A 57671-nucleotide genomic window follows, 5' to 3' on the forward strand; every position below is an offset into this window, starting at 1 on the left:
TGCAGGGGGGACCCTGTGGGAGAGTAGGACGCCGCCGAACAATCATTCACAGAGAACCCCCATCCGGGAAACCGGATGGGGGTTCTCTGCATTTCTAGGGCTTAATGGCTGAAGGGCGTTACGGCCTCAGAGCTGGAGTTTGAATCCGAGGTGCGACGGGACGAAGCCGAGCCTCTCAGAGAGGCGGCGGTCGTCGGTCATGCCAGGTGTGCGCATGACTATGGACAAGGGGGGTGATCGAGCCATCGCCCTGACCTGAATCTGTCGACAGGACCGTTCGACGGTCGCGTCGCCCCCGGGCTCCCGCACCCCCTGACGTGCACCTCCGCAGCCGCCGTTCGAACCCGGGAGGGGGCGCCGGCCGTGATATCGGCCGAGGCCGGTCGGCGGACGGCGGACGGCGCGAGGACGGATGCGGGAGGACAGCGATGGCCTGGTACCAGGGGCAGAGCCGGATCACGGTGACGGCGGTGGAGGGGCAGTGGCCGCAGCGGGCGGTGGTGACGGTGCGCGGCGGCCGTCCGGTCGAGATTCCCGGGACGGTCGGTGCGAGCCACCTCGTGGACGCCGAGCGCTGGGAGCTCGACCTGGAGCACCGGCGCGAGGGCGAGTGGTGCCCCAACATCCGCGCGGTGCAGGGGCGCTGGCAGGAAGTCCGGGGGGTGCTGACGCAGCTGGTGCACAGTCGCAACCGGGACGAGGGCGGTGACCGCAGCGACCGGAACCTGGTGCTGCGGATCGAGCGGGTCGAATCGGGCGGCGGCGCGCCCGTGGACGTGGCCGCACAGGGCCGCGCGACCGCGCCGCGCACCTCGACGGACCGGCCGGTGGCGGCGTCCGGGGCGTCGGCCCCGCGGACTTCTGCCGCGCCGGTGCGCGGGACGTCGACCACCTCGTCGGCGCCGACCGTGCGGACCAGCGGTTCGGCGGCCGGGTCGGCCCCGTCCGCTCCGTCGCGCGCGGTGACGTCCACCGGTGGCACGGCGACCCGGCCCTCGACCGGCAGCTCCTGGCAGGGCTGACGGGTGTTCTGAGCCCCGAGCCCGCCCGCGTTCCGGCGCGCGGCGGATCCGCTCGGTCGCCCCGCGCCCCGGGGTGGCCGAGCGCGGCGGTCCTTCCGTGGCCCGGGGGCGGCAGACGCGAACCGGGCCACGCGCGCGACGGGGCGCGCGCGCACCACGGCACAAGCGCATCGGGGCACACGCGCATCAGAGCCCTCATTGATTCACTCGCGACGCACCTGATCTGTTCCGTCGCATTCCTGCACAACCGCCCCAGGCGTCAGGGGAATCACTCGGCTATTCCCTGCGGAAACCCGGCCGGGTGGCCGGGGGGATCCGGGTGCCACAGTTTCGGCCAAAGAATTCACACCTGTCATCAGGCGTTCCGGGCGTGGCCGGGAGTCACACCAGCGATTTTGCGGTTCCGATTCCGGGGAGAGTCGCTTTCCGTTCAATCGCCAGGGGTTGCGAGCGGGTGACCCGCCGTGAAGACTGTTCCGCGTTCGTCGTTCCGAGCGTTCGGGCCGTCAAGGTATTGCCCGGTCCTCGCGACGGTCGTGGCAGGTTCCGCACGGTGGTTGCGGGGAGGGATCGCAGGGGGGATAGGCATGCCGGGCGCAACGATCGCACAGGTCAGGGCCGTCGGAGCGGCCGACTGGAGCGTTCGGGATTCCTGTCCGGCCCCGCCTGCGGGGTGAGGTCATTCGGCGGTCGGCCGTTCGCCGCCCACCGTTCCCGCTCACCGTTCCCCCGTTCGCCGTTCCTGGGCGGCGTGGAATTCGGGTCGCATTCGCACCGTCCGGTCGGGGAGCGCCGAAGCGGCCCGGAACGGTTCCCCCGGGGCGCGTGCGGCGCCCTGCCGGGAACCGTCGGGGATTCCCGTTCGCACCCGTCGGCCGTCATCGGCAGGGCTTCCGTCGATTCCCGTTGTTCCCGCGAGTCTTGAGTCGAGGAGCGCAGGTGGCAGGAAATTTCACGGCGTGCTCCACAGTAATCCGGAATTCATCCGCGGACGCTCGCCGCGCCCGCATCTGAGAACCAGTCAACGGGAGCGTCCGCCCATGCCGTACCCCAGTTCCGCGCCGGTCCGCGAGCGCGCGCCGTTCCTCTTACGCCGCGAACTGCAGCACCGGCTCGACACGCTCGCGCGCACCCACCGGGTGCCCGGCGCCCAGGTGGTGCTGGACACCGGCTCGGAGGTCGTGGCCCTGCACACCGGTGTGGCCGACGCCGCCACCGGTGCGCCCTTCACCGGGGACACCGTCGTGCCGGTGGGGTCGCTCACCAAGCCCTACACGGCCGCTCTGGTGATGCTCCTCGCCGACGACGGCGACCTCGACCTCGACGACCGGGTCGCCGATCACCTGCCCGAGCTCCGCCGGATGCCCGCAGTAACGATTCGCCAACTCCTCAGCCACACCGGCGGACTGCCCACCGGGCCGGACTCCGACGCCGCCGCCCGGACCACCGCGGCGCACTACCTGTCGTCCGTGTGCACGGCCGGGGACGCGCTCTTCCCGCCCGGGACGGACTTCTCCTACTCCAACGCCGGCTACGTCGCCGCCGGGCGCCTGGTGGAGGCGGTGACCGGGATGCCCTGGCACGAGGCCGTGGCCGCCCTGCTGCTCGAACCGCTCGGCACCGTGCCCGTGTTCGTCGACGCGAGCGCACCCGCTCGCCCGGTCGCCGCCGGGCACGCGCTCAACGCCGCGACCGGCCGGGCCCGGCCGGTCCGGCAGAACCTGGCCCCGCTGGAGGCCCCGGCCGGCGCCCTGCTGGCGAGCGCCGCGGACCTCGCCGCGCTCGGCGGCGCCCTGGTCGGCCGGGCCAAGGCCCTGCCCCCCGCCGTCGCCGAGGAGATGCGCCGCCCGCAGCCCGGCGCCCGGCCGGGTGCGCTCGCGGACGGCTGGGGCCCGGGGCTCGCCCTCTACCAGCAGGACGGCCGGCTGTGGTGCGGCCACGACGGCAACGCCATGGGGACCTCCTGCCACCTGCGGGCCGACCCCGACAGCGGCGTGGTGGTCGCCTTCGCGGGCAACGCCGCCGCCGCCACCGCGCTCTGGCGCGAGCTCGCGGCCGACCTGGCCGAACTGGCGGGCGTCCGGGTGCCCGCCGCGATCGCGCCGGTGGGCGCGGGCGAGCCCGTCCCCCTGCCCGAGTGCGCGGGCACCTACCGCAACGGTTCGATCCGGTACCTCGTCGAGCCCGCGGGCGACGGATCGTCCACGCTCTCCGTGGACGGGGACCTGCCGATACCCCTGCGCTGTTTCGCCGACCTCTCCTACGACCTGCTCGCCCCCGACACCGGCCGCCCCGAGCCGGGCGGGCGCTTTCACCGCGACCCCGCCACCGGCGTGATCGACCGGGTGCAGGTGTCCGGGCGCACGGCGCGTCGCGCCGACCCCGCCTGAGGCGCCTTTCGCCCGCCTGCCGCCGCCGCTGCCCGTCGCCTGAGGCGTCCGCCGCCGCGCCGACGCCGCTCCACCGGGCTCACCCCCCGCTCGTTCCGTTCCCCCGGCCCCCGTTCCCGGGTCCGTGGGCCTGCCCCCGTCTGCCCCGGCGCCCGCATCGCCTCCTCCCCGTCCGGAAGGACCTTCCGCCATGACCGACCGGCCTGCCCAGCCCGTGCGTTCGTCCGCTCCGCCGCAGGCCGGCGACACCCCTGGCGCCCCGGGGACCGAGGCAGCCCCGCCGCCGGCGCACCGGACGCTCGACGCGCTGTTCGCCGCCCAGGTGGCCCGCGCGCCGCACGCGCCCGCGGTGACCGACGGCCGGCGCAGCTGGACGTACCGGGAACTGGCCGACCGGGTCGAGCACCTGGCCCGCGACCTCGCGCGGCGCGGCGCCGGGACGGACCGGACGGTGGCGCTCGTCCTGCCGCGCTCGATGGAACTGGTCGCGGCGGAGCTGGCCGTCGCCCGGACGGGCGCCGCCTTCCTGCCCGTGGATCCGGCCTACCCCGCCGGGAGACGGGCGCTGATGCTCGCCGACGCCGCCCCCGCCGTCGTCCTGGACGATCCGGCCCGGGTCCGCGCGCTGCTGGAGACGGACCGGGCCGGCGCCGCAGACACGCCCGACGCCGGCCTGGCGGGCCCGACCGGTACCGCGCTGCCGGGCCCGACCGGTACCGACCACGCGGCGTACGTGATCTACACCTCGGGCTCCACCGGGACGCCCAAGGGCGTGATCGTCACCCACCGGGGGATCGGCGGCTTCGCCGAGGCGGCCCGCGCGCACTACTCCGTGCGCCCCGGAGACCGGGTGCTGCAGTTCTCCTCGCCCAGCTTCGACGCCTCCGTCCTCGAACTGTTCATCTCCGTCCTGGCCGGGGCCACGCTGGTGATCCCCCCGCACGGCCCCTGGCTGGGCGAGGAACTCGCCGCCGTGCTCGACGAGCACCGCATCACCCACGCCCTCATCCCGCCGGCCGCCCTGGCCACCGTGCCCGGCGGCGCGGGCCGCCACCTGCGCACGCTGATCGTCGGAGCCGAGGCCTGCCCCGCCGAACTGGTCGACCGCTGGGCGCCCGGCCGGCGCATGATCAACTCCTACGGCCCGACCGAGGCGACCATCGTCGCCACCTGGACCGGCCCGCTGGCCGCCGGCAGCGGCGCACCCCCCATCGGCGGCGCGCTGCCGCACACCCGGGCGTACGTGCTCGACGCGGCCATGCGGCCCCAACCGTCGGGTTCCGACGGCGAGTTGTACGTCGGCGGGGAGGGCGTGGCCCGCGGCTACCTGGGCCGCCCCGGCCTGACCGCCGGGCGCTTCGTCGCCGACCCCTTCGGCCCGCCCGGCGCCCGGCTCTACCGCACCGGAGACCGCGCCCGGTGGACCGCCGACGGGGAGCTGGAGTTCCTCGGCCGGCTCGACCGGCAGGTGAAGATCCGCGGCTTCCGGATCGAGCCGGGGGAGATCGAGGCCGCCCTGCGGGCGCACCCCGCCGTCGACCAGGCCGTCGTCGTGGTCCGGGAGGACGAACCGGGCCGCGAACGCCTGGTCGGCTACGCCACGCCCGCCGACCCGGAGCACGCCCCGGACCCGGCGGAGCTGCGCGCGGCGCTGGCCGCCGCCCTGCCGGCCCACCTGGTGCCGTCCGCCGTGGTCGTCCTGGCCGCGTTGCCGCTCACCCCGCAGCACAAGATCGACCAGCAGGCGCTGCCCGCCCCCGCCCGCTCCGGCGCGGCCGGGCCCGTCGCCCCGCGCACCGAGCGCGAACGCGCCCTGGCCAGCATCTGGGCCGAGGTCCTCGGCGTCGACGCGGTGGGCGCGGCGGACGACTTCTTCGACCTGGGCGGCGACTCGATCCTCGCCGCCCGGACCCTGGCCCGGGTCGCCGAGCGGCTGGGCGTCCGGCTCACGCTCCGGGACGTCTTCACCGCGCGGACCGTCGCCGCCCTGGCCCCGCTGGTGGACGAGCGGCACACCGCCGCGCCGCCGGAGCCGATCCCGCCCGCCCCGCGCGAGGAGCCGTTGCCGCTGTCCAGCGCCCAGCGCCGCCTGTGGTTCCTCGACGACCTCACCGTCGGGGGGACGGAGTACAACACCGGCGTGGCCCTGCGGCTGCGCGGAACGACGGACCCGGCGGCCCTGCGCCGGGCCCTGGGCCGACTCGCCGCCCGGCACGACTCGCTGCGCACCACCTTCGCCACCGTCGACGGGCAGCTCGTGCAGCGCGTCGCGGCGGAGGGCACCCTGCCGCTGCGCACCGCGGACGTCGGCGACCGGCCGGCCGGGGAGCGCGCCGAGGCGGCCGAACGGCTGCTGACCGAGGAGCTGAACCGGCCCTACGACCTGACGGACGGCCCGCTCGCCCGGGCACTGCTGGTCCGCCTCGCCGCCGACGAGCACCTGCTGCTGCTGGCGCAGCACCACATCATCACCGACGGCTGGTCGGTGGGCGTCCTCACCCGCGAACTGGCCGCGCTCTACCGGGCGGAGGCCTCCGGCGAACCGGACGCGCTCGCCGCCCCCGCCCTCCAGTACCCCGACTTCGCGCGCTGGGAGCAGCACCGGCGGACCCAAGCCGGGGCAGCGGACGCGCCGGACCTCGCCTACTGGAAGCGGAACCTGGCGGAGCTGCAACCCCTGCAACTGCCCACCGACCGGCCCCGGCCCGCCCAGCGCACGACGAACGGCGCGGCGCACCGCCACCGCCTCCCGGCCGAACTGGTGGCCCGGCTGCGGCACCTCGCCGCGGGCCGCGGTACGACGCTGTTCACCCTGTTCGCGGGGGCGTCCGCGCTGCTGTTCTCGCGCTACTCCGGCCAGCGGGACGTGGCGTTCGGCACCGTCACCACCGGGCGCGACCGGCGGGAGCTGGAGGAGGTGACCGGCTTCTTCGTCAACACCGTGGTGCTGCGCGGCGACGTGGACGAGCGGGCCACCGTCGACCGGTTCGTGGAGAGCGTGCGCACCACCCTGCTGGACGCCTTCGCCCACGCCGCGGTGCCCTTCGACCGGGTGGTCGAGGAACTGGCCCCGCCCCGGGATCCGAGCCGCACCCCGCTGGTCCAGGTCATGGTCGTCCAGCAGAGCCCCACCACCCCGCCGCCCGCCGGAGGCCTGCGCTTCGAGGACCACCCGCTGCCCCGCCCGGCCGCCCGGTTCGACCTGGTGCTGGAGTTCACCCCGGAGGACACCGGCGGCTGCGCGCTGACGGTGGAGTACAACACGGACCTGTTCGACGCCCGGACGGTGGCCCGGATGGCGCGCCACCTGCACCGCCTGCTGGCGGGCATGGCGGACGGCCCGCAGCGCATCCTCGCCGAACTGCCCATGCTCTCCGAGGAGGAGCAGCGCACGCTGCTCGACTCCTGGAACCCGCCCGCGCACGCCGCCGGCGACCTCCCGGACACCGTGCCGCCCGTGCTGCCCGGGCTGTTCGAGGCGCAGGCGGCCCGTACGCCCGGGCGGACCGCCGTCGGCTGCGGCCCGGTGCGGCGGGACTACGCGGAGGTCAACCGGCGGGCCAACCGCCTCGCCCGGCTGCTGGTCGCCCGGGGCGCGGGCCCCGAGCGGCTGGTCGCGCTGTGCCTGCCGCGCTCCGCCGACCTGCCGTCGGTGCTGTGGGCGGTGCTCAAGTCGGGTGCGGCGTACCTGCCGGTGGACCCGGGCTACCCGGCCGAGCGGATCCGCTTCATGCTGGCGGACGCCGGGCCCGCGCTGGTCCTCGCCACCCGGGAGACGGCGGCCGCGCTGCCCGAGGGGTGGCCCGTCCTGCTGCTGGAGGACGGCACCGGCCTGGCCGCCGACGCCGGCGGCCCGGCGGACACCGGCCTGGCCGCTGCCGGCCCGGCGGACACCGACGACACCGGGGACGCCGACCTCACGGACGCCGACCGCCTCCGGCCGCTGCTGCCGGAGCACCCCGCCTACGTCATCTACACCTCGGGGTCGACCGGCCGGCCCAAGGGCGTCGTGATCACCCACCGCAGCGTCGTCGCCCTCGCCCGCTGGGCGGCCGAGCGGTTCGGGCCCGGCGGGCTGGACCACGTGGTCGCCGCCACCTCGCTCAACTTCGACGTGTCGGTCTTCGAACTTCTCTGCCCGCTGCTGGCGGGCGGGAGCGTCGAGGTGGTCGCCGACCTCGCCGCCCTCGCCGAGGAGCCGGCCCCGCGCCGCGTCGGCCTGGTCAGCGGCGTGCCCTCGGTGATCTCCCGGCTGCTCGCCGGGGGCGCCGCCCCGGTCGACGCGGCCACCGTCGTGCTGGCCGGCGAGGCCCTCTCCGCCCAGGCGGTGGGCGACCTGCGGCGCGCCCTGCCCGGCAGCGCGATCGCCAACATCTACGGCCCCACCGAGGCCACCGTCTACGCCACCGCCTGGTTCGCCGGTGACCGGCTGCCGGAGCAGGCGCCGCCGATCGGCAGGCCGCTCGCACTGACCCGGACGTACGTCCTGGACGCCGGGCTTCGCCCGCAACCGCCGGGCGTGGTCGGCGAGTTGTACCTCGGGGGCGGCGGCCTGGCGCGCGGCTACCTGGGCCGCCCCGGGCTGACCGCCGCCCGGTTCGTCGCCGACCCGTACGGCGCGCCGGGGGAGCGGATGTACCGCACCGGAGACCGGGTGCGGTGGAACGCCGACGGCGACCTGGAGTACCTCGGCCGGATCGACCAGCAGGTCAAGGTGCGCGGCTTCCGGATCGAACTGGGCGAGGTGGAGGAGGCGCTGCGGCGCTGCGAGGGCGTGGCGGAGGCGGCTGCCACCGTCGCCGACGGCGGGGGCAACCGGCGCCTGGTCGGCTACGTGGTCCCCGTCCCGGGCGGGCGGGTGGAGCCCGAGGCCGTGCGCCGGGCGCTCGGCCTGGCCCTGCCCGACTACCTGGTGCCCTCGGTCGTCGTGCCGCTGCCCGCGCTGCCGCTCAACCCCAACGGCAAGCTCGACCGGAGCCGGCTGCCCGCCCCGGGGCCGGCCGTGCCCGCCGTACGCCACGTCGCCCCCCGAACCCCCGCCGAACAGGCGCTCGCCACCATCTGGGCGGAGGTGCTGCGGCTGGAACGGGTCGGCGCGGACGACAACTTCTTCGACCTCGGCGGCGACTCCATCCTCGGCATCCAGGTGGTAGCCCGCTCCCGGCAGGTGGGGCTGGCGGTGACCTCCGGGGACCTCTACCGGCACCAGACGGTCGCCGCGCTGGCCCGGTGCGCGGACGACGCCGAACGGCCGGCCGTGACCGCCCGGGTGGCCGCCACCGGGGCGGGCGTCCTGACCCCGATCCAGCGCTGGTGGCTCGACCGGGCCGCCGGGCGCGCCGGGCACTTCAACCAGGCGCTCTCCCTCCTGCTGGGCGCCGACGTGGACCGGGCGGCGCTGGAGGACGCCCTGAACGACGTGGTCGCCCACCACGACGCGCTGCGCTCGGCCTTCACAGCCGACGCCGGAGAGTCCGACCCCGCAGAGCCCCGTACCGCAGAGTCCGACGCCGGAGAGTCCGACCCCGCAGAGCCCCGCGACGGCGAGATCGGTACCGGCCCCGGCGTGCGCTGGCGGATCGACGACCGGGCGCCCCGGATCCGCCTGGGCCGGCACACCGGCCCGGACGGCGACACCCCGCACTTCGGCCCCTTCGACCTGGGCGGCGAAGGCCCGCTGCTGCGCGCCGTGCTGCACGAGCGCGGTGCGGGGCAGCCGCCGGTCCTGCACCTGGCCGTCCACCACCTGGTCGTCGACGGGGTCTCCTGGCGGGTGCTGGCGGAGGACCTCGACACGGCCTACCGCGCCCGCCGCGACGGCCGGGACGGGGCGGCGGCCCTGCCGGCGAAGTCCTCCCCGCTGCGGCAGTGGGGCCAGCGGCTCGGCGCCCACGCCGCGGCCGGAGGCTTCGAGGACGAGACGGAGTACTGGGCGCGGGCCGTCCCCGCGCAGGACGGTGACGCCCCGGCGGACCCGTTCCCGGCCGACCTCTCGGGGGCCGACACCCACGCCTCGGCCCGCTCCGTCACCGTGCGCCTCGACCCCGCCGACACCACCGCCCTCCTGCGCACCCTGCCCGACACCTATCGCACCCAGGCCAACGACGTGCTGCTGAGCGCCCTCGGCCGGGCCCTGTGCGGGGCGAGCGGCCTGGAGCGGGTCGTGGTGGACGTCGAGGGGCACGGGCGCGAGGAGTTGTTCGCCGATCTCGACCTGAGCCGCACGGTCGGCTGGTTCACCACCCGGCACCCCGTGGCGCTGGCCGTGCCCGCCGGGGCCGACTGGGACGGCGTCCTCAAGCGGGTCAAGGAGCAGCTGCGCGCCGTCCCCCGACGGGGCCTCGGATTCGACGCCCTGCGCCACCTGGGGCGCCCCGGCACGGCCCCCGACGCCCCGGCCGCGCGGATCAGCTTCAACTACCTCGGCCGGATGTCCTTCCCGCAGGACGCGGCCGGGCTCTACCGCGGCACCTTCCGGCCCCTGGAACTGGACGCCGACCCGCGCGTCGAGCGCCCGCACGCCCTGGAGGTGGTCGGCCGGCTCGACGGCGACGCGCTGGAGTTCAGCTGGTTCTACTCCGGCGCCGTGCACCGGCGCGACACCGTCGAGGCCCTGGCCCGGCGCTTCGCCGCCGAGCTGGCCGACCTCGCGCGGTACGCGGCCCGCCCGGGCGCCGCCGGGCGCACCCCGTCCGACTTCCCGCTGGCCCGGCTCGACCAGGCGGCCGTGGACCTGATCACCGGCGACGCCCCGGGCGCGGTGGAGGACGTCCTCCCGCTGACGCCGACCCAGTCCGGGATGCTCTTCCACGGCCTGGCCGAGGAGGACAGCGGCGCCTACTTCCAGCAGCTGGACTTCGTCCTGGACGGCGTGCCCGACCCGGGGCGGCTCGCCGCCGCCTGGCAGTGGGTCACCGACCGAACCCCGGTGCTGCGCGCCCACGTCCGCTGGCAGGAGGTGCCCGAGCCGCTGCTGGTGGTGCGGCGGCGGGCGGCCGTGCCGGTCACCCACCTGGACTGGCGCGAGCTGCCCGAGTCCGAGCGCCGGGGCCGGCTGGCCGAGCTCCTGGACCGCGACCGGGCCCGCGGCCTGGACCTGGCCCGGGCCCCGCTCCAGCGCCTGCTGCTCATCCGCCTCTCCGACACCCGGGTGCGCGTGCTGTGGTCCTTCCACCACCTCGTCCTGGACGGCTGGAGCCTCTTCCAGGTGCTGTCGGACGTGTTCGCCGTGCACGCCGCGCTGGCCCGCTCCGGGCCGGAGACGGGAGAAGTCCCGTCCGGTACCGTGCCGTCCGGCACCGACCCCTTCGGCACCGAGCCCTTCGGCACCGTCCCGTACGGCACGGTGCCGGAGCGCCGGCCCTACCGCGACTTCGTGGCCTGGCTGCGCGAGCGCGACCCGGCGGAGGCCGAGCGGCACTGGCGCGGGCGCCTGGCCGGGCTGGCCGAGCCGACGCCGCTGCCGTACGACCGCGAGCCGCGCCAGAGCCACCGCGCGGAATCCACCCGGGCCGTGCCGTTCACCCTCCCCGCCGCCGCGACCCGGGCGCTGGAAGGCCTCGCGCGCAGCTCCGGCCTGACCCTGAACACCCTGGTCCAGGGCGCCTGGGCGATCCTGCTGGGCCGTCAGGCGAACCGGGACGAGGTGGTGTTCGGCACCACCTCGTCCGGGCGGCCGCCCGAGCTGCCCGGCGTCGAGTCGATGACCGGCCTGTTCATCACCACCCTGCCCACCCGGACGGTCGTGCCCGCTGACGGCACCCTGCTCGACTGGCTCCGCACGCTGCAACGGGAGCAGGGCGAGGACCGGCGCCACGGCTTCGTCCCGCTCACCCGCCTGCGGGCCGCCACCGTCCTCCCCGAGCAGACCGCCCTGTTCGACAGCATCGTCGTCTTCGAGAACTACCCGGTCGAGGACGACGCGGCCGCCGCGCACGGCCTGCGCCTGCGCGACCTGGACGGGATCGAGACCACCAACTACCCGCTCGCCCTGCTGGCCTACCCGGGGCCGGAGCTGGCCCTGCGGCTGTGCTACGACCCTCGGCTGTTCGACGAGGCCACCGTCCGGCGGATGGCCGGGCAGCTCACGGCCGTCCTGACGGGACTGCCCCGGGGCGCCGGGAGCCCGCCCGCGCGCGTGCCGCTGCTGACCGCCGGGGAGCGCCGGCGGATCCTCGTGGACTGGAACGCCACCGCCGTCGAACGGACCGAGCGCGACATCGCGGACCTGTTCGCCGAGCAGGTGCGCCGCAGCCCGGACGCCGTCGCCCTGGAGGCGGGCCACGAGCGCCTCAGCTACCGCGACCTCGACGCCCGCGCCGCCGCCCTGGCCGGCCGGCTGGCCGCGCTCGGCGTCGGCGTCGAACACCCGGTCGGCGTGCTCATGGACCGCTCCGTCGACCTGGTCGTCGCCCAGCTGGCGCTGGTCCGGACCGGCGGGGTCTACGTGCCGCTGGACGGCAGGGCGCCGCGCGAGCGGCTGCACCTGATGCTGGCCGAGGCCGGCGCGGACCTGCTGCTCACCGACGCGCACCGGGTGAGCGCCGCCGAGGAACTGCTCCCCGCCGAGCGGGTGCTGCGCGTCGACCGGCCGGACGGGCCGCACATCGCCGACCGGCCGCACGTCGCCGACCGGCCGGGCCCGGCCGCCCCGGCCGCGGCCCCGGTGCCCCACCCCGACAACGTCCAGTACCTGATGTTCACCTCGGGCTCCACCGGCACCCCCAAGGGCGTCGCGGTGCGCCGGCGCGACGTCGCCGCGCTCGCCCTGGACCGCGCCTTCACCGGCCACGACCGGGTGCTCGTGCACTCCCCGCACGCCTTCGACGCCGCCACCTACGAGCTGTGGGTGCCGCTGCTGCGCGGCGGCACCGCCGTACTGGCCCCGCCGGAGGACCTGGACGCCGCCGCCGTCCGCCGCGCCGTCACCGAGCAGGGCGTGCAATGCCTGTGGCTGACCGCCGGCCTGTTCCGGCTCCTCGCCCAGGAGGACCCGGGCTGCCTGCGCGGCGCCCGGGAGGTGTGGACCGGCGGCGAGGCGGTGCCCGGCGCGGTCGTGCGCCGCGTCCTGGAGGCCTGCCCCGACCTCACCGTGGTCGACGGCTACGGCCCGACCGAGACCACCACCTTCGCCACCCGCCGGGCCTTCCGCCCCGGGGACCGGCTGCCCGCCGTGCTGCCGATCGGACGCCCGCTGGACGACACCCGGGTGTACGTGCTGGACGGCGCCCTCCAGCCGCAACCGCCCGGCATCACCGGCGAGTTGTACATCGCCGGCGCCGGAGTCGCGCGCGGCTACGCGGGCCGGCCCGGCGAGACCGCCGCCCGCTACCTCGCCGACCCCTTCGGGCCGCCCGGCGGCCGGATGTACCGCACCGGCGACACCGCCCGGTGGAGCGAGGACGGCGAACTGCACTTCGTGGGCCGCGCGGACGACCAGATCAAGATCCGCGGCTTCCGCATCGAACCCGCCGAGATCGAGGCACGGCTCACCGCCCACCCGGCCGTCGCGGAGGCTGTCGTCTCGCTCCACGAGGACGCGGGGCGCAAGCGGCTGGCCGCCCACCTGGTGCCGACCGGCGGCGCCGAGCCGCCCTCCGCCACGGCGCTGCGCGCCCACCTGGCCGCCGACCTGCCCGACTACATGCTGCCCGCGGCCTTCGTCACGGTCTCCGAACTGCCGCTGACCGCCAACGGCAAGGTGGACCGCCGGCGGCTGCCCGCCCCCGACTGGTCGGCGACGGGCGACCGCGCCCACCGCGCCCCGACCACCGACACCGAACGCGTCCTCACCGCGATCTGGGCGGAACTGCTCGGCGTGGAGCGGGTCGGGGTCGACGACGACTTCTTCCTGCTCGGCGGCGACTCGATCCTGAGCATCCAGGTCGTCTCCCGCGCCCGCGCCGCCGGTCTCGCGCTGTCCCCCCGCGACCTGTTCCGGCACCCCACCGTCGCCGCGCTGGCCGCCGCCGCCGGTACCGCCGTCACCGTCGCCGGGACCGAACCGGTCAGCGGAGAGGTGGGCCTGACACCCATCCAGCACTGGTTCCTCGACCCGCACCCGCCGTACGCCGCGTCCTTCGACCAGTCCGTCGTGGTGGAGGCTCCCGGCGAGGTCGACCCGCAGGCCCTGCGCCGCGCCCTGACCGCCCTGTGGGCCCACCACGACGCCCTGCGCTCCCGCTTCACCACCGGGGAGGACGGCGCCTGGCAGCAGCACTGCGCCCCCGCGGACGCCGCCGCCCCCGAACTGCTGGAGGTCGTCGACCTCGGCGCCCTGGACCGGGCGGCGGCCGAGGCCGCCGAGGCCCGGGCCACCGAGGCCGCGCACGCCGCGTTCCGGCTGGACACCCTCCCGCTGCTCACCGCCCGCCTGTTCACCACCGACGGCACCCGGCCCGCCCGGCTGCTGCTGGCCGTCCACCACCTGGTCGTCGACGGGGTCTCCTGGCGGATCCTGCTGGAGGACCTGGAGACCGCCTACCGGCAGGCCGTGGAGGGCCGGCCGCTGCGCCTGCCCGCCCGCACCACCTCCGTCCGGGAGTGGACCCGCCGCCTGCGCGAGCACACCGCGGCCGGCGGCTTCGCGTCCCGGCGCGCCCACTGGGCGGCGGCCGCCCGGCACTGCGCGGCCGTGCTGCCGGTGGACGGCGACGGCGGCAACACCGCCGCCGACCTGCGCGCCGTCACCGTCCGGCTGGACCGCGAGCGCACCGGGGACCTGCTGCGCAAGGTCCCCGGGGTCTACCGCACCCGGATCGACGACGTCCTGCTCACCGCCCTGGGCCGGGTGCTCGCCGAGTGGACCGGACGGCGCACCGTCGCGATCGGCCTGGAGGGGCACGGCCGCGAGGACCAGCTGTTCGAGGACATCGACCTGTCCCGCACGGTCGGCTGGTTCACCTCGCTCTTCCCCGTCGCCCTCGACGTCCCGGACGGGGACTGGGGCACCGCGCTGAAGGCCGTCAAGGAGCAGCTGCGGGCGGTGCCGGAGCGCGGCCTCGGCTACGGCGCGCTGCGCCACCTCGCCCGGGACGAGCAGCTCGCCGACGCCCCGGCCCCCGGGATCAGCTTCAACTACCTGGGCCGCTTCGACTGGTCCGCCGACGGCGCCGCCCTGGTCCGCGCCGTCCCCGGCGGCCTCGGCGGCGCGGAGGCGCCCGGCACCGAGCGCCCGCACCTGCTGGACGTCGTCGCCCGGGTCGAGGACGACCGGCTGGAGATCGGCTGGTACTACAGTGCGGGCCGGCACCACGAACGGACCGTCACCGCGCTCGCGGACGCCATGCTGCGCGCCCTGGAGGACCTCGTCGCCCACTGCGCCGAGCCCGGCGCCGGCGGCCGCACCCCCGCCGACTTCCCGCTGGCCAGGCTGGACCAGGCGGCGGTGGACCGGATCGCCGGGGACGGCCGCCGCGTCGCGGACGTGTACCCGCTGACGGCGATGCAGGCGGGCATGCTCTTCCACAGCCTGCTGGACCCGGACGCCCACACCTACGTCAACCAGGTCCAGCTGGTCCTCTCCGGGGTCACCGACCCGCACGCCCTGGCCGCCGCCTGGCAGCAGACCGTGGACGCCAACGCGGTGCTGCGCACCCGGCTCGCCTGGCAGGACACCGCCGAACCGCTCCAGGTCGTCCAGCACCGGGCCGCCGTCCCGGTGACCCACCACGACTGGACCGGCCGGCCGGCCGACCGGATCGAGCGGGACACCGCCCGGCTGCTCGCCGAGGACCGGGCGGCCGGCCTCGACCTGGCCGCCGCACCGCTGATGCGGCTGACCCTGGTCCGGCTGTCGCCGACCCGGGTGCGGGTGGTGTGGACCTTCCACCACGTCCTGCTCGACGGGTGGAGCGCGGCCCAGGTCTTCGACGAGGTGTGCGAGCGGTACGCCGCCCTGGCCGCCGGGCGCCGGCCGAACCCGGTCGCGCGCGCCCCCTTCGCCGACTACCTGCGCTGGCTGTCCGGGCAGGACCCGGCGCGGGTCGAGCGGTACTGGCGCGACACGCTGGCCGGGTTCCCCGCCCCCACCGAACTGCCCCGCGACCGGCGCCCGGCCGAGGCGCACCGCGCGTCGTCCTCGGCATCGGTGCGGGTGACCCTCGACAACGACCTGTCGGAGCGGCTGCGGACCACCGCCCGGCAGGCCGGGCTGACCGTCAACACCGTGCTCCAGGGCGCCTGGGCGCTGCTGCTCTCCCGCTACGGCGGTGGGGACGACGTGGTCTTCGGCACGATCGTCTCCGGCCGGCCCGCCGAACTCCCGGGCGTCACCTCGATGGTCGGGCTGTTCATCAACGCGCTGCCCACCCGGGTGCGGATCGACGCCGGCCGCTCGCTGCTGGAGTGGCTGCGGGAGCTCCAGGACGCCCAGTCGGAGGCCCGCCGCTACGACGCCGTCTCCCTGGCGCAGCTCCAGAACTGGAGCGAACTGCCGGGCGGCACGGCCCTGTTCGACAGCATCGTGGTCTTCGAGAACTACCCGTTCGACGCGCAGGCGCTGACCCGGCACGGCCTGGGCGTCGAGACCGAGCACGTCCTGGAGCCGACCAACTACCCGCTCGGCGTGGTGGTCGCCCCCGGCGACGCCATCGCGGTCAGCCTCGACCACGACCCGGCCGTCTTCGACACCGCCACCGTCGAGGCGCTCGGGGCGGGCCTGTGCACCCTGCTGACGGCGATGGCGGACGGCCTCGACCGGCCGGCGGCGCACCTGCCGCTGCTCGACCCGCCGCGGGGGCGCGAACTCGTCGACCGCTTCGGCGGGGCGGCGGTCGAGGCACCGCAGGACACCGTGCCCGAGGCCTTCGCCCGGCAGGCCGCCCGCACGCCCGAGGCCCCGGCCGTCCGCTGCGGCAACGTGCAGCTGACCTACCGGGAGCTCGACGAACGGGCCAACCGGCTGGCCCGGCTGCTGATCGCGGCCGGCGCCGGGCCCGAGCGGTTCGTCGCGCTCGCGCTGCCCCGCACCGCCGACCTGGCCGTGGCGCTGCTGGCGGTGCTCAAGAGCGGCGCCGCCTACCTGCCGGTCGACCCCGGGTACCCGGCCGAGCGGATCGCGTTCCTCTTCGCGGACGTCCGGCCCGACGCCGTGGTCACCGACGCGGAGACCGGAGGGCGGCTGCCGGCGGGCCCGTTCACCCGGATCGTGCTCGACGACCCCGGGTGCGCCGAACGGCTCGCCGCCGCCCGCCCCGACGCCGTGCGCGACGACGAACGGCTCGGCGCCCTGCTGCCGCAGCACCCCGCGTACGTCATCCACACCTCCGGCTCGACCGGCCGCCCCAAGGGCGTCGTGGTCGCCCACGCCTCGGTCCTGGCCCTGACCGACTGGGCCGCCGCCGAGTTCGCCGGCCACGGGCTGGCCCACGTGGTGGCCGCCACCTCGCTCAACTTCGACGTGTCGGTGTTCGAGATCTTCTCGCCGCTGCTCGCCGGCGGCTGCGTGGAACTCGTCCGGGACCTGCTGGCCCTGGCCGAGCGTCCCGGGCCGTGGCGGGCCGGACTGCTCAGCGCGGTGCCCTCCGCCCTGGGCGGCCTCCTCGCGGAGGACGCCGTGCACCTCGGCGCGGACACCGTCGTCCTGGCCGGCGAGGCCCTGCCCGCCCGCACCGTGCGCCGGCTGCGCGAGGCCGTCCCCGGCTGCCGGGTGCTGAACATCTACGGCCCCACCGAGGCCACCGTCTACGCCACCGCCTTCGCCTGCGACCCCGCCGACCCCGACCGCGACCCGCCGATCGGCCGCCCGGTCGGCGGCGCCCGGGCCTACGTCCTGGACGACCGGCTGCGCCCGGTGCCCGTCGGCGCGCCGGGGGAGCTGTACCTGGCCGGCACCGGCGTCGCCCGCGGCTACCTGCGCCGCCCGGGCCTGACCGCCGCCCGGTTCCTGCCCGACCCCTTCGGCCCGCCCGGGCGCCGGATGTACCGCACCGGGGACCTGGTGCGCTGGACGGCCGACGGCGACCTCTGCTACCTCGGCCGCGCGGACGACCAGGTCAAGGTGCGCGGCTTCCGGATCGAACTCGGCGAGGTCGAGGCCGCGATGGCCCGCCACCCGCAGGTGTCGGCCGCCGCCGCCCGGGTCGTCGACCACGACGGCCACCGGCGCCTGGTGGGCTACGCGGTGGCCCGTGACGGCGCACTGCCCGACCCCGTCGAGTGGCGTGCCTTCCTCGGGCGCACCCTCCCCGACCACCTGGTGCCCGCACTGGTGGTGCCGCTGGACCGGCTGCCGCTCGGCGCCACCGGCAAACTCGACCGCCGCGCGCTGCCCGCCCCGGTGTGGGCCGCCCCGGCCGCAGTCGGCGCCCGGCCTCCGCGCACCGAGGCCGAACGCACCCTCGCCGCGATCTGGCGCGAGGTGCTCGGCGTACCCGACGTGGGCGCGGACGACAACTACTTCGCGCTCGGCGGCGACTCGATCCTGGGCATCCAGATCGTCTCGGCGGCCCGCCGGGCCGGCCTCGCACTCACCCCCCGGCACCTGTTCGCCCACCAGACCCTGGCCGAACTCGCCCTCGCCGCCGAGGAGTCGCCGAGCCCGGCGGTCGCCGCCGAACAGGGCGCCGTGGTCGGCGACGCCCCGCTCACCCCCGTCCAGCACTGGCTGCTGGACACCCTCGGCGGGGACACCGCCCAGTTCACCCAGTCGGTCTCCTTCACCCTCGCCCCCGGCACCGAGGAGCCCCTACTGCGGGCCGCGCTCGCCGCCGTCCTGGACCACCACGACGCGCTGCGCCTGCGGTTCGAGCCGCTCGGCGACGGGCGGTGGCGCCAGCACGGCACCGCGCCCGGCGACCTGCCGGAGCTGCGCACCCACGAGCTGCCCGCCGCACCGGCGCAGGAGCGCGAGGCGACGCTGCGCGAGCTGGCCGAGCGCCTGGCCGCGGGCTTCGACCTGGCCGAAGGGCCGCTGCTGCGGGCCGCGCTGTGCCGCTTCGACGGCGAACGGCACCCCGTCCTGCTGCTGGCCGCGCACCACCTGGTGGTCGACGCGGTGTCCTGGCGCGTGCTCCTGGAGGACCTGGACACCGCCCACCGTGCGCTGCGGGCGGGCGAACGCCCCGACCTCGGCCCCAAGAGCACCTCCTTCCGGGCCTGGGCCGAACGGCTCGCCGAGCACACCGCGGCCGGCGGCTTCGACGACGAGCACGCCCACTGGTACGGGCTGGAGCACGGCGCCGCGACCGCCCTGCCGACCGACCTGGACGGTGCCAACACGGCCGCCACCGAGGAGTCGCTGGACCTCGCCCTGGACGCCGAGGACACCCGCCGGCTGCTCCAGGACGTCCCGGAGGTCTACCGCACCCGGGTCAACGACGTCCTGCTCTGCGCCCTGGGCCGGGTGCTGGCCCGCTGGACCGGCCGGGACCGGGTGACGGTCGCCCTGGAGGGCCACGGCCGCGAGGAGCTGTTCGACGGAGTCGACCTCTCCCGGACCGTCGGCTGGTTCACCACGCTGTACCCCGTGGCCCTGGACATGCCCCGGGGCGCCGACACCGGCACCGCCCTGAAGACCGTCAAGGAGAACCTGCGCGCCGTACCGCGCGGCGGGCTCGGCTACGGCGCCCTGCGCCACCTGCGGCCCGCCGCCACTGTCGAGCCCCGGCTGCCCGACCTGCCGCAGATCGGCTTCAACTACCTGGGCCGGCAGGACTGGACCCCCGCCCCCGGCGGCCTGCTGCACGCCCCGTCCGGCCCGCTCACCGGCGGCATGGACCGGGCGGCGGACCGGCCGCACCTGCTGGACGTGCTCGGCCGGGTGAGCGACGGGAAGCTGGCGTTCACCTGGTCGTACTCCCGCGCGGTGCACCACCGCGCGACCGTCGCCCGGCTCGCCGCCGAACTGCTGGACGAGCTGCGGGAGATCGTCCGCCACTGCGCCGAACCCGGCGCGGGCGGCCGCACCCCCGCCGACTACCCGCTGGCCCCCCTGGACCAGGCCGCCGTCGACCGACTGGCCGGCACCGGACGGGACGTGACGGAGATCCAGCCGCTCACCCCCACCCAGACCGGCATGGTGCTGCACGGCCTGGACGAGGCCGAACACGGCCTGTACGTCGAGCAGATCACCTTCGTGCTGGACGGCGCCCGCGACCTGCGGCCGCTGGCCGCCGCCTGGCAGCACGTCGTCGACCGCACCCCCGTGCTGCGCACCGCCGTCGTCCTGCGCGACGTGCCCGTACCCCTCCAGGTGGTCCACCGGGACGTGACGCTGCCGGTCACCGAACACGACTGGAGCGCGCTGCCGGAAGCCGAGCGCGAAGCCCGCCTGGAGCGGCTGCTCGCCGACCAGCGGGCCCGCCCGCTGGCCCTGGACCGGGCCCCGCTGCTGCGGCTCGACCTGATCCGGCTCGGGCCGGACGCGGCACGCGTGGTGTGGACCTTCCACCACGTGCTGCTCGACGGGTGGAGCGTCTTCCACGTCCTGTCCGACGTCCTGGCCGCCCACGCCGCGCTCGCCCGCGGCGACCGGCCGGGCCTGCCCGAGCGCCGGCCCTTCGCGGACTACGTCGGCTGGCTCGCCGCCCGCGACACCGCCGCCGCCACGGAGCACTGGCGCGGCGTCCTGGCGGACCTCACCACCACGGCGCTGCCCTACGACCGCAAGCCCGCCCAGGGCGACACGGCCCGCTCCGGGGCCTGGCTCTCGCACCTCCTGGCCGAGGCCGAGACGGAGCGGCTCCAGGAGTTCGCCCGCCGGCACCGCCTCACCCTCAACACCCTGGTGCAGGGCGCCTGGGCGCTGCTGCTGTCGCGGTGGAGCGGGGAGCAGCGGGTGTGCTTCGGCACCACCGTCTCCGGGCGCCCGGCCGACCTGGCCGGCTCCGACGCCATCGTCGGCCTGTTCATCACCACCCTGCCCGCCCGCGTCACCGTCGACGGCTCACAGCCCTGTGCCGCCTGGCTGCGCGCGCTCCAGGAGGAGCAGGCCGAGGACCGCCGGTTCGACCACCTGCCGCTGGCCGCGATGCACGGCCTGAGCGGGCTGGCGCCCGGGACGGCGCTGTTCGACAGCCTGGTGGTCTTCGAGAACTACCCGGTCGGCGACGCGACGGCCGGCGCCCACGGCCTGCTGATCCGCGAACTGGACGCCAGGGAGGCCACCAACTACCCGCTCACCGTGGTCGTCTCGCCCGGCGACCGGCTCGCCGTCGAACTCGGCCACGACCCCCGGTACATCGACCGGGCCACCGCCGAGAAACTGGCCGCCCAACTGCTGCACACCCTCGCCGCGCTGGCCGGTTCGGACGGCACCGCCCGCCTGGACGACCTCGACCTGCTGCCGCCCGGGGAACGCGAGCGGCTGCTGCGCGGCCCGGCCCGCCCGGCGGGCGGCCCGGTGCCCCCGGCGGCCCTGCCCGCCCTGGTCGAGGCCGCCGTGGACCGCCGGCCGCACGCCCCGGCGCTGAGCGCCCCCGGGCTGGAGCTGACCTTCGCCGAGGCCGAGGCGCACGCCAACCGCCTCGCGCACCGGCTCATCGCGCGCGGCGCCGGCCCCGGCGAGGTGGTCGCCCTCCTGCTGCCGCGCTCGGCGGACATGGTGCTCGCCCAGCTGGCGGTGGCGAAGACCGGCGCCGCGTTCCTGCCGGTCGACCCCCACTACCCCGACGAGCGCGTCGAGTTCATGCTGCGCGACGCGGCGCCCGCACTCACCCTGGACGCCAAGGAGGTCGCGGCGCTGCTGGCCGCCCCGCCGGACGGCGCCCCCGACCACCGCCCCGCCGACCCCGACCGGATCCGCCCGCTCGACCTGGACGACCCCGCCTACGTCATCTACACCTCCGGCTCCACCGGCACCCCGAAGGGCGTCGTCCTCACCCACCGCGGGCTGGCCGCCTTCGCCGCCGCCGAGGCCGAGCACTACCAAGTCGTGCCGGGTGACCGGGTGCTGGCCTTCGCCACCCCCAGCTTCGACGCCTCCGTGCTCGAACTGTGCATGTCCCTGCCGCACGGCGCCCGGCTGGTGGTGCCCGCGCCCGGACCGCTGCTCGGCGCCCGACTGGCCGAGGTGCTCCGGGCGGAGGCGATCACCCACACCCTGCTGCCGCCGGCCGCCCTCGCCACCCTGCCCGCCGACACCCCCGGCACGCTGCCCGCGCTCAGGACCCTGGTGGTCGGCGCCGAAGCGTGCGGCGCCGACCTGGTGGCCCGCTGGGCCCCGCACCACCGCATGGTCAACTCCTACGGTCCCACCGAGGCCACCGTGGTCGCCGCCTGGTCCGCGCCGCTGGCCCCGGACGGCGCCGCGCCGCCGATCGGCCGCCCGCTGCCCGGCACCGGTGCCTACGTCCTCGACGCCCGGCTCCGGCCGGTGCCCGACGGCGTCACCGGCGAACTGTGGCTGAGCGGACCGGCCCTGGCCCGCGGCTACCTCGGCCGGCCGGGCCTGACCGCCGCCCGCTTCACCGCCGACCCGTACGGGCCGCCCGGCACCCGGATGTACCGCACCGGGGACCTGGTGCGCCGCGACCACCGGGGCGAACTGCACTACCTGGGCCGCATCGACCACCAGCTCAAGCTGCGCGGCCACCGCATCGAGGCGGGCGAGGTCGAGGCCGTCCTGGCGCGCCACCCGGCCGTGCTGGACGCCGTGGTGACGGTGCGGGAGGACGAGCCCGGGCTGCCCCGCCTGGTCGCGCACCTGCTCGCGGCCCCCGGCGCCGAACCGCCGACCGGCGCCGAACTGCGCGCCCTGGCCGCCCGCTCCCTGCCCGGCCACCTCGTCCCCTCGGCCTTCGCGGTCCTCGACCGCTTCCCGCTCACCGCGAGCGGCAAGACCGACCGCGCCGCCCTGCCCGCCCCCGCACCGGAGGAGGAGGAGCAGCGGCCCGGCCGGCTGGCGCCCCGCACGCCCACCGAGGAGGCCGTGGCCGAGATCTGGGCCGAGACCCTGCGGACGGCCGTGGGCGTGACGGACGACTTCTTCCAGCTGGGCGGCGACTCCATGCGGGCCCTGCTGATCGCCTCCCGCGCCAACGATGCCTTCGGCGTCACGCTCACCCCCCGCGACGTCCTGGTCTCCCGCACCGTGGCCGCCCTGGCGGAACTGGTGGAGGACCAGGTGCTGAGCGAACTCGAAGACGCCGCGTCCGGCGGCCCCGACGATGACGAACGATGACGAACGGTGAGGATCCGACGACCATGACGCCTTCGAAGCGAGACCGCGCCGAGGCCCTGCCCGCCGACCTGCGCGAAGCGCTGCGCCTGCGGCTGGCCGGGCGCTCCGGCGGCGCCCGGGCCGCCGCCGACCGGTCCATCCCGCAAGCCGACCGCAGCCGACCGCTGCCGCCCTCCTTCGTCCAGCAGCGCCTGTGGTTCCTGGACCGGCTGCGCCCCGGCGACCCCCGCTACAACAGCGCGGTCGCCGTACGGTTCACCGGCCCGCTGGACCGCGCGGCGCTCGCCGGGGCGCTGGCGGCCGTCGTGGCCCGCCACGAGGGGCTGCGGACCACCTTCGACGAGGCCGACGGCCGCCCGGTGCAGACCGTGCGGCCGGCCGGGCCGGTGCCGCTGCCCGTCCGGGAGCCGGCCGACGGGGAGACCCTCGACGCGATCCTGCTCCAGGAGTACTCCCGCCCCTTCGACCTCCGGCAGGGGCCGCTGCTGCGCGCCCTGCTGGTGCGCGAGTCGGACCGCTCGCACGTCCTGCAACTGACGGCGCACCACATCGTCACCGACGGCTGGTCGATGGGCGTCGTCCTGGACGAACTGTGCACCGGCTACGAGGCCCTGGCCCGCGGCGCCGCCCCGGACCTGCCCCCGGTGGCGGTCCAGTACCCGGACTTCGCGGTGTGGCAGCGCGAACAGCTCTCCGGCGCCCGGCTGGAGGGCCAACTGGCCCACTGGAAGGCGAAACTGGCCGGTGCGGTGCCGCCGGAGCTGCCGCTGGACCACCCGCGGCGCGGCGAGGAGGCCGGCCCCGGCGCCGTCCACGCCTTCACCGTCCCCGCGCCGCTCACCGCCCGGCTGCGCGAGCTCGCGGCCGAGCGGCACGGCACCCTGCACACCGCCCTGGTCGCCGCCACCCAGGCGCTGCTGGCCCGCTGGTCCGGCCAGCAGGACGTCACCGTCGGCTCCCTGACGCCCGGGCGCTCCCGCACCGAGCTGGAGCGGGCCGTCGGCTGCTTCGTCAACACCGTCGTCCTGCGCACCCGGGTGGAGCCAGCCGGATCCTTCCGCGACCTGCTCGCGGCCGCCACCGAGACCGGCAACGACGCGCTCGCGCACGGCGACACGCCCTTCGAACGGCTCGTCGAGGCGGTCGGCGCACCCCGCCAGGCGGGCCGCAACCCGCTGTTCGACGTGCTGGTCCTGCTGCACCCCGCGCCGCCCGTGGCCACCACCCCGCTGGGGTCGGCGCTCACCCCGGTCGTCGTGCCCCGGCAGGCCGCCACCTTCGACCTCAGCGTCGAGTTCGTCCCGGACGGCGAGGCGCTCACCGGCCTGCTGGAGTACCGCGCCGACCTCTTCGACGCGCCCACCGCACGCCGGATGGCCGACCAGCTCCTGCTGCTGCTGGACGGCGCCGCCGCCGAGCCCGACCGACCGCTCGGCACCCTGCCGCTGCTCTCGCCCCGGGAGACCCGGCAGGTCACCCGGGACTGGAACGCCACCGCGCTGCCCGTCGAGGACACCAGCTACCCCGAGCTGTTCCGGCGCAGGGCCGCCCTGACCCCGCACGCCCCGGCCCTGGTCGCCGGAGCCGAGCGGCTCGACTACGCGACGCTCGACACCCGCGCCAACCGGCTCGCCCACCAGCTCATCGCCCGCGGCGCCGGCCCCGAACGGCTGGTCGCGCTGCGGCTGCCGCGCACCGCCGACATGATCGTGGCGATCCTCGCCGTCTGGAAGGCCGGCGCCGGCTACCTGCCCCTGGACCCGGCCCTGCCGGCCGAGCGCCTGCGCTACCTGCTCGACGACGCCCGCCCCGCCCTGGTCCTGGACGAACAGGCGCTCCGGGCGCTGCCCGGCACCGGCCCGGACACCGACCCCGGCGACGCCGACCGGACCGCCCCGCTGCACCCCTCCAACACCGCGTACGTGCTCTACACCTCCGGCTCCACCGGCCGCCCCAAGGGCGTCGCCGTCCCGCACCGCGCGGTGGTGAACCTGCTCGCCGCCCACCGGGCGGGCTTCGTCGCCGACGCGGGCGGCGGGCCGCTGCGCGTGGCGCTGACCGCCTCGTTCTCCTTCGACACCTCCCTGGAGGGCGTGCTGCTGATGGCCGACGGCCACCCGCTGCACCTGGTCGACGAGACGACCCGGATGGACCCGGCCGCCCTGGTCGAGTACGTCGTGCGCCACCGCGTCGACTTCCTCGACCTGACCCCCTCCTACCTGCGCCAGCTGCTGCCCGCCGGGCTGCTCGACGACCCGCGCCACCGCCCCCGGGTGCTGATGCTCGGCGGTGAGGCCGTCGGGCCCCGGCTCTGGCGCGAACTCGCCGGGCACCCGGACGTCGCCGCCTACAACTACTACGGCCCCACCGAGTGCACGGTCGACGCGCTCGCCTGCCGCATCGCGGGCGGTGACCGGCCGCTGGTGGGCCGCCCGCTGCCCAACCTGCGCGCCTACGTCCTCGACGACCGGCTCCAGCCGGTACCGCCCGGGGTGAGCGGCGAACTCCACCTCGCCGGCGAGCAGGTCGCCCGCGGCTACGCCGGCCGGCCGGGGCTGACCGCCGCCCGCTTCACCGCCGACCCGTACGGGCCGCCCGGCGCCCGGATGTACCGCACCGGCGACCTGGCCCGCTGGACGGCCGACGGGAGCCTGGAGTACCTCGGACGCGCCGACGACCAGGTCAAGGTGCGCGGCCACCGGATCGAACCCGGCGAGATCGAGGCGGCGCTGCTCGACCTGCCGCAGGTCGCCGCGGCCGCCGTCGCCGCCGTGCCCGACGCGCGCGGCCACACCCGGCTGGCGGCCTACCTGGTCTTCGCCGACGGCGCGGCCCGCCCGTCCGCCGACCTGCGCGCCGCCCTGCGGCGGGTGCTGCCCGACCACCTGGTGCCGTCCTCGTTCACCGCGCTCGACACCCTGCCGCTCACCACCAGCGGGAAGCTGGACCGCCGAGCGCTGCCCGCCCCCGACCTCGAAGGCGAAGGAAGGGAAGGGGAGTTCGTGGCCCCGCGCACCCCCGAGGAGGAGACCCTCGCCGGGATCTGGGCCGAGGTGCTGGGCGTGGCGCGGGTCGGCGTCACCGACAACTTCTTCGAGCTCGGCGGCGACTCGATCCTGAGCATCCAGGCCGTCTCCCGGGCCCGCGCCGCCGGCCTGCGGATCGGCTCCCAGGACGTCTTCCGCCACCAGACCGTCGCCGACCTGGTCGCCGCCGCCCGCCCGGCCGCCGCCCCGGCCCCCCGGCCGCGCCGCGCGGACGGACCGGCCCCGCTCACCCCCGTCCAGGAGTGGTTCTTCGCCGCCCACGGCCCGCTGCGCCACTTCACCATGTCGATGCTGCTCGACCTGCCGCGCGACCTCGACGAGCCGGCCCTGGACCAGGCGCTGCGGGCGGTCCTGGCGGCCCACCCGGCGCTGCGCACCCGCTTCACCCGCGCCGGGGGCACCTGGCGCCAGGAGCCGGTCGCGGACCCGGGCACCGGGCTGCTGACCAGACTCGACCCGCCCGCCCCCGGCGCCGGCCCCGGCCCTGAAGCCGCCCGGGTCGAGGCCGCCGAGGCCGCCCGCGCCGCCCTGGACCCGGCCACCGGCACCCTGCTGCGCGCCGTCCTGTTCCGGGCCCGCGGCGACGCCCGGCCCCAACTCGTCCTGACCGCCCACCACCTGGCCGTCGACGGCGTCTCCTGGCGGGTGCTGCTCGCGGACCTGGAACAGGCCTACCGGCAGGCGGCGGCCGGGGACGCTCCGCACCTGGAGCCCGAGCCCACCCCGTTCACCGACTGGGTCCACCACCTCGCCGAACGGGTCCGGGCCGGAGGCCTCGACGACGACCTGCCCTACTGGAGCGCCGAGACCAGGGCCCCGGCGGCCCCGCTGCCCGTCGACCACCCCGGCACGCCCACGGCCGCCTCCGTGCGTACCCTGCGCACCCGGCTCGACCGCGCCACCACCGAGGCCCTGCTGCGCAGAGTCCCCGAGGCCTACCGGACCCAGGTCAACGACGTGCTGCTCAGCGCGCTGGGCCGGGCCCTCGCCGACTGGACGGGCACCGAACGGGTGACCATCGCCCTGGAGGGCCACGGCCGCGAGGAACTCTTCGACGGCGTCGACCTCTCCCGGACGGTCGGCTGGTTCACCACCCGGTACCCCGTCACCCTCGCCCCGGCCGGCCCGGCCGGCGCCCCCGACTGGGCCGCCACCCTCAAGCAGGTCAAGGAGCGGCTGCGCGCCGTACCCCGCCGGGGCCTGAGCTACGAGGCCCTGGCCCGGCTCGGCCCGCCCGCCGCCGACGCCCTGAGGGACCGTCCGCTGCCGCAGGTCTGCTTCACCTACCACGGGCAGTGGACCGCCCCCGGGACCGGCGACTTCGCGCCCGCCGGCCAGGCGCCGGGCCGGGAGCTCGCCCCCGACGAACCCCTGGACCACCTGCTCGACGTCTCCGCGGTCGTCGCCGACGGCGAACTGGAACTCACCTGGCACTACAGCGACCAGGCGCACGAGGCGGCCACCGTCCGCGCGCTGGCGCAGGCCACGGCCGCGGCGCTGACCGGCATCGTCGAGCACTGCGCCCGCCCCGACGCCGGCGGCCGCACCCCCTCCGACTACCCGCTGGCCGGACTGGACCAGGCCGGGGTGGACCGGATCGCCGGCGACGGGCGGGACGTCGAGGACCTGCTGCCGCTCACCCCGCTCCAGGAGGGCATGCTCTTCCACCGCCTGGTCGGCGGCCCCGACGACGTCTACGTGGACCAGGCCGGCCTGCTGCTGGAGGGCGTGGGCGACCCGTACGCCTTCGCCCTGGCCTGGCAGCGGGTCGCCGACCGCACGCCCGCCCTGCGCACCTCGGTGGTGTGGGAGGGCGTCCCCGCCCCCCTCCAGGTCGTGCGCCGCGGCGTCCGGCTGCCGGTGACCCACCTGGACCTGCGGGCGGTCGACCCGGGCGAGCGCGCCGACCGGCTGGCCCGGCTGCGCGCGGACGACCTCGCCCACGGGCTGGACCTCGCCACGGCGCCGCTCACCCGGCTCACCCTGGTCCGGCTGCCCGAGGCCCGCCTGCACCTGCTGTGGACCTCCCACCACCTGATCCTGGACGGCTGGAGCCTGGCCCAGGTGCTCACCGACGTGTTCGAGGAGTACGCGGCCCTCACCACCGGGGGTGTGCCGACACCGGCGGTGCGCCGGCCCTTCGCCGACTACGTGCACTGGCTGGCCGGGCAGGACACCGCGGCCGCCCGCGCGCACTGGCGGGGCGTCCTGGACGGCTTCGCCACCGCCACCCCGCTGCCCGCCGACCGCGTCCGGCGCGAGGCCCACCGGGCCCGCTCGGCGCTCGCGCACACCGCCGGCCTGTCGCCGGAGGCCTCCGAGCGGCTGGCCCGCACCGCCCGGCAGGCCGGGCTCACCCTCGGCACCGTGGTGCAGGGCGCCTGGGCCCTGCTGCTCTCCCGGTACAGCGGCGAGCCGGACGTGCTGTTCGGGACGACCGTCTCCGGACGCCCCGACGAACTGCCCGGCGTCGAGTCGATGATCGGCATGTTCATCAACACCCTGCCCACCAGGGTCCTGGTCGACGGCGACCGCACCGCCGCCGACTGGCTGCGCGACCTCCAGGAGGCCCAGGCCGAGGCCCGGCGCCACGCCGCGGTGTCCCTCGCCGAACTCACCGCCTTCAGCGGCGTGCCGTCCGGCGGCACGCTGTTCGACAGCATCGTCGCCTTCGAGAACTACCCCTTCGACGACGCCCGCACGGCCGACAGCGGGGTGCGCCTGGTGGAGGTCACCTCCCGGGACGCCACCAACTACCCGCTCGTCCTGCGCGCCTACCAGGGCGGGCACTTCGGCTTCGACCTCGCCTACGACCCGGAGCTGTTCGACGCCGCGACGGTCCGCGCCCTCGCCGAGCGGCTCTGCCTGCTGCTCACCGGACTGGCCGCCGGACTGGACCGGCCGCTGCGCGCCCTGGAGTGGACGACCGCGCAGGAGCGGCGGCTGCTGACCGAGTGGGACGGCACCGTGCGGGGCCGCCCCGACCGGACCCTGGTCGACCTCTTCGAGGCGCAGGCCGCCCGCACCCCGCACGCCGAGGCCGTCACCTGCGGCGACGAGCACCTCGACTACGCCGCCCTGGACGCGCGGGCCGGCCGGCTCGCCCACCGGCTGGCCGGACTCGGCGCCGGGCCCGAGCGGTTCGTGGCCCTCGCGCTGCCCCGCACGGCCGACCTGGTCGTGGCCGTCCTCGCCGTCCTCAAGACCGGCGCGGCCTACCTGCCGCTCGACCCGGGCCTGCCGGCCGAACGCCGCGCCCAACTGCTGGGCGACGCCGCCCCGGTGGCCCTGGTGACCCACGTGCCCGGCGCGCCGCCCGAGAGCTTCGAGCACGGGGTGCCCGTCCTCTCCCTGGCGGACCCGCAGCTGCGCGCCGACCTGGCCCGGGGCCCGGCCGCCCCGCTCGCCGCCGGGCACCGCCCGCTGCCCGACAGCCCCGCCTACGCCATCTTCACCTCCGGCTCCACCGGCCGCCCCAAGGGCGTCGTGGTGCCGCACGCCAACGTGGTGCGGCTGTTCGAGCAGACCGAGGACGTGTTCGGCTTCGGCGCCGAGGACGTCTGGACGCTGTTCCACTCCTACACCTTCGACTTCTCGGTCTGGGAGCTGTGGGGCCCGCTGCTGCACGGCGGCCGGCTCGTCGTCGTGCCCGAGGACACCGCCCGCTCCCCGGAGGACTTCCTGCGGCTGCTCGCCGACGAAGGCGTCACCGTCCTCAACCAGACCCCGTCCGCCTTCCACCCGCTGGCCCGCGCCGACGCCGAACACCCCGAGCTCTCCCGCCGGCTGGCGCTGCGCACGGTGGTCTTCGGCGGCGAGGCGCTGGACGCCGGCCGCCTCGCCGACTGGTACGACCGCCACCCGCAGGACGCGCCGCGCCTGGTGAACATGTACGGCATCACCGAGACGACCGTGCACGTCACCCACGCCCCGCTGGACCGCACGACCGCGGCGGCCGGCGGCCCCGCACCGATCGGCACCGGCCTCCCGGACCTGCGGCTGTACGTCCTCGACACCGACCTGGCCCCGGTGCCCCCGGGCGCCGTGGGCGAGCTGTACGTGGCGGGGGAGGGGCTGGCCCGCGGCTACCTCGACCGGCCCGGCCTGACCGCCACCCGCTTCCTCGCCGACCCGTTCGGGGCCCCGGGCACCCGGATGTACCGCACCGGCGACCGGGCGCGCCGACAGGCCGACGGCACCCTTCGCTACCTGGGCCGCGCCGACCAGCAGGTCAAGATCCGCGGCTACCGGATCGAACCCGGCGAGATCGAGGCCGCCCTCCAGACCCACCCGGGTGTGGGCGCCGCCACCGTGGGCGTGTACCAGGACGCCTCCGGCACCCGCCGACTGGTCGCCCACGTCGTCGCCGGCCCCGGCTCGGCCCACCCCCCGGCCGCCGCCGACCTGCGCGCCCACCTCGAACGGCTGCTGCCCGCCTACCTGGTGCCCGCCGCGTACGTCCCCCTGGCGGTCCTGCCGCTCACCCCCAACGGCAAGCTCGACCGGCGCGCGCTGCCCGCGCCCGGCCCGGAGGGCTTCGCCGCCGGCCGGCAGCGCACCGCGCCCCGCACCCGCGCCGAGCGGCTGGTCGCCGCGGCCTGGACGGAGGTCCTGGACACCGGGGAGATCGGCGCCGAGGACGACTTCTTCGCCCTGGGCGGCGACTCCATCCTCGCCGTCCGGGTCACCGCCCGGCTGCGCGCGGCCTTCGGGGCGGCGGACCTCTCGCCCCGGCTGCTGTTCAGCCACCCGGTGCTGGCGGACCTGGCCGAGGCCCTCGGCTCGCTCGACTCGCTCGGCGAGCCGGGCGCGGCGGACGGCCCGTCGGCCCTGGTCATCCCGGCCGCGGACCCGGCGGCCGAGCCGCCGCTGTCGTACGCCCAGCAGCGGCTCTGGTTCCTCGACCGGTTCGAGCCGGGCAGCACCGAGTACACCTCGCTGTCCGTGCTGCGCCTGCGCGGAGCGCTTGACCCGGCCGCGCTGGGCACCGCCCTGGACGCCCTGGTCGCCCGGCACGAGGCGCTGCGGACCACCTTCGCCGAGCGGGACGGCCGCGCCCGGCAGGTGGTGCGCCCGCCGCAGCCGGTCGAGCTGCCGTGCGAGGACCTCGCCGGGGCGCCCCCGGCGGCCCTGGACGCGCTGCTGGAGCGGATCGCCGGCACCCCGTTCGACCTGGCCGCCGGGCCCCTTCTGCGGGCCCGGCTGGTCCGGACGGCCGCGGACGAGCACGTGCTCGCGCTGGCCGTGCACCACATCGCCACCGACGGCTGGTCGATGGGCGTCCTGGGCCGCGACCTGGGCGAGCTGTACGCGGCGGCCCGCGAGGGGCGCCCGCCACGGCTGCCCGCGCTGCCCGTGCGCTACACCGACTACGCGTCCTGGCAGCGCGCGCGCACCGACCTCGCCGAGGCGGACCTCGCCCACTGGCGCCGGGCCCTGGACGGCCTGACCCCGCTGGAGCTGCCCACCGACCGGCCGCGCCCGGCCGTACGCACCCGGGACGGCGCGCTGGTCGCCTTCACCCTGCCCGCCGGGCTGACCGCGCGGTTGCGCGAACGGGGCCGGGAGGTCGGCGGCACCCTCTACACCACCCTCCTGGCGGCCTGCCAGGTCCTGCTCGCCCGCTGGTCCGGGCAGCAGGACATCGCGGTCGGCACCGTCACCTCGGGCCGCGAGCAGGGCGAACTCCACGACGTGGTCGGCATGTTCGTCAACACCCTGGTGCTGCGCGGCGCCGTCCGGCCGGAGCTGTCGTTCCGCGAACTGCTGGCCGCCGCCCACGGCACCGTCCTGGAAGCGCTCGCCCACCAGGAGGTGCCCTTCGAGCGGCTGGTGGACGCCCTCCAGCCGGAGCGCGACACCAGCCGCACGCCGCTCTTCCAGGTCATGGTGGCCCTGCACAACCTCGGCGTCGAGGTGCCGAACCTGCCGGGCCTGACGGTGGAGCCGGTCACCCCGCCCGTCCACGGCGCCACCTTCGACCTCTCCTTCGACTTCGTCGAGCGCGACGGCGGCCTGACCGGCTATCTGGAGTACAACACCGGGCTGTTCGACGCGCGGACCGCCGAGCACCTGGCCGGCTGGCTGGGCACCCTGCTGGAGGCCGTGGCCGAGGCGCCGGAGACGGCCGTCAGGGCGCTGCCGCTGTTGACGGCCGACGAACGGCGCCGGGTGCTGCGGCAGGGGCGGGGCACGCCGTTGCCCGCGTCGGACACCACCTTCCCCGCCCTGTTCGAGGCGCAGGCCGCCCGCACCCCGGACGCCACCGCCCTGGTCGCCCGGGACGCCACCCTCGACTTCGCCGCCCTCAACGCGCGGGCCAACCGGCTCGCCCGCCACCTCGCCGCCCTCGGCGCCGGCCCGGAGCAGGTGGTCGCGGTCCGGCTGCCGCGCACCTCGGACCTGCTGGTGGCGCTGTTCGCGGTGCTCAAGGCGGGCGCCGCCCTGCTCTTCGTCGACCCGGACCTGCCCGAGGACCGGGCCGCCCTCCTCCTCGACGACACCCGGCCCCGGGTGGTGCTGACCGGGCAGGCCCTGCGCGAGGTGCCGTGGGACGCGCTGCCCGCCCACGACCTGACCGACGCCGAGCGGACCGCCCCCCTGCTGCCGCAGCACGCCGCCTACCTCGTCCACACCTCCGGCTCGACCGGCCGCCCCAAGGGCGTCGTCGTCGAACACCGCCAGCTGGTCAACCTCTGCCGGGACCACCAGGAGGGCCTGGTCGCGCCGCACACCGCCGACGGAGGGCGGCTGCGGGCCGCGCTCAGCGCCTCCTTCTCCTTCGACACCAGCTGGGAGGGCCCGCTGCTGCTCGCACTGGGCCAGGAGCTCCACCTGATCGACGAGGACGTCCGGCTGGACCCGCAGGCGTTCTGCGCCCAGGTCGTCGACCGCCGCCTGGACCTGGTCAACGTCACCCCCTCCTTCCTGCGCGAACTCACCGCCGCCGGACTGCTCGCCCCCGGCCCGCACCACCCGCGCCTGCTGCTGGTCGGCGGCGAGGCCGTCCCCGCCGCCGTCTGGCGGGAGCTGTGCGCGGCGCACGCGGACCTCGGCGTCACCGCCTACAACATGTACGGGCCCACCGAGTGCACCGTCGACGCCGCCTACGCCCGGTGCGCGGACCACCCCGAGCGCCCCGTCATCGGCCGCCCCGGCCGCAACCTGGGCGCCTACCTGCTCGACGGCGCCCTGCGGCCGGTGCCGCCCGGCATGCCGGGGGAGCTGTACCTGGCGGGGGAGCAGGTGGCCCGCGGCTACCTGAACCGGCCCGGGCTGACGGCCGCCCGCTTCCTCGCCGACCCCTACGGCCCGCCCGGAGCCCGGATGTACCGCACCGGCGACCTGGCCCGCTGGGACGCGAACGGGCAACTGGAGTTCCGGGGCCGGGCCGACGAACAGGTCAAGGTCCGCGGGTTCCGGATCGAGCCCGGGGAGGTGGAGGCCGCCCTGCTCGCCCACCCGGACGTCGCCGACTGCGCGGTCGCCGCGCGCGAGCACGCCGGCCGTACGGTGCTCGTCGGCTACCCGGTGCCCGCCGGTCGCCGCGTGCCGACCGCCGAGGAACTGCGGACCTGGCTGCGGCGGACGCTGCCCGACCACCTGGTGCCCGTCGCGTTCGTCCCGCTGGCCCGAATACCGCGGACCACCGGCGGCAAGACCGACCGGCGCGCGCTGCCCGCCCCGCCCGCCCAGCCCGACCGCACCACCCCGTACGTCGCACCGCGGCCCGGAGCCGAGGAACGGCTCGCCGCGATCTGGGCCGAGGTGCTGGGCGTGGAGCGCGTCGGCACCCGGGACAACTTCTTCGCGCTCGGCGGCGACTCCATCCTCAGCATCCAGATCGTCTCCCGCGCCCGCGCCGCCGGGCTCGCCCTCACCACCAAGGACGTCTTCCGGCACCAGAACATCGCCGAACTCGCGCTGTGTGCAGGAGATCTGACCGATCGCCAGGAAGGCGGCGAAGCCGAGCCCGGCGAGGCGCCGCTCACCCCGATCCAGCACTGGTACCTCGACGGCCGCCGCCCCGGCGACGCCCTGCGCTTCACCATGACCCAGCGCCTGGAACTGGCCCCCGGCACCGATCCGGCGGCCCTGCGCCGGGCGGTGCTGGCCCTGGTGGAGCACCACCCGGCCCTGCGCACCCGCTTCCACCGCACCGAGGCCGGCTGGCGCCAGGAGGTGCTTCCCCAGGGGGCGGACGGCATCTTCACCCGGCACGACGTCAGCCACCCGGACCTCGCCGGCCATGACGCGGAGGCGCAGGTCCAGCGCGCCACCGACGAGGCCCAGCGCTCGCTCGACCCCGTCGACGGCCGGTTGCTGCGGGCCCTGTTCTTCGACCCCGGCCCCCGGCAGCCGGGCCAACTCGTCCTCACCGTGCACCACTTGGCCGTGGACGGCGTCTCCTGGCGCATCCTGCTGGCCGACCTCGAAGCGGCGTACCGCACGGCCCGCGCCGGAGCCCCCGTCGCCCTGCCGCCGACCGGCACGTCCTACGGCCGCTGGGCCACCCGGCTGGAGCGGCACACCCGCGCCGGCGCCCTGGACGGCGACCTCGGCCACTGGACGCGCACCGGCGCGGCCCCGGCCGACCTGCCCGCCGGCCGCCCCGCCCCTGACGCCGGCGCCTCCAACACCCACGCCACCGCCGCCACCGTCCAGGTGACGCTGGACGAGCGGACCACCGAGGCGCTGCTGCGCCGCGTCCCCGAGGTCTACCGCACCCAGGTCAACGACGTCCTGCTCAGCGCCCTGGGCCGCACCCTGGCCCGTTGGTGCGGCCGGGACACCGTGCTGGTCGGAGTGGAGGGGCACGGCCGCGAGGACCTGTTCGAGGACCTGGACCTCTCCCGGACGGTGGGCTGGTTCACCGCCGAGTTCCCGCTCGCCCTGCGCGTCGACCCCGACGCCGGATGGCACGACACCCTGCGCTCGGTCAAGGAGCAACTGCGCGCCGTCCCGCTGCGCGGACTCAGCCACGGCGCGCTGCGCCACCTGCGGCCGGACGGCCCGCTGACCGGCTCGGCGGCGCCGCAGATCGGCTTCAACTACCACGGCCAGTGGGACACCCGCGGCGGCGCCGACGGCCTGGTCCGCGGCGCGCTGCCCCCGGCCGGTCGCGACACCGACCCCGACGAGCCCCGCCCCTACCTGCTGGACATCATCGGCGCGGTCCAGGACGGCCGCCTCGAACTGGCGTGGACCTACCCCGCCGCCGTCTACGACGAGGCCACCGTCCGCGGGCTCGCCGAGGAGATGGGCGCCGCGCTGCGCGAGCTGGCAGCGCACTGCGCCCGCCCGGACGCCGGCGGCCGCACCCCGTCGGACTTCCCGCTCGCCGGCCTCGACCAGGACCGGCTGGACCGGCTCGTCGGCGACGGGCGCGAGACCGACGACGTGCTCCCGCTGACGCCGCTGCAGTCCGGCATGCTCTTCCACGGGCTCGTCGACGCCGACGGCGCCTACGTGGACCGGATCGCGGTGCGCCTGGCCGGCGTGGCCGACCCGCGGGCCTTCGCCGAGGCCTGGCAGCAGGTCGCCGACCGCACCCCGGCACTGCGTTCCAGTGTTCACTGGCGGGGCCTGCCGCACCCCGTCCAGGTGGTCGCGCGGCATGCCGCACTGCCCGTCCGTCGGCTCGACTGGCGCGACCTGACGCCCGGGCAGCGCGCCGACCGGACGGAGCGGCTGCTCGCCGAGGAGCGCGCCGCCGGGATGGACCTCGCCACCGCGCCGCTCACCCGGCTGACCCTGGCCGCGCTGCCCGGTGACGAGGTCCTGCTGCTGTGGTCCACCCACCACCTGATCCTGGACGGCTGGAGCACCGGACAACTGCTCACCGAGGTGTGCGAGGAGTACGCCGCGCTGACCGGCGGCCCGCAGGCGCCCCGGCCGGTCCGGCGGCCGTTCGCGGACTTCCTGGGCTGGCTGCACGAGCGGGACGAGGAGGCGGCCGAGGCCCACTGGCGCGGCCTGCTGGCCGGGTTCACCGGCCGGACCCCGCTGCCGTACGACCGCCCGCCGACGCGGGCCCACCGCGCCCGCTCCAGCGCCGCGGCCCGCCGCGAACTGGACGAGACGCTCTCCCGGCGGCTGCGCGAGAACGCCGCGGCCGCCGGACTGACCGTCAACACCGTGGTGGAGGGCGCCTGGGCGCTGCTGCTGGCCCGCTACAGCGGCGGCGACGACGTGGTCTTCGGCACCACCGTGTCCGGGCGCCCGGCCGAACTGCCCGGCGTCGAGTCGATGATCGGCCTGTTCATCAACACCGTGCCGACCAGGGTCCCGATCCCCTCGGGCGGCGTGCTGCCCTGGCTGCGGGAGCTCCAGGAACGCCAGAGCGACGGCCGCCGCTTCGACCACCTGGCACTACCACGCGTCCAGGCCCTGAGCGACCTGCCTGCCGGGGAGCCGCTGTTCGACAGCATGGCGGTCTTCGAGAACTACCCCGTCGACGAGTCGGCCGCCGACCGGACCGGGGTGCGGGTGGTCGAGGTGCGCGCCGACGACGCCACCACCTTCCCCTGGTGCCTGCGCGCCCACCTGGCCGAGCGGCTCGGCTTCGACCTGGCCTACGACCCCGCGCTCTTCGACCACCGGACGGCCCACGGCGCGGCCGACCGCCTGGTCCTGCTGCTCACCGCCCTCGCCGACGGCCTCGACGGCGACCTCGCCGAGCTGGACCGGCTCACCCCCGCCGACCGGGAGCAGCTGGCCTCCTGGCACGGAACCGCCCGCCCGGTGGCGCCGCGCAGCCCGCTCCAGGTCTTCGCCGAGCAGGTCCGGCGCACCCCCGGCGCGCCCGCCGTGCGCGACGGCGACCGCGAGCTGACCTACCGCCAACTCGACGACTGGTCCGACCGCCTGGCGGCCCGGCTGCTGGCCGACGGCCTGGCCCCCGAAGACCGGGTGGCGCTGCTGATGGACCGCTCCGCCGAACTCGTCGCCGCCCAGCTGGCCGTCCTCAAGGCGGGCGGTGCCTACCTGCCCGTCGACCTCCGGGCCCCCGAGGAGCGCCGCCGCGCCCTGCTCGACCAGGTCGGCGCCGCCCTGCGGCTCACCGCCGAGCAGGTCACCGCCGCGCGCACCGGCGCGGCCGGGCCGGTGGCGGCGGCCCTGCCGCCCGCCGACCCCGACCGGCTGGCGTACGTGATGTTCACCTCGGGCTCCACCGGGGTGCCCAAGGCGGTGGCGGTACGGCACCGCGACGTGGCCTCGCTCGCCACCGACAGCCGCTTCGCCGACGGCCGCTGCGCACGGGTGCTGCTGCACTCGCCGGTCGCCTTCGACGCCGCCACCTTCGAGGTCTGGGCGCCGCTGCTGGGCGGCGGCTGCGTGCTCGTCGCCCCCGACGGGCCGGTGGACGCCGCCCTGCTGCGGCGGCTCGCCGGACCGGACGGGCCGACGGCGCTGTGGCTCACCGCCGGGCTCTTCCGGCTGCTCGCCCAGGACGCGCCGGACTGCTTCGCGGGCCTGCGCACGCTGTGGACCGGCGGGGACGTGGTGCCCGCCGCCGCGGTGCGCCGCGTCCTGGCGGCCTGCCCCGGGCTGACCGTGGTGGACGGCTACGGGCCCACCGAGACCACGACCTTCGCCACCGCCTTCGCCGTCGCGGAGGCGGCGGCGGTGCCCGACACCCTGCCGATCGGCCACCCCCTGGACGACCGCCGCGTCCACGTCCTCGACCGGCGCCTGCGGCCCGTCCCGCCGGGCTGCGCGGGCGAACTGTACGTCGCCGGCGAGGGCGTGGCCCGCGGCTACCTGGGCCGGCCCGGCGAGACCGCGGCCCGCTTCCTCGCCGACCCCTCCGGCCCGCCCGGCGCCCGGATGTACCGCACCGGCGACCTGGCGAGGCGGCGCCCGGACGGCACCGTCGAGTTCCTGGGCCGCGCGGACGACCAGGTGAAGATCCGCGGCTTCCGGGTCGAACCCGGCGAGGTGGAGGCCGCACTCGCCCGCCACCCCCAGGTCACCGACGTCGCCGTGGTCACCCGCGAGGACCGGCCCGGCGCCCGGCGCCTGGTGGCCTACGTGGTCGGCCCGGCGGGCGCCGAACCCGGGGAACTGCGGGCCTTCGCCGCCCGCGCGCTGCCCGACTACCTCGTCCCCGCCGCCTTCGTCCCGCTCGCCGCCCTCCCGCTGAGCCGCAACGGCAAGGTCGACCGGGCGGCCCTCCCGGCGCCGGACGAGGAGCACGGGAGCGGACGCCGCGCGCGGATCGAGCCGCGCACCGAGGCCGAACGCCGCACCGCCGAGGTCTTCGGGGACGTCCTGGGCATCCGGCCGCCCGGCGTGGAGGACGGCTTCTTCGAGCTGGGCGGCGACTCGATCCTCAGCATCCGGCTCGTCGCCCGCCTGGCCGAGGCCTTCGGCGCCGACCTCACCCCCCGCGCCGTCTTCGACCACCCCACACCGGCCGGCCTGGCCCGCCTGCTCACCGAGGAGCAGGGCCGCCCGGGAAGCCCGGGAAGCCCGGGGCGCCCGCCCGTCCTCCCGGTCGCCCGCGACGGCGCCGCGCCGATGTCCTACGCCCAGCAACGCCTGTGGTTCCTGGAGGAGTTCGCGCCCGGCGGCGCCGAGTACGTCACCGCGCTCGCGCTGCGCCTGCGCGGCGTCCTGGACACCGACGCCCTCGGCGCGGCACTGCGCGCCCTCGCGGCCCGGCACGAGTCGCTGCGCACCACCTTCGACAGCGTCGACGGCCACGGCGTCCAGCTCGTCCACCCGCCGCAGGACGTGCCGCTGCCGCTGCACGACCTGTCCGGCCGGCCGGCGCAGCCGCGGGCGGAGGCCCTGCGCGGCCTGCTCGCCGCCGAGCGGGCCCGCCCCTTCGACCTGCGCCGCGGACCGCTGCTGCGCACCGCCCTGGTGCGGCTGGCCGAGGGCGACCACGTGCTGGCCCTGACCCTGCACCACATCGTCACCGACGGCTGGTCGACCGCCGTCCTGCTCACCGATCTGGCCCACCTCTACCGCGCCGAACTCGGCTCCGGGGAGAGCCGGTTGGCGCCGCTGCCGGTGCAGTACGCCGACTACGCGCACTGGCAGCGCACGGTCGGCGCCGCCGGGGCCGACCAACTCGCCTACTGGAAGGAGCAGTTGGCCGACGTCTCGACGCTGCGCCTGCCCACCGACCGGCCTCGGCCCGCCGTGCGCACCACCAACGGGGCCACCGCCCGCCTGGAGCTGCCCGCCGACACGGCCCGCCGACTGGCCCGGGTCGGCCGGGAGCGCGGCGCCACCCTGTTCACCACCCTGGTCGCCGCCGCGCAGGCCTACCTCGCCCGGCTCGGCGGCGACCAGGACATCGCCGTCGGCACCGTCACCTCAGGCCGCGAGCAGGCGGAGACCCAGAGCCTCGTCGGCTTCTTCGTCAACACCCTGGTGCTGCGCTCGCGGGTGGAACCCGCGCAGCCCTTCGGCGACTTCCTCGGCGCGGTCCGGCAGACCGTCCGGGACGCCTTCGCCCACCAGGACGTGCCGTTCGAGCGCGTGGTCGACGAGGTGCAGCCGGTGCGCGACACCAGCCGCAGCCCGCTCTTCCAGGCCCTGGTCGTCCTCCAGAACACCCCGGCCGCCGACCTCGACCTCCCGGGCCTGCACGTGACCGACGTCGAGACCGACACCACGCAGGCGGCCTTCGACCTCGCGCTGGAGTTCGCGGAGGCCGACTCCGGCGCGCTGCACGGCCTGATCACCTACAACACCGACCTGTTCGACCCGGCCACGGCCGAGCGGATGGCCGGGCAGCTCGCCACCCTGCTCACCGCCGTCGCCGAGGACCCGGATCGCGCCATCGGCACGCTGCCGCTCGCCGGTGGCGACCAGCTGGCCGCCGAACTGGACCGGGCGCGCGGCACCTTCCGCCCCGTCCCCGAGGCGACCCTGGCCGAACTCTTCGAGCGCCGGGCCGCCCGCACCCCCGACGCGGTGGCGCTGCTCGACGGCGGCCGCGAGCTGAGCTATGCCGAGGTGGAGCGGGTGGCCAACCGGCTGGCCCACCGGCTCATCCGGCGCGGCGTGGGGCCGGAGCGGCTGGTCGCCCTCGCCCTGCCCCGCTCGGCGGCGGCGGTGGTGGCCCAGCTCGCCGTCGCCAAGGCCGGCGGCGCCTTCCTCCCGGTGGACCCGGACTACCCGGCGCCCAGGCGGGAGTTCATGGTGCGCGACGCGGGTGCCCACCTGGTGCTCGACGACCCGGCCGAGGTGTGGTCCGCCGACGGGCCACAGACCCCGCCCACCGACGCCGACCGCGCCACCGACCGCGAGACCGCGCCCACCGACGCCGACCGCGCCACCCCGCTCACCCCCGGACACCCGGCCTACGTCATCTACACCTCCGGATCGACCGGCACGCCCAAGGGCGTCCTGGTGACCCACGCCGGACTCGCCGCCTTCGCGGAGGCCGCCGCCGAGCAGTACGCCGCCGGCCCCGGGGCCAGGGTGCTCCAGTTCGCCTCGCCCAGCTTCGACGCCTCCGTCCTGGAACTGTGCGTCTCCCTGCTCAGCGGGGCCACCCTGGTCACGGGGGAGGAAGGGCCGCTCGTCGGCGAGCGGCTGGCCGAGGTCCTGGCCGAACGGCGCATCACCCACGCCCTGATCCCCCCGGCGGCCCTGGCCACCGTGGACCCGGCGACGGCCGCGACCCTGCCCGCCCTGCGCACCCTGGTCGTCGGGGCGGAGGCCTGCCCGGCCGATCTGGTCGACACCTGGGCCCCCGGCCGTCGGATGATCAACTCCTACGGCCCCACCGAGGCCACCGTGGTCGCCACCTGGACCGGCCCGCTGTCGCCGGGCACCGGCGCACCGGCGATCGGCCGCCCCGGCGGCGCCGCCCGCAGCTACGTCCTGGACGCCGCCCTGCGGCCGGTGCCGCCCGGCGTGACCGGAGAGCTCTGGCTGGCCGGCCCCGGCCTCGCCCGCGGCTACCTCGGCCGCCCGGGACTGACGGCCGGGCGGTTCCTCGCCGACCCCTTCGGCGCACCGGGCGAGCGGATGTACCGCACCGGCGACCTCGCCCACCGGGACGCCGACGGCGAACTGCGCTTCGCCGGCCGCGTCGACGACCAGATCAAGCTGCGCGGCTTCCGGATCGAACCGGGCGAGATCGAGAGCGCGCTGCGCCGCAGCCCCCTGGTGCGCGACGCCGTCGTCACCGTGCGCGCCGACGCCCCCGGGAGCGGTGCGGGCTCCGGGGCCGGCCGGCTGGTCGCCTACGTCGTCCCGGCGGTCGGGGCCGGAGCGGGCGGTGCCGCACCGGAGGGCGACGACGATGGGGCCACTGCGGGCCTGCCCGCCGCCGAACTGCGCGCCCACCTGGCCGGGTTGCTGCCGCCGCACCTCGTCCCGTCGGTGTTCGTCCCGCTGGAACGGCTGCCGCTCACCCCGAACGGCAAGCTCGACCGGCGGGCCCTGCCCGAACCCGGGCCCGTGCAGGCCGCGGCCGGTCCGCGCCGGGAGCCGGGCACCGACACCGAACGCCGGATCGCCCGGATCTGGGCCGACGTCCTGGGCATCGAGGAGGTCGGCGCCGACGACAACTTCTTCCTGCTCGGCGGCGACTCCATCCTCAGCATGCAGGTGGTGTCCAGGCTGCGCCGGGACGGCCTGTACCTCGCCACCCGGGAGCTCTTCACCCACCAGACGGTGGCCGAACTGGCCACCGTGGTGCGCACCGCCCCCGACCGCGAGGACGACGGCCCGGTCACCGGGGACGTGCCGCTCACCCCCATCCAGGAGTGGTTCCTGGCCACCCCGCGCGCCGCCCACCACCACTTCAACCAGTCGACCCTGCTCGAACTCGGCGCCGACCCCGACCCGCGGGCACTGCGGGCCGCGCTGGACGCCCTGCTCGAACACCACGACGCCCTGCGGCTGCGTTTCACCCACGACGAGACGGGCTGGCACCAGTTCAACCCGCCGCCGGCCCCCGCCGAGGACGTCCTCGTCCGGTACGACCTGACCGGGCAGAGCGCCGAGGTCGCCGACGCGGCCATGGCCAAGGCGGCCGACGAACTGCACGCCGGCTTCGACCTGGCCCGGGGCCCGCTGCTGCGGGCGGCCCTGTTCACCGGCGCCCCGGACCGCCCGGCGCTCCTGCTGCTGGTCGCCCACCACCTGGTCGTCGACGCCGTCTCCTGGCGCCTGCTGCGCGACGACCTGGAGAGCGCCTACCGGCAGGCTGCCCTGGGCACGGCGATCACGCTGGGGGAGCGCGGCACCTCCTACCGGGACTGGGCGCTCCGGCTCGCGGCCCATGTCGCCGACGGCGGCCTGGACCACGAACTGCCCTACTGGGACGAGGCGGTGAGCGCCGCCGAGGCCCTGCCCGGCCGACCCGCCGTGCCCGGTGCCGCTGACCCCGGTGCCGCCGAGACCGCGACGGTCACCGTCGAACTGGACGAGGAGGACACCGAGGCACTGCTGCGCGCGGCCCCGGCGGCCTACCGCACCCGCGTCAACGACGTGCTGCTGACCGCCCTGGCCCTGGCACTGGCCCGCTGGACCGGCCACGAGCGGATCCGGCTGGACCTGGAGGGGCACGGCCGGGAGGACGTCGTGGAGGGCGTGGACCTGTCCCGCACGGTCGGCTGGTTCACCACCATGCACCCGGTCACCTTCCACGTCCCCGACCCCGATGACCTCGGCCCGGACCGCGACTGGCGCGCCCTGGTGAAGTCGGTCCGCCGCCAGCTGCGCGCCGTGCCGGGCAACGGGCTGGGCTTCGGCGCCCTGCGCACCTTCGGCCCGCCCGAGGTCCGCGAGCGCCTCGCCGCCGGCGCGCACGGCCAGGTGGTCTTCAACTACCTCGGCCAGTGGGACGCGCGGCCCGAGACCGCCGGCGACGGCCTGGTCCGCGCCGAGCACGGCTCCTTCGGGCAGGACCACGACCCCCGCGACGGCGGCTCGCATCCGGTGGAGGTGGTGGGCGCGGCGCAGCACGGGCGCCTCGCCTTCACCTGGCACCACCGCCCCGCCCTCCACGACACGGCGACCGTGCGCCGGGCGGCCGAGGAGTTCGCCGTGGCGCTGCGGCACATCGCCCGGCACGCCCGGGGAGGACGGTGACGGCCGCCCACCCACCGACGACCACCCGCCGCTGAACCCCCTGCTGTCAGACCACCGCGCAAGACCACCGCTGGAAACCCGACAACGACGAAGGAGTACGACATGGACGAGAACACCCGCTACCAGGTGCTGCGCAACGACGAGGAGCAGTACTCCCTCTGGCCGGTCGACCTCGACGTGCCCGCCGGCTGGCAGCCCGTCGGCCAGGAGGGCACCGAGGCGGAGTGCACCGCCTACGTCGACGAGGTGTGGACCGACATGCGGCCGCGGAGCCTGCGCGAGCGCATGGAGAGCGCCGGATCCTGACCGGTCGCAGCACTTCCGTCCCACGACAACCCCGAGGAGCTGACCGTGACCCCTTCGCTGCGCACCGAACACCTGGAGTTCATCCCCTACCGGGCCGAGGACGAGGACGCCTTCGTCTCCCTCCTCCGCAACGCTGACGTGTGCAGCTGGATGGGCCAGGACCTGGTGCCCGAGCCGCAGATCCGCGCGCTGTTCCGCGCGATCCTGACCGACGTGTACCCGCAGCGGATCTTCGACGTGTGGGGCCTGTGGCTGGACGGGAGGTACGCGGGCCACGCCGAGGTGAAGAAGACCGGGAACGTCGACGGCCACGAGCTGGTCACCGCCCTCGCCCCGGAGTTCTGGGGCCGGGGCCTGGGCACCGAGGTGGTCCGCGGACTGATCCGTTACGCCGCCGACGAGTTGGGGCTCAAGGAGGTCTACGGCATGGTGGGTGCGGAGAACGCCCCGAGCCTGGCGATGTGTCGACGGCTGGGCTTCCGGCACCTGCGCGACGTCCTCGGGGACGACGGCTCGGTGACGAAGGTGGTGGCGCTCTCGACGACCGGCCAGGCCTGACCGGGCCCGGCCGGGTGCGGCCCGGCCCGCGGCGCGTCCGGTCGCGCCGCGGGCCGCTGACGTGCACGCCCGCTCAGCGGGCCGGTACCGCTCCGTTCGGCGCTCCCGGCCCGCTCGGCGTTCCCGCCGCGCTGCGGCCCAGCAGCAGGGCGAGGTCGTCGGCCTGGCAGCGGATCTCCGGGATGGCGGTCGTCTCCAGCAGGTTGCCGCGCCGCAGCGAGCCCAGCGTCCACAGCGGCGCCGGAGCCCGGCCGCCCGCGGGGAGGAGCCGGCCGTCGGCGGCGGTGTCGAAGCCGCCGCCGACGGGGGCGGGGGAGCCGAGGCCGGTGGTGAGCAGGTCGGTGATCAGCGGGTCGTCGACCCGGGTGAGTTCGGCCTCGGAGCCGGTGCAGTTCAGCACCGCCCCCACCCGCAGCGCGCGGCCGTCGTCCAGCCGGACGTCGATGACCTCGCCGACCTCGCCGGGGCCGTCCGCGGTGGTCTTGGCGTCGGTCACGGTGCCCCGGCCGATGCTGACCAGGCCCGCGTCGACGGCGGTGCGCAGGGCCCTGGCGCTGACCGGCGGGATCCGGTGGCGGTGGGTCTCCCAGAGCCGGAGGTCCCGGGCCAGCAGCCGGGCCTGGTCGGCGGGTGAGAGCTGCTGCCACAGGGCGCTGGTGAGGGGGCGGAGGCTGTCGACCCCGGCCCGCCAGTCGCCGTGGACGCGGCGGCAGCGGGCGATCTGGCACAGTACCGCCCGGCGCAGCGCGGGCAGCCCCGCACGGGCGTCGAGCTGCGGGGTGGCCGGGGTGGCGGGCGCGGTGAGCGGGGTGGCGGCGTGCGGTCGGGGGACCAGGCCGTTCCGGGACAGGGCGTGGACGACGCGTCCGGGGCGTTGCAGGCTGAGCGCCATGTCGACCATGGTCAGGCCGGTGCCGACGAGCAGGACGTCGCGGTCCTCGGGGACGGCCGTGAGGGCGCCGGGTGCCCAGGGGTCGGCCAGGAACCGCCCGGAGTCGCGCAGCGCCGGCGGTGCCCAGGCCTGGCCGGGTGCGAAGTTGCCCAGGGCCAGCACCGCCGCGTCGACGTCGAGCGGCGGCCCGTCGTGCAGCCACAGGCGCAGCGGCGGGGTGGTCGCCAGCGGCCGGTGGGCGAGGGCGACGACGCGGTCGGGCACTCGGACCAGGTCGGGGGTGCCGGGGCCGGAGGCAGCCGCTGCCAGGCTCTCGGCGAGGTAGCGGCCGAAGAGGCGCCGGGGGACGAAGTCGTGCTCGCCGCCGCGGTCGCCGAGCCAGCGCACGAAGTGGCCGGGGTCGTCCCGGTGGGCGCTCATCCGGCCGGCCGGGACGTTCAGCAGGTGGTGCGGCGCGTCGGTACCGAACGCCAGCCCCGGGCCTGCGGGCCCGGGGTCGATGAGCCAGATCCGGGCCGGTGCGGGTCTCCCGGCGGCCGCGTGGTGGAGCAGGCGCAGCGCCGTGAGGGTGCCGGCGGCGCCTGCGCCCACCACGGCGATCTCGTGCGGGGTCCTGCTCTGGTTCACGGCGGCCGCGTCGGACGCAGCGGGAGACGTCATACGGCCAACATCGAGCCGATCGCGCCGCCGCGTCCAACGACGGTTCATAGGCCCCTTGCCAAGCAGAACTTATGGCCCGGTGGCGCGGTGGTGCGTCGACCTGGGGCAGGGATGAAGGTCACGTAGGGTCCCGGGTTCGACACGTTCCGTCCCATAAGGAGAGTTTGGGGCGCTCGGCCGCCCGTCGCCCGGCCCCTGGTTAGAGGGTGTCACGAAAGCCGTTGACCTCTTACGCAGATTAGCGTTATAACTTCTAACGAACGCGCAAGCATCTATCGCGTGCGGGGCTGCCGCAGCCTCGCCCGCAGCCCGACAGGCAACACCCGCCCGCCAACTGACACTCGATCAAGGGGAATCCCATGTCCGGCACCCGCAGCACCGGCGTCCGCGCCGCCCTGTTCGCCGTCCCGCTCGTCGTCAGCCTCCTCGGCACCGCGGCCGCGCCCGCCGGGGCCGCCACCTCGCGCCCCGGTCCGTCCCTGACCTGCCGCGGCCAGGGCGTCGATCCCCGGGCCCAGGTCCGCTACCGGACCGAGACGGTGATCCACGCGCCGCTGCGCACCATCTGGAAGCTCCAGACCGACGTGGAGCGCTGGCCGTCCTGGCAGGGCCCCGTCGCGAGCGCGGAGCGCCTCGACCACGGCCGCCTGCGCCCGGGTTCGGCGTTCCGGTGGACGACCCCGCTCCCGCCCAACCCCGCGACCGCCGCCACCAGCCTGGACATCACCTCGACCGTCCAGCAGCTCAAGCGGGAGTCCTGCATCCGCTGGACGGGCCCCGCCGTCGCCGAAGGGCTGCACATCGACGGCGTCCACGTGTGGAACTTCACCAAGGTCGAGGGCGGCGTCCGGGTGAGCACCGAGGAGACCCACACCGGGCCCCAGGTCGACGCGGACATTCCCACCGCGACCGGGATCCTGCGCCAGGGCCTCGACGGGTGGTTGCACGACCTGAAGACCACCGCCGAGGCCATCGCCGGGGCCGCCGCCGACCGGAGCTGACCGGCGCCGGGGCCGACGCCGACCGGGGCTAACCGGAGAGGGCTTCGAGGGCGGCCCGGGCGGCGTTGTGGCCGGGGATGCCGCTGACTCCGCCGCCGCGGACGGCGCCCGCGCCGCACAGCAGGACGTTCGGGTGGGCCGTCGCCACGCCCCAGCGGGCGGCGGGGCCGTCCACGGGCCCGGTCGCGAACGGGAAGGAGAGGTCCCGGTGGAAGATGTGGCCGCCGGGCAGGCCGATCTCCCGTTCCAGGTCGAGCGGGGTTTTGGCCTCCACACAGGGCCGGCCGGTGGCGTCCGGCGCGAGGCAGTCGGCGATCGGTTCGGCCAGCACCTCGTCCAGTTGGGCCAGACTGGCCGCCAGGGCGCGCTCCTTGGCGGCCGGGTCGGTGAACAGCCGGGCGGGCATGTGCAGGCCGAACAGGGTCAGCGTCTGGAGGCCCTGGCGGACGGCTTCGGGGCCCAGGATGGTGGGGTCGGTGAGGGTGTGGCAGTAGATCTCCGACGGGGGCGCGGAGGGCATCCGGCCGGCCGCCGCCTCGGCGTAGGCGGTCTCCAACTGCCGGTAGCCCTCGGCGATGTGGAAGGTGCCCGCGAAGGCCTCCCGGGGGTCCGCGCCGGTGTCCCGGAGCCGCGGCAGCCGGCGCAGCACCAGGTTGACCTTCAGCTGGGCGCCCTCGGGCGCGGGCCCGGGCTCCTCGCCGAGGAGGCGGGCCAGGGTGGCCGGGGCGGCGTTGACCAGCACCCGGCGGCCCGCCGCCGTGGCCTCGCCGCCTTGGTGACGGTACGTCACCTCGGCGTCGCCGTGGCCGTCGGTGGCGATGGCGGTGACCTCGCACCCGGTGCGGATCTCCGCGCCGGCGGCCAGGGCCGCCTCGGCCAGCGCGTCCGTCACCGCGCCCATGCCGCCGACCGGGACGTCCCAGTCGCCCGTCCCGTTGCCGATCACGTGGTAGAGGAAGCAGCGGTTCTGCCGGAGCGAGGGGTCGTGGGCGTGGGTGAAGGTACCGATCAGCGCGTCCGTCAGGGCGATCCCGCGGACCAGGTCGTCGCTGAAGGTCCGTTCGATCGTCTCGCCCAGCGGCCGTTCGAACAGGGCGGTCCAGGCGGCGTCGTCGGCGATCCGCCGGCGCAGTTCGGCGCGTGCGGGCAGCGGCTCGGTGAGGGTCGGGAAGACCCGTCGGGCGACCTGCCCGGTCATGCCGTAGAAGCGCTGCCAGGCCTCCCACTCCCGGTCGGTTCCGGTGAGCGCCCGGAACGCCTCCCCGGTCCGGCCGGGGTCGGCGGCGTCCACCAGCAGGCCGGTGGGCTTCCCGTCCCGGACGGTGGGCGTGTACGAGGCGATCCGGCGGCGCCGCAGGTCGAGCCGCAGGCCCAGCTCCTGGACGATCTTCCGCGGCAGCAGGCTGACCAGGTAGGAGTAGCGCGACAGCCGGGCGTCCACGCCGGGGAACGCCCGGGCGGAGACGGCGGCCCCGCCGACCCGGGGCAGCCGTTCGAGCAGCAGGACCCGGCGTCCGGCCCGGGCGAGGTAGGCGGCGGCCACCAGCCCGTTGTGGCCGCCGCCGACGATCACGGCGTCGTACCGGGCGGGGGTGGACGGGTTCGCGTTCACCCCCGCCACGCTACGGGACGGGGGCGGGCCGGGGAATGCCCCGGACACAGCGGCCCCGGAACGCCGCAGCGCCCCCTCGCGGCGGTTCGCGAGGGGGCCCTGCGGCGTCCGGCCGGTCAGTGGCCGCCGTGGATCAGTTCGACGGAGAAGCCGTGGTCGGTGGCGACGGCGGGCGTCCTGACCTGGGTGACCCCGGTCGCGGCGTCGTAGTACCAGCCCGAGGCGGCCGAGTCGAGCGCCGCCGCGGAGTCCAGCCGGGGCAGCGGTCCGCCCTGCGTGACGACCAGGCGCGGGGCGGGCTTGCCGTGCACGGTGAAGCGGTACCCCCGCTCGGCCGGCTTGCCGGTGTAACTCCCCACGCTGGCACCGACCTTGACGACGGTGACCGGCCCGTGGGCGCGGACGTCCACCCGCTGGGTGGCCGAGGCGCCGGCGGCGAAGCCGCGGGTGACGCCGTCGTCCTCGTACAGGGTGTAGGAGGAGTCGCCCTGCGGGTAGAGGTCGTAGTCGAGCCGGGTGCGGTCCCGGTTCTCCCAGGACAGCGTGCCCTCGGGCCACATCGGCACGATCGAGCCGCCCTTGACGAACAGCGGCAGGGTGTCCAGCGGCGCGGAGTACCCGTTGACCGTGGTGGGGCCCTGGTAGGTGCGCCCGGTCCAGTAGTCGGTCCAGGTGCCCTTGGGCAGGTAGATGCCGTCGCGCACCGAGGTGTCCGAGTAGACCGGCGCGACGAGGAAGTCCGGCCCGGCCAGGAACTCGTACTTGGCGTTCGGGCCGAGGGCCGCCGGGTCGTCCGGGTACTCCAGGGCGAGCGGACGCACCGCGCCGACGCCCGTCCTGGTGGCCTCCGCCGACAGCGTGTACATGTACGGCAGCAGCCGCTCCTTCAGCTGGAGGTACTTGCGGTTGATCGAGGTGTAGGGCTCGCCGTCCAGCCAGGGCTGCTGGTCGCGCTGCTCCTTGCCGGCCATGTCCCTGGCCCAGCCGTCCATGGTCATGATGGCCGGGAGGAAGGACTTCCACTGGAGGTCGCGGGTGTACATCTTCGGGTCGCGGCGGTAGATGGAGCCGACGTCGCCGGTGTTGTAGGCGATGCCGGACATGGTGGCGCCGGCGTAGGTGGGGATCTGCCAGCGGATGTAGTCCCAGGACAGGCTCTGGTCGCCGCTCCACAGGACGCCGCAGCGCTGGGCGCCGGCCCAGGAGACGGGCAGCCAGACGAAGCCGCGGGCGTCGCTGCCGTCCTCGATGCCGGCCTTGGCCTGGTCGCAGGCGTTCAGCGCGAAGTCGTAGCCGTTGCCGACCCAGGCGACGTCGAGCTTGCGCACCAGGGCGCCGGCCTTGACCTCGGCGGCCTGGTCGGGCAGGCCGTTCTGGGTCCAGAGTCCGAGCTGGGCGTGGTCCTTGCGCAGGCCCTCGCCGGTCTGGGCGAGGTTCTCGTAGCCGCAGCCGTAGCCGTCGTTGACGAGCATCCAGCCGAGCGGCATCTGGTTCCGCACGTAGCCGTCGGCGACCTTGAGCGCGTCGGTGGTGTGGCGTTCGCCGCGGTTGGCGTTGTGCAGGTAGCAGTCGGAGTCGCCGGGCTCCAGGCCGTAGACGGGCGGCATGAAGGGCTTGCCGACCAGGGTGGTGTACTTGCCGATCACCGACTTGACGTCACCGGTGAAGTAGTAGGCGTCCAGGCGCCGTTCCTGCTGTCCGGTGCGCACGGGCGAGCCGAAGTCGTAGCTGCCCGGGGCGAAGGTGTTGCGGAAGACGCCGTAGCCGGCGGTGGAGATGTAGAACGGCTGCGAGTTGTTGTAGCCGCCCTCGTTCCAGTTGGTGCTGTTGGCGACGTGGACGGTCTTGTCCCGGTGGGAGAAGGAGCCGTTCTGCTCGCCGCCGCCGAAGAACTGCTCGTCGGCGCCGCGGACCAGGCTCTGCCGCAGCCCGCTGGTGGACCAGCGCAGCGGGGCGTCCTCCTGCCAGACGGCGGTGCGGTTGTCGGCCTTGTACAGGCCGAACCTCAGGGGGTGCTTGTAGACCCGCAGCACCTGGTCCTTGGAGCGGATGCCGTAGTAGTCGCCGGCGTCGAACGACGAGGTGCCGCGCTGGAGTTCGGGCTGCTTGCGGATGATCGTGCTGCCGGCCGGGTCGGTGAGCACGCCGTCCGGGGCGGCGCGCAGCCGCAACTGGTCGTCGGCGAGGAAGTCGACCTTGGCCTTGAGGGTGCCGGCGGCGATGTCGTAGCTGCCCTGGCCGCCGGAGAAGGAGGTGAGGTCTCCCGCGTCGGCGGTCTGCGGCAGGTAGGCGCGGCCGGTGAAGGAGCCGCCGTGCACGTCGTAGGGGACGACCAGGACGTGGTACGTGCCCGAGGCCTTCGGGATGACGGTCGCCTCGGGGTTGGCGGTGCCCGCGCTCTCGGCGACCTCCTTGCCGTTGGCGTCGTAGACGTAGAGGTCGAAGTCGTCGGTGGGGTTCTGCCACTGGATCGAGAGCGGGACGCCGCCCTCGGGGTTGTCGTCCCAGTAGCCGGCGGGCGCGTCGACGGTCAGGTCGAAGCGGCCGCAGACCGTGCCGTCCGGGTCCTGGGCGGCGGACGGGCAGGAGGCGGCGCCGCCGAGGGTGCCCTTGGCGTACGTGGGGCTCTGCCAGGTGGTGCTCTGGTGGCCGCCGTCGAGGACGGCGGAGCCGGGGGTGGCGGCGCGGGCCGGCAGGGCGGGCCCGGCCACGGCGGCGATGCTGGTGAGGGCCACGGTGAGGGCGGCCCGGCGGAGGCGAGGTCGTACCAAGCGCACGGTGTGTTCTCCCGTCGGATGAGCAAGAGATGTTCACTTACTGCGCGAAGCTGCTTGAACATGGGGGAATACAAGCAACATTCACAGTTGTGGCCGGTCCATGTCAATGGCGGGGTCACCGTTCCCGACACCCCGGACGGCCGGGGCTACTTGACCGATCCGGCGGTCAGCCCGGAGACCACGTGGCGCTCGATGACGGCGAACAGCACCACGACCGGCACGATCGCGACCACCGATCCGGCGAACAGGTAGTTCCACTCCACGGTGTAGTTGCCGATGAACCCGTTGATGCCGACGGTCAGCGGCTGGCTCTCCGGGGCCGTCGACAGGGTCAGGCCCATCACGAACTCGTTCCAGGCGGAGATGAAGGTGAAGATCACCGCGGTGACCACGCCGGGCATGGCCAGCGGCAGCACCACCCGGCGCAGCGCCCCGAGCCGGCCGAGGCCGTCGAGCAGCGCGGCCTCCTCCAACTCGACCGGGATCGAGCCGATGTAGGCGGTGAGGATCCAGACGGCGAAGGCCAGGTTGAAGGCGGCGTTGCAGAGGATCAGCGTCCAGACCGAGTTGAGCATGTCCAGCTGGTAGAACTCGCGGTAGAGGCCCACCAGCAGCGAGGTCGGCTGGAACATCTGGGTGACCAGGACGAGCAGCAGGAAGAGCTTGCGGCCCCGGTACCTGAACCGCGCGGTGCAGTACGCGGCGGGCAGCGCGACCAGCAGCGCGAGCACGGTGGAGCCCCCGGCGACCAGCAGGGTGACCTTGAGATTGGCGCCGAGCGTCGACTCGCGCCAGACGTCGACGAAGTTGGACCAGGCGGGGTGGCGCGGCAGGTAGCCCGCGTCGCGCAGTTCGTCGGCGGGGCGCAGCGCGGTGACGGCCATCTCCAGGTACGGGAGCAGGAAGACCGCCGCCAGCAGCCAGGCCGCCGCCGCCATGACCAGGGCGCGCGGCCGGATCCGGTGCGCGGGCGGGCGTGGCCGGTGCGCGGGCGGGCGGGCCGTCAACGCTCCTCCCCGTTCCAGCGGCCGACCTTGAGGAAGACCAGCACCATCAGCACCACCAGGGCGAAGTTGACCACCGACATGGCCGCGGACTCGCCGATGTCGGTGTTCTTCAGCTGGTACATGAACACCGTGCTGGTGGCCGTGGCGCTGCCCGGGCCGCCCTGGGTCATGCCCCAGATGACGGGGAAGGAGTTGAAGACGTTGATCAGGTTGATCACGAGGCCGACCAGGAAGGCCGGGCGCAGCAGCGGCAGGGTGATCCTCCGGTAGGCCTGCCAGGGGGAGGCGCCGTCCACCCGGGCCGCCTCGTACAGCTCGCCGGGGACGGTCTGCAGGCCGGCGAGCAGGGTGTAGGTGGTGAACGGCAGCGAGACGAAGACGGCGACGAGGACCATCCAGGGCCAGGCGGTCGACGGGTCGCCGAGCCAGTCCCGGGGGCCGTCGACCAGGCCGAGGTCGGTCAGCGCGGTGTTGAGCACGCCGGCCGTCCGGTCGAGCATCCACCGGAAGCCGATGGCGGTCATCAGGACGGACGCCGCCCAGGGGGCGATCAGGGCCCAGCGGGCGAACCTGCGCCCGGGGAAGCGCTGGTTGAACAGCTGGGCCAGGCCGAGCGAGAGCGCCATCGTCAGGCCGACGACGGCCACCGTCCAGACCACCGTCGAGAGCAGCACCCGGCCGAGGTCGGCCTCGCCGAGGAGCTTGCGGTACTTGTCCAGCCCGGCGGAGCCGCGGACGAACCCGCTGGTGCTGATGCGCAGGAACGAGGTGCGGACCATCTCGTAGACGGGCCACAGGACGACGGCCAGGATCAGCAGGACGGCCGGGGCGATCCACGGCAGTGGTCCGAGCCGACCGGGGCCGGAGCCCGTCCGGGCGGGCCGGCCGGGCCCGGGGGCTCGGGGGGTGGGGGAGTCGAGGGACACGGCGGTGCCTTTCGGACGGGGCGCGGGCCGGGGCGGGCGTGTCCTACTTGTTAGCGACGGCGTCCCGGGCCTTCTTCTGCAGGTCGCCGAGCACCTTGGCCGGGTCCCCGGCGACGGCGGTGCCGATGCTCTTCTTGAGCTCGGCCGAGACCGCGTCCCAGGTGGTGTTGCCGAGCGGGTAGAAGACGGCGTTCGGCAGGAGGGCGAAGAACGGTTCGAGGTCCTTGTGCTTGCCGCTGGCGGTCATCTCGCGCAGGGTGCTCTGGGTGACCGGCATCAGGTTGTAGGTCTCGTCGAAGGCGAGCGTGTTGTCCTTGGAGTACGCGAAGTCGAGGAACTTCCTGATCTGGTCGCGGTGGCCGTTCTTCTTGAAGGCCATCGTCCAGTCCGCGACGCCGAGGGTGGAGGCGAGCGGGCCGGTCCTGCCGGGGATGGGCGCGACGCCGTAGTCGACCTTGCCGTCCTTGGCCATCTGGATCAGCGAGGGGTGGCCGTTGGCCATGGCGGCCTTGCCCGCGGCGAAGTCGGCGAAGGCGGTCTTGCGGTCGGTGGTGGCCGGGTTGGCGTAGGTCAGGCCGGGGTCGACGAGGTTGGCCTTGAGCCAGCGGAAGGTGTCGACGTCGGCCTGGCTGTCGATGGCGTACGTGCCGTCCTTGGCGGTGGGGCCGCCGCCGTTGCCGAGCTCCCAGATCATGCTCTCGCCCTGGGCCTCCTCCGGGCCGAGCGGCAGCGCGTACGGGGTGACCCCGGGCGCCTTGGCCTTGATCAGTTCGGCGTCCTTGCGCACCTCGTCCCAGGTGGCGGGCGGCTGGGTGATGCCGGCCTGCTGGAAGACGGCCTTGTTGTAGAAGAGGGCGCGGGCGGAGGAGACGAACGGGATGCCGTACTGCACGCCGTCGACCCGGCCGGCCTCGGCGAAGCTCGGGATCAGGTCGGCCCGGGTGTCGGCGGACAGGACGTCCTCGGCCTTGTAGAGGAGGTCGTCGGCGACCTTGTCGGCGTAGCCCCCGGTCTGCAGGACGTCGGGGACGTTGCCGCTCTGGATCATCGTCTTGACCTGCTTGTCGATGTCGTTCCAGTTCATCACCTGGACGTCGACCCTGATGCCGGGGTTGGCCGCGGTGAACGCGGTGGCGACGCCGTTCCAGTAGGCCTTGGAGCTGTTGGACTCCTTCTCGCCGTAGTCGGCGGCGACGAGTTTGAGCGTCACGGCGCCGTTCGGGGAGGACCCGCCGCCACTGCTGCCGCCGCACGCCGTGAGGGCGAGCGCGCCGACGGCACAGACCGCCCAGAGGGTACGTACACGTGTGTTCACCGCAGTTACCGCCTTCGTACGCCGCTTGATCCTAGTTGCTTGAAGAGCGCTGGTTCTGAGCAGATTCGAAAGAGCGTGGCGTCGGGCAGTATTCACGAGGCGGACCGGCGGGGTCGAGGTGTCGCCCGGATGTCGTTATCGGACCGTTGCATGACAACTGACGGTGCGACAGAGAGCCCGGCCGGTTCTCCCCGGCCGGGCACCCCGCGTGAACAGGTCAGACGCGCGCGACCCGCACCCCGCAGGCGGCGATCGCCTTCTCCTGCGCCGCGGTGGCCTCGTCGTCGGTGACGAGGTCGTGCACCTCGGCGAGCGGGCAGATCTTGGCGAAGGTCACCCGGCCGATCTTGGTGCTGTCCGCCAGGACCACCGACCGCGCGCTGGCGTGCAGGAACGCGCGGTCGGTCTGGGCCTCCATCTCGTCGTGCGTCGTGCAGCCGTCCTGCGCGGTCAGGCCGTCCACCCCGATGAACGCGAGGTTCAGGTGGTACTGGGCGAGCATCCGGTCGGCGGCCGGCCCCACCAGCTCGTAACTCGTGGTCCGGGCCAGGCCGCCGACCACCACCAGGCGGACCTCCGGCCGGACGATGAGGTCCGCCGCGATGTTGACCGCGTTGGTCACGATGGTGATCCCGCCGCGCTCGGCCAGCACCCGGGCCAGCTCGCTCGTCGTCGTGCCGCCCGTCAGGCCCACCACGGCGCCGTCCGGCACCAGCCGGTCGGCCGCCAGCGCGATCCGCCGCTTCTCCGCCTGCCGCGTCCCGTGCTTGTGGCGCAGCGGCAGTTCGAGGTTGACGGCACCGGTGACCGCCCCGCCACGGGTGCGGTGCAGCAGGCCCTGGTCGTGCAGTTCCTGGAGGTCCCGGCGGACGGTGGCCGGTGACACCTGGAGGAGGCCGGCCAGCTCGTGCACATCGGCGCTGCCCGCCTCGGTGATGTGGGTGAGGATCCGGGCGGTACGGTCGGCTTTGAGCATGGCCGAAGTCTAGGGCGTGTCCGTTGGATCACGCCGGGCCCGTACGGCGGCGGCCTGTGCGCAGAACCGAACACCGGGCGGGCCGGAGCCGGCCGGGGCAGCCCGGAGCGGGGGCGTCACCGGGTGGCGAAGACCCAGCGGTTGGCGGCGAAGGCGTCGTGGGGTTCGGGCCGGGGGCCGCGGCCGTAGTGGCGGGTGAAGTCGAACGGGCTGTGGACGGTGGTGGACCAGCCGCGCTCGGTGAGATCGGCGGTGGTGTCGGGGCGGGGCCCGGCGTCGAACAGGGCGAGCAGGTCGACGCCGAGTCGCTCGCGAGCGGTCGTGTAGACGGGGTTCTCTCGGACCGCCGCGGACTCCGGTCCGAGCTTGGCCTCGTACGCCAAGGTGCTTCCTGCGGCGCCGAGTCGGTCGACGGCAGCCGCGAGCCGCTGTTCGGCGGCGGCGGGCAGGTAGGGCAGCAGGCCCTCGGCGAGCCAGGCGGTCGGCTCGGCGGGCTGGAAGCCGGCCGCGGTGAGGGCGTCGGCCCAGTCGCCGCGCAGGTCGGCGGCCACCGGTACGCGGCGCGCCGCCGGCCGGGCGTCGACCCGGTCGAGGACGCGCTGCTTGAACGCGAGGACCCCGGGCCGGTCGACCTCGAAGACGGCGAGGTCGGCGGGCCAGTCGAGCCGGAAGGCCCGGGTGTCCAGGCCGGCGCCGAGCAGGACCACCTGGCGGACGCCCAGGTGGGCGGACCACAGCAGCTGGTCGTCCAACGCCCTCGTCCGCAGGGCGAGGTAGCGGCCGAGCCGCCCCCAGAGCGGATCGGCCTCGCCGTCCGGGACGTCCCGGGGGTGCACCGGCCAGTGCGCGGAAGACCGGGCGGCGCGCACGAAGTGCTCGGCGTGGGCGTCCCGGGCGAGGGCGTCGGGGCGGTGGGTCTCGATCGCGCGGGCGGCGGCGACCATCAGGGCGGTCGGTCCGACGCCCTCGTCGACGCCGGCACGGGGGCGGGCGGCGGTGGCCATGATCCCTCCTGGTGTTCGGACTTCGGGAAGCCGCGGTCAGGTCCTGTCCGGCAGGATCGGCCGGACAGGACCTGGCCGGCGGACCGGTCGTGGGTGGTGGCGCGGGCGGCCGTGGGCCCGGTGCGCGAAGCGCGGGACGGCGCCGCCGGGCAGGTGCGGGGCGGCGGCGCCGTCGCTCAGCCGATCCGGGGCGGGCGCGCCCCGGGGAGATCAGGCGGCCGGTTGGCCCACCAGCAGGTCGCCGGGGATGCCGGCCTTGTCCGGGGCGTAGTAGTCGCGGATCCCGGCGGCCCAGACGGCCACCGTGATGCGGTCCTCGGGGGTGGGGCCGAAGGCGTCGAAGAGGGCGTGGATGTTGGCGTGCTCGAAGCCGATCGCGGTCATCAGCGCCACGAACAGCGGGCGCTCGATCAGGCCGTCGCCGTCCGGGTCGCCGAGCGCGGCCAGGGCGTCGGCGAACTCGCCGGCGGCGGGGCCGAAGCGCTCGGGCGAGAGGACGAAGCCGCCGAACTCCTCGCGGCTGATCACGCCGTCGCCGTTGGTGTCCAACTCGCTGACCAGGGTGGTCCAGTAGCGCCGGAAGGCGGCGCGGATCGCGGCCTTCGCGGCCTCGTCCGAATCGGCGGCGGCCGCGACCACGCGGGCCGTCATCAGGTTGAAGTCGTCGACCTCGACGACGCCGTTGCGGTTGGCGTCGAACAGGGAGAAGACGAGGTCGATCCGCCGGGTGGCCTCGGTGGGCATGTGTCGCTACCTCTTTCCGTGGGTTCACGCGTGTCCGCGGGTCCACGCGTTCCGGTGGGACCGGATGGTGTGCGTCCGATCGGTCTCCCCACTATCGGCCACCCGGGTCGGGGCGGATGAGTCATGATCGAGTTCTTCACCTGATGGAGTGAACTATCAGCGTTCGAAAGCCAGTTGGCGCGCAAACGGCCCTGCTGGGGCCGCCGGGGCGGCCGGCCGCCAGTCGGCGGGGCCGGTGGGCGGGAGGTGCCGGGGCAGGCCGGGCGTCCAGCGCTTGGTCCCGTCGGGCAGGACGGCGAGGGCCTCGACACCGGGCTGCCGGGCGGCCCAGACGAGCGCGCGGTCGGGGCCCATCGCGAAGGCGGCGGTGGCCCAGGCGTCGGTGCGGGCGATCCCGGTGCCGGGGGCGCCGACCAGGGTCAGCGAGGCCAGGCCGAGCGCCGGCCGGCCGGTGTGCGGATCGAGGATGTGCGCGCCGCGCTCGGCGGTGCCGGAGGTGGCCACCGCGAGGCCGTCGCCGCCCAGGACGGCGGCCAGCGCGCCCGGCCTCAGCGGGTGGGCGACCCCGATCCGCCACGGCCCGCCGGCGGTCTGCACGTCCCCGCCGCCGCTGACGCAGTACTGCCGGGCCCCGGCGGCGCGCAGCAGCCCGGCCGCCTCCTCGACCGCCCACCCCTTGACCCAGCCGCTCGGGTCGAGCCGGCCGCCGGGCCGCTCGGTGAAGAAGCCGTCGGTCTGCGCGGCGACCTCGCGGCAGGTGGCCAGGACGGCGCGGACCTGCGGATCGCAGTCGGCGAGGGCGAGTTCGCCCCGGTCGAGGCGGCTGATGTCGCTGTCCGGCCGGTAGGGCGAGAACACCGCGTCGATCCGGTGCAGCCGGTCGGCGATCCGGCGGAGCGCGGAGGGCGTGGCCGGGCCGGGATCGCGGACGGCGATCGAGAAGACGGTGCCCATGACGGGTTCGGCGTGGCGGAGCACCGTGCCTCATCGCCCGGCGCGGTCGAGCGCGCTCTGCAGGGAGCGGACGTAGCCGTCGCTGGTGAAGGTCGCGCCGCTGACCACGTCGATCCCGGCGCTCTGCGCGGCGATCGCCTCCTGGTTGAGCAGGGGCAGCGCGGAACTGTTGATCTCGCGGTCCCGGCGGTCCTCGGTGGGGTACTTGACGACGTCGACGGCGGTGATCCGGCTGCCGGCGAGGGTGACCTCGACCTGGACGGGACCGTAGCGGGTGTTCACGGCGTCGCCGG

The 57671-nt window shown here is 75.9% G+C and carries 18 protein-coding genes (1 of these 18 running past the window's edge); 7 read left to right on the plus strand and 11 right to left on the minus strand.

The features are described from left to right. Window positions 1–428: 428 nt before the first annotated feature. The 6 genes from AC07AL_RS14095 (at window position 429) to AC07AL_RS14120 (ending at window position 43510) form a co-directional block, all read left to right on the plus strand. Window positions 429–1022: a hypothetical protein gene (locus AC07AL_RS14095; protein ID WP_478317551.1), complete on the plus strand. Its 594-nt coding sequence runs from the start codon at window positions 429–431 to the stop codon at window positions 1020–1022. Between the two features lie 1040 nt (window positions 1023–2062). Further along, complete coding sequence (locus tag AC07AL_RS14100; RefSeq protein WP_363625340.1) at window positions 2063–3412, plus strand: serine hydrolase domain-containing protein; 1350 nt, start codon at window positions 2063–2065, stop codon at window positions 3410–3412. Window positions 3413–3602: 190 nt separating this feature from the next. Beyond that, the gene (locus AC07AL_RS14105) at window positions 3603–22532 is read left to right on the plus strand and encodes a non-ribosomal peptide synthetase (RefSeq protein ID WP_478317553.1); all 18930 of its coding nucleotides are present in this window, start codon (window positions 3603–3605) and stop codon (window positions 22530–22532) included. A gap of 23 nt (window positions 22533–22555) precedes the next feature. Further along, window positions 22556–42646: a non-ribosomal peptide synthase/polyketide synthase gene (locus AC07AL_RS14110; RefSeq protein WP_478317554.1), complete on the plus strand. Its 20091-nt coding sequence runs from the start codon at window positions 22556–22558 to the stop codon at window positions 42644–42646. Between the two features lie 102 nt (window positions 42647–42748). After that, complete coding sequence (locus tag AC07AL_RS14115) at window positions 42749–42952, plus strand: MbtH family protein (RefSeq protein ID WP_363586612.1); 204 nt, start codon at window positions 42749–42751, stop codon at window positions 42950–42952. Between the two features lie 45 nt (window positions 42953–42997). Continuing rightward, window positions 42998–43510, plus strand: a complete 513-nt coding sequence (locus AC07AL_RS14120; RefSeq protein WP_363586611.1) for a GNAT family N-acetyltransferase — start codon at window positions 42998–43000, stop codon at window positions 43508–43510. 73 nt (window positions 43511–43583) lie between these two features. Here AC07AL_RS14120 and AC07AL_RS14125 read toward each other — a convergent pair whose 3' ends face one another. Then, window positions 43584–45062, minus strand: coding sequence for an FAD/NAD(P)-binding protein (locus tag AC07AL_RS14125; protein ID WP_478317555.1), 1479 nt, complete (start codon window positions 45060–45062; stop codon window positions 43584–43586). A gap of 359 nt (window positions 45063–45421) precedes the next feature. Between AC07AL_RS14125 and AC07AL_RS14130 the strand changes: the two genes are divergently transcribed. Beyond that, window positions 45422–46063, plus strand: a complete 642-nt coding sequence (locus tag AC07AL_RS14130; protein ID WP_478317556.1) for an SRPBCC family protein — start codon at window positions 45422–45424, stop codon at window positions 46061–46063. A 28-nt stretch (window positions 46064–46091) separates the two neighbouring features. Here the strand turns inward: AC07AL_RS14130 and AC07AL_RS14135 are convergent, their stop codons facing one another. From AC07AL_RS14135 to AC07AL_RS14180, 10 genes are all read right to left on the minus strand, one after another. Then, window positions 46092–47675 carry a phytoene desaturase family protein gene (locus AC07AL_RS14135; protein ID WP_478317557.1) on the minus strand — a complete coding sequence of 528 codons (1584 nt, stop codon included), beginning with the start codon at window positions 47673–47675 and terminating at the stop codon, window positions 46092–46094. A 116-nt stretch (window positions 47676–47791) separates the two neighbouring features. Beyond that, window positions 47792–50446: a glycoside hydrolase family 31 protein gene (locus tag AC07AL_RS14140; protein WP_478317558.1), complete on the minus strand. Its 2655-nt coding sequence runs from the start codon at window positions 50444–50446 to the stop codon at window positions 47792–47794. A gap of 152 nt (window positions 50447–50598) precedes the next feature. Beyond that, entirely contained in the window at window positions 50599–51459 is an 861-nt protein-coding gene (locus AC07AL_RS14145) for a carbohydrate ABC transporter permease (RefSeq protein WP_400985108.1), read from the minus strand. Further along, window positions 51456–52385 (minus strand): carbohydrate ABC transporter permease, encoded by a 930-nt coding sequence (locus AC07AL_RS14150; protein WP_363586606.1) that lies wholly within the window; start codon window positions 52383–52385, stop codon window positions 51456–51458. Before AC07AL_RS14150 ends, AC07AL_RS14145 begins: the two co-directional genes overlap by 4 nt. A 43-nt stretch (window positions 52386–52428) precedes the next feature. Next, window positions 52429–53700, minus strand: coding sequence for an extracellular solute-binding protein (locus AC07AL_RS14155; RefSeq protein WP_363586605.1), 1272 nt, complete (start codon window positions 53698–53700; stop codon window positions 52429–52431). A gap of 217 nt (window positions 53701–53917) precedes the next feature. Next, entirely contained in the window at window positions 53918–54676 is a 759-nt protein-coding gene (locus tag AC07AL_RS14160) for a DeoR/GlpR family DNA-binding transcription regulator (protein ID WP_478317559.1), read from the minus strand. Window positions 54677–54792: 116 nt separating this feature from the next. Then, entirely contained in the window at window positions 54793–55680 is an 888-nt protein-coding gene (locus AC07AL_RS14165) for an SAM-dependent methyltransferase (protein ID WP_363586603.1), read from the minus strand. A 210-nt stretch (window positions 55681–55890) separates the two neighbouring features. Next, window positions 55891–56424, minus strand: a complete 534-nt coding sequence (locus AC07AL_RS14170) for an EF-hand domain-containing protein (protein WP_363586602.1) — start codon at window positions 56422–56424, stop codon at window positions 55891–55893. Between the two features lie 156 nt (window positions 56425–56580). Continuing rightward, complete coding sequence (locus AC07AL_RS14175) at window positions 56581–57378, minus strand: FAD:protein FMN transferase (protein WP_363630613.1); 798 nt, start codon at window positions 57376–57378, stop codon at window positions 56581–56583. A gap of 30 nt (window positions 57379–57408) precedes the next feature. Then, window positions 57409–57671: the final stretch of an FMN-binding protein gene (locus AC07AL_RS14180; RefSeq protein WP_363630596.1), read on the minus strand. The gene runs 277 nt beyond the window's last position; only the last 263 of its 540 coding nucleotides appear in the window; its start codon lies off the right edge, out of view — the gene reads right to left on this strand; its stop codon occupies window positions 57409–57411.

It is taken from the genome of Kitasatospora sp. NPDC043949, assembly GCF_056435365.1.

What these genes read in the sequence shown, in the direction of transcription:
- AC07AL_RS14095 (WP_478317551.1), top strand. Translation starts at nt 429, where the DNA reads ATGGCCTGGTACCAGGGGCAGAGCCGGATCACGGTGACGGCGGTGGAG.
- AC07AL_RS14100 (WP_363625340.1), top strand. Translation starts at nt 2,063, where the DNA reads ATGCCGTACCCCAGTTCCGCGCCGGTCCGCGAGCGCGCGCCGTTCCTC.
- AC07AL_RS14105 (WP_478317553.1), top strand. Translation starts at nt 3,603, where the DNA reads ATGACCGACCGGCCTGCCCAGCCCGTGCGTTCGTCCGCTCCGCCGCAG.
- AC07AL_RS14110 (WP_478317554.1), top strand. Translation starts at nt 22,556, where the DNA reads ATGACGCCTTCGAAGCGAGACCGCGCCGAGGCCCTGCCCGCCGACCTG.
- AC07AL_RS14115 (WP_363586612.1), top strand. Translation starts at nt 42,749, where the DNA reads ATGGACGAGAACACCCGCTACCAGGTGCTGCGCAACGACGAGGAGCAG.
- AC07AL_RS14125 (WP_478317555.1), bottom strand. Translation starts at nt 45,062, where the DNA reads ATGACGTCTCCCGCTGCGTCCGACGCGGCCGCCGTGAACCAGAGCAGG.
- AC07AL_RS14130 (WP_478317556.1), top strand. Translation starts at nt 45,422, where the DNA reads ATGTCCGGCACCCGCAGCACCGGCGTCCGCGCCGCCCTGTTCGCCGTC.
- AC07AL_RS14160 (WP_478317559.1), bottom strand. Translation starts at nt 54,676, where the DNA reads ATGCTCAAAGCCGACCGTACCGCCCGGATCCTCACCCACATCACCGAG.
- AC07AL_RS14165 (WP_363586603.1), bottom strand. Translation starts at nt 55,680, where the DNA reads ATGGCCACCGCCGCCCGCCCCCGTGCCGGCGTCGACGAGGGCGTCGGA.
- AC07AL_RS14170 (WP_363586602.1), bottom strand. Translation starts at nt 56,424, where the DNA reads ATGCCCACCGAGGCCACCCGGCGGATCGACCTCGTCTTCTCCCTGTTC.
- AC07AL_RS14175 (WP_363630613.1), bottom strand. Translation starts at nt 57,378, where the DNA reads ATGGGCACCGTCTTCTCGATCGCCGTCCGCGATCCCGGCCCGGCCACG.